Source organism: Pseudomonas sp. GV071, from assembly GCF_003050835.1.
Lineage (GTDB): Bacteria > Pseudomonadota > Gammaproteobacteria > Pseudomonadales > Pseudomonadaceae > Aquipseudomonas.
This window is the reverse complement of sequence record NZ_QAOJ01000008.1, coordinates 224,386-280,541: the sequence shown is the minus strand read 5'-3', so window position 1 is coordinate 280,541 and position 56,156 is coordinate 224,386. Positions and strand designations below refer to the sequence as shown.

Annotated in this window: 54 protein-coding genes (1 of these 54 running past the window's edge); 26 read left to right on the top strand and 28 right to left on the bottom strand. The window is 60.9% G+C overall.

Features of this window, described 5'->3' with window-relative positions:
• Nucleotides 1-351: 351 nt before the first annotated feature.
• Together C8K61_RS17450 and C8K61_RS17445 are read right to left on the bottom strand one after the other, a co-directional pair.
• Nucleotides 352-819, bottom strand: coding sequence for a DUF3859 domain-containing protein (locus C8K61_RS17450; protein ID WP_108097292.1), 468 nt, complete (start codon nt 817-819; stop codon nt 352-354).
• A 72-nt stretch (nt 820-891) separates the two neighbouring features.
• A complete protein-coding gene (locus C8K61_RS17445) occupies nt 892-1,911 on the bottom strand; it encodes an amidohydrolase family protein (protein WP_108097551.1) in 1,020 nt (339 codons plus the stop codon).
• Between the two features lie 129 nt (nt 1,912-2,040).
• On the opposite strand from C8K61_RS17445, the gene C8K61_RS17440 reads away from it, so the two are divergent.
• Both C8K61_RS17440 and C8K61_RS17435 read left to right on the top strand, forming a co-directional pair.
• Nucleotides 2,041-2,442: an OsmC family protein gene (locus C8K61_RS17440; RefSeq protein WP_108097293.1), complete on the top strand. Its 402-nt coding sequence runs from the start codon at nt 2,041-2,043 to the stop codon at nt 2,440-2,442.
• 6 nt (nt 2,443-2,448) lie between these two features.
• Nucleotides 2,449-3,312, top strand: coding sequence for a pirin family protein (locus tag C8K61_RS17435; protein ID WP_108097294.1), 864 nt, complete (start codon nt 2,449-2,451; stop codon nt 3,310-3,312).
• A gap of 99 nt (nt 3,313-3,411) precedes the next feature.
• Here C8K61_RS17435 and C8K61_RS17430 read toward each other — a convergent pair whose 3' ends face one another.
• From C8K61_RS17430 to C8K61_RS17410, 5 genes are all read right to left on the bottom strand, one after another.
• Nucleotides 3,412-4,134, bottom strand: coding sequence for a dienelactone hydrolase family protein (locus C8K61_RS17430; protein WP_108097295.1), 723 nt, complete (start codon nt 4,132-4,134; stop codon nt 3,412-3,414).
• A 257-nt stretch (nt 4,135-4,391) separates the two neighbouring features.
• Nucleotides 4,392-6,290: a molecular chaperone HtpG gene (gene htpG, locus C8K61_RS17425; protein WP_108097296.1), complete on the bottom strand. Its 1,899-nt coding sequence runs from the start codon at nt 6,288-6,290 to the stop codon at nt 4,392-4,394.
• Nucleotides 6,291-6,517: 227 nt separating this feature from the next.
• Nucleotides 6,518-7,777, bottom strand: a complete 1,260-nt coding sequence (locus C8K61_RS17420) for an MFS transporter (protein WP_108097297.1) — start codon at nt 7,775-7,777, stop codon at nt 6,518-6,520.
• A 53-nt stretch (nt 7,778-7,830) separates the two neighbouring features.
• Nucleotides 7,831-8,292, bottom strand: coding sequence for a PaaI family thioesterase (locus C8K61_RS17415; RefSeq protein WP_108097298.1), 462 nt, complete (start codon nt 8,290-8,292; stop codon nt 7,831-7,833).
• Complete coding sequence (locus C8K61_RS17410; protein WP_108097299.1) at nt 8,289-8,795, bottom strand: PaaI family thioesterase; 507 nt, start codon at nt 8,793-8,795, stop codon at nt 8,289-8,291. Before C8K61_RS17410 ends, C8K61_RS17415 begins: the two co-directional genes overlap by 4 nt.
• 176 nt (nt 8,796-8,971) lie before the next feature.
• Here C8K61_RS17410 and C8K61_RS17400 point away from each other — a divergent pair, with 176 nt between their 5' ends.
• Nucleotides 8,972-9,172, top strand: coding sequence for a hypothetical protein (locus C8K61_RS17400; protein ID WP_108097301.1), 201 nt, complete (start codon nt 8,972-8,974; stop codon nt 9,170-9,172).
• A gap of 139 nt (nt 9,173-9,311) precedes the next feature.
• Here C8K61_RS17400 and C8K61_RS17395 read toward each other — a convergent pair whose 3' ends face one another.
• From C8K61_RS17395 to sdhC, 10 genes are all read right to left on the bottom strand, one after another.
• Entirely contained in the window at nt 9,312-9,704 is a 393-nt protein-coding gene (locus tag C8K61_RS17395; RefSeq protein ID WP_108097302.1) for an MAPEG family protein, read from the bottom strand.
• Nucleotides 9,705-9,997: 293 nt separating this feature from the next.
• On the bottom strand, nt 9,998-10,885 hold the full coding sequence (gene sucD / locus C8K61_RS17390; protein ID WP_108097303.1) for a succinate--CoA ligase subunit alpha: 888 nt from the start codon (nt 10,883-10,885) through the stop codon (nt 9,998-10,000).
• A complete protein-coding gene (gene sucC / locus C8K61_RS17385; protein ID WP_108097304.1) occupies nt 10,885-12,051 on the bottom strand; it encodes an ADP-forming succinate--CoA ligase subunit beta in 1,167 nt (388 codons plus the stop codon). Before sucC ends, sucD begins: the two co-directional genes overlap by 1 nt.
• A gap of 165 nt (nt 12,052-12,216) precedes the next feature.
• On the bottom strand, nt 12,217-13,653 hold the full coding sequence (lpdA, locus tag C8K61_RS17380) for a dihydrolipoyl dehydrogenase (RefSeq protein WP_108097305.1): 1,437 nt from the start codon (nt 13,651-13,653) through the stop codon (nt 12,217-12,219).
• A 65-nt stretch (nt 13,654-13,718) separates the two neighbouring features.
• Nucleotides 13,719-14,948, bottom strand: coding sequence for a 2-oxoglutarate dehydrogenase complex dihydrolipoyllysine-residue succinyltransferase (odhB, locus tag C8K61_RS17375; RefSeq protein ID WP_108097306.1), 1,230 nt, complete (start codon nt 14,946-14,948; stop codon nt 13,719-13,721).
• Nucleotides 14,949-15,025: 77 nt separating this feature from the next.
• Nucleotides 15,026-17,860 (bottom strand): 2-oxoglutarate dehydrogenase E1 component, encoded by a 2,835-nt coding sequence (locus C8K61_RS17370; RefSeq protein WP_108097307.1) that lies wholly within the window; start codon nt 17,858-17,860, stop codon nt 15,026-15,028.
• A gap of 237 nt (nt 17,861-18,097) precedes the next feature.
• Nucleotides 18,098-18,802, bottom strand: coding sequence for a succinate dehydrogenase iron-sulfur subunit (locus C8K61_RS17365; RefSeq protein ID WP_108097552.1), 705 nt, complete (start codon nt 18,800-18,802; stop codon nt 18,098-18,100).
• A gap of 26 nt (nt 18,803-18,828) precedes the next feature.
• Complete coding sequence (gene sdhA, locus C8K61_RS17360) at nt 18,829-20,601, bottom strand: succinate dehydrogenase flavoprotein subunit (RefSeq protein WP_108097308.1); 1,773 nt, start codon at nt 20,599-20,601, stop codon at nt 18,829-18,831.
• 3 nt (nt 20,602-20,604) lie between these two features.
• A complete protein-coding gene (gene sdhD / locus C8K61_RS17355) occupies nt 20,605-20,973 on the bottom strand; it encodes a succinate dehydrogenase, hydrophobic membrane anchor protein (protein WP_108097309.1) in 369 nt (122 codons plus the stop codon).
• Nucleotides 20,967-21,353: a succinate dehydrogenase, cytochrome b556 subunit gene (gene sdhC, locus C8K61_RS17350; protein WP_178086468.1), complete on the bottom strand. Its 387-nt coding sequence runs from the start codon at nt 21,351-21,353 to the stop codon at nt 20,967-20,969. Before sdhC ends, sdhD begins: the two co-directional genes overlap by 7 nt.
• A 348-nt stretch (nt 21,354-21,701) precedes the next feature.
• On the opposite strand from sdhC, the gene gltA reads away from it, so the two are divergent.
• Nucleotides 21,702-22,991 (top strand): citrate synthase, encoded by a 1,290-nt coding sequence (gene gltA, locus C8K61_RS17345; protein ID WP_108097311.1) that lies wholly within the window; start codon nt 21,702-21,704, stop codon nt 22,989-22,991.
• 220 nt (nt 22,992-23,211) lie between these two features.
• Here gltA and C8K61_RS17340 read toward each other — a convergent pair whose 3' ends face one another.
• The 3 genes from C8K61_RS17340 to C8K61_RS17330 form a co-directional block, all read right to left on the bottom strand.
• Nucleotides 23,212-23,820, bottom strand: coding sequence for an START domain-containing protein (locus C8K61_RS17340; RefSeq protein ID WP_108097312.1), 609 nt, complete (start codon nt 23,818-23,820; stop codon nt 23,212-23,214).
• A gap of 51 nt (nt 23,821-23,871) precedes the next feature.
• Entirely contained in the window at nt 23,872-24,147 is a 276-nt protein-coding gene (locus C8K61_RS17335) for a YkgJ family cysteine cluster protein (RefSeq protein ID WP_108097313.1), read from the bottom strand.
• A gap of 112 nt (nt 24,148-24,259) precedes the next feature.
• On the bottom strand, nt 24,260-25,123 hold the full coding sequence (locus C8K61_RS17330) for an NAD(P)-dependent oxidoreductase (protein WP_108097314.1): 864 nt from the start codon (nt 25,121-25,123) through the stop codon (nt 24,260-24,262).
• A 179-nt stretch (nt 25,124-25,302) separates the two neighbouring features.
• Here C8K61_RS17330 and C8K61_RS17325 point away from each other — a divergent pair, with 179 nt between their 5' ends.
• From C8K61_RS17325 to rhtA, 3 genes are all read left to right on the top strand, one after another.
• Nucleotides 25,303-25,848, top strand: a complete 546-nt coding sequence (locus C8K61_RS17325) for an exonuclease domain-containing protein (protein WP_108097315.1) — start codon at nt 25,303-25,305, stop codon at nt 25,846-25,848.
• A 93-nt stretch (nt 25,849-25,941) separates the two neighbouring features.
• Complete coding sequence (locus tag C8K61_RS17320; protein ID WP_108097316.1) at nt 25,942-26,223, top strand: pyrimidine/purine nucleoside phosphorylase; 282 nt, start codon at nt 25,942-25,944, stop codon at nt 26,221-26,223.
• Nucleotides 26,224-26,398: 175 nt separating this feature from the next.
• Nucleotides 26,399-27,298, top strand: a complete 900-nt coding sequence (gene rhtA / locus C8K61_RS17315) for a threonine/homoserine exporter RhtA (protein ID WP_108097317.1) — start codon at nt 26,399-26,401, stop codon at nt 27,296-27,298.
• On the opposite strand, the gene C8K61_RS17310 is transcribed toward rhtA, so the two are convergent.
• Both C8K61_RS17310 and C8K61_RS17300 read right to left on the bottom strand, forming a co-directional pair.
• Nucleotides 27,282-29,075, bottom strand: a complete 1,794-nt coding sequence (locus C8K61_RS17310; RefSeq protein ID WP_178086467.1) for an ABC transporter transmembrane domain-containing protein — start codon at nt 29,073-29,075, stop codon at nt 27,282-27,284. The two genes, rhtA and C8K61_RS17310, sit on opposite strands and share 17 nt — an antisense overlap.
• Before the next feature lie 278 nt (nt 29,076-29,353).
• The gene (locus C8K61_RS17300) at nt 29,354-30,472 is read right to left on the bottom strand and encodes an ATP-NAD kinase family protein (protein WP_108097318.1); all 1,119 of its coding nucleotides are present in this window, start codon (nt 30,470-30,472) and stop codon (nt 29,354-29,356) included.
• 152 nt (nt 30,473-30,624) lie between these two features.
• Between C8K61_RS17300 and C8K61_RS17295 the strand changes: the two genes are divergently transcribed.
• The gene (locus C8K61_RS17295; protein ID WP_108097319.1) at nt 30,625-30,804 is read left to right on the top strand and encodes a PA1571 family protein; all 180 of its coding nucleotides are present in this window, start codon (nt 30,625-30,627) and stop codon (nt 30,802-30,804) included.
• Nucleotides 30,805-30,926: 122 nt separating this feature from the next.
• Here the strand turns inward: C8K61_RS17295 and pdxB are convergent, their stop codons facing one another.
• Nucleotides 30,927-32,057 (bottom strand): 4-phosphoerythronate dehydrogenase PdxB, encoded by a 1,131-nt coding sequence (gene pdxB, locus C8K61_RS17290; protein ID WP_108097320.1) that lies wholly within the window; start codon nt 32,055-32,057, stop codon nt 30,927-30,929.
• Between the two features lie 285 nt (nt 32,058-32,342).
• On the opposite strand from pdxB, the gene C8K61_RS17285 reads away from it, so the two are divergent.
• Nucleotides 32,343-33,692, top strand: coding sequence for an MATE family efflux transporter (locus tag C8K61_RS17285; RefSeq protein ID WP_256589476.1), 1,350 nt, complete (start codon nt 32,343-32,345; stop codon nt 33,690-33,692).
• A gap of 91 nt (nt 33,693-33,783) precedes the next feature.
• Here C8K61_RS17285 and tusA read toward each other — a convergent pair whose 3' ends face one another.
• Together tusA and rlmM are read right to left on the bottom strand one after the other, a co-directional pair.
• On the bottom strand, nt 33,784-34,035 hold the full coding sequence (tusA, locus tag C8K61_RS17280) for a sulfurtransferase TusA (protein ID WP_108097322.1): 252 nt from the start codon (nt 34,033-34,035) through the stop codon (nt 33,784-33,786).
• A 63-nt stretch (nt 34,036-34,098) separates the two neighbouring features.
• On the bottom strand, nt 34,099-35,154 hold the full coding sequence (gene rlmM, locus C8K61_RS17275) for a 23S rRNA (cytidine(2498)-2'-O)-methyltransferase RlmM (RefSeq protein WP_108097323.1): 1,056 nt from the start codon (nt 35,152-35,154) through the stop codon (nt 34,099-34,101).
• A gap of 205 nt (nt 35,155-35,359) precedes the next feature.
• Here rlmM and acnA point away from each other — a divergent pair, with 205 nt between their 5' ends.
• Complete coding sequence (acnA, locus tag C8K61_RS17270) at nt 35,360-38,101, top strand: aconitate hydratase AcnA (RefSeq protein ID WP_108097324.1); 2,742 nt, start codon at nt 35,360-35,362, stop codon at nt 38,099-38,101.
• Nucleotides 38,102-38,292: 191 nt separating this feature from the next.
• Nucleotides 38,293-39,858: a PAS domain-containing methyl-accepting chemotaxis protein gene (locus C8K61_RS17265; RefSeq protein ID WP_108097325.1), complete on the top strand. Its 1,566-nt coding sequence runs from the start codon at nt 38,293-38,295 to the stop codon at nt 39,856-39,858.
• A gap of 172 nt (nt 39,859-40,030) precedes the next feature.
• Here C8K61_RS17265 and C8K61_RS17260 read toward each other — a convergent pair whose 3' ends face one another.
• Complete coding sequence (locus C8K61_RS17260; RefSeq protein ID WP_108097326.1) at nt 40,031-40,711, bottom strand: alpha/beta family hydrolase; 681 nt, start codon at nt 40,709-40,711, stop codon at nt 40,031-40,033.
• Between the two features lie 47 nt (nt 40,712-40,758).
• On the opposite strand from C8K61_RS17260, the gene ccoN (C8K61_RS17255) reads away from it, so the two are divergent.
• From ccoN (C8K61_RS17255) to C8K61_RS17200, 12 genes are all read left to right on the top strand, one after another.
• Entirely contained in the window at nt 40,759-42,183 is a 1,425-nt protein-coding gene (ccoN, locus tag C8K61_RS17255) for a cytochrome-c oxidase, cbb3-type subunit I (protein ID WP_108097327.1), read from the top strand.
• 11 nt (nt 42,184-42,194) lie between these two features.
• Nucleotides 42,195-42,806: a cytochrome-c oxidase, cbb3-type subunit II gene (ccoO, locus tag C8K61_RS17250; protein WP_108097328.1), complete on the top strand. Its 612-nt coding sequence runs from the start codon at nt 42,195-42,197 to the stop codon at nt 42,804-42,806.
• A gap of 15 nt (nt 42,807-42,821) precedes the next feature.
• Nucleotides 42,822-43,742 (top strand): cytochrome-c oxidase, cbb3-type subunit III, encoded by a 921-nt coding sequence (ccoP, locus tag C8K61_RS17245; protein ID WP_108097329.1) that lies wholly within the window; start codon nt 42,822-42,824, stop codon nt 43,740-43,742.
• 423 nt (nt 43,743-44,165) lie between these two features.
• The gene (gene ccoN, locus C8K61_RS17240; RefSeq protein ID WP_108097330.1) at nt 44,166-45,608 is read left to right on the top strand and encodes a cytochrome-c oxidase, cbb3-type subunit I; all 1,443 of its coding nucleotides are present in this window, start codon (nt 44,166-44,168) and stop codon (nt 45,606-45,608) included.
• Nucleotides 45,608-46,219 carry a cytochrome-c oxidase, cbb3-type subunit II gene (ccoO, locus tag C8K61_RS17235; protein WP_108097331.1) on the top strand — a complete coding sequence of 204 codons (612 nt, stop codon included), beginning with the start codon at nt 45,608-45,610 and terminating at the stop codon, nt 46,217-46,219. Before ccoN (C8K61_RS17240) ends, ccoO (C8K61_RS17235) begins: the two co-directional genes overlap by 1 nt.
• Nucleotides 46,220-46,225: 6 nt before the next feature.
• A complete protein-coding gene (locus C8K61_RS17230; RefSeq protein WP_108097332.1) occupies nt 46,226-46,417 on the top strand; it encodes a cbb3-type cytochrome c oxidase subunit 3 in 192 nt (63 codons plus the stop codon).
• On the top strand, nt 46,414-47,403 hold the full coding sequence (gene ccoP / locus C8K61_RS17225; protein ID WP_108097333.1) for a cytochrome-c oxidase, cbb3-type subunit III: 990 nt from the start codon (nt 46,414-46,416) through the stop codon (nt 47,401-47,403). Before C8K61_RS17230 ends, ccoP (C8K61_RS17225) begins: the two co-directional genes overlap by 4 nt.
• Before the next feature lie 226 nt (nt 47,404-47,629).
• A complete protein-coding gene (gene ccoG, locus C8K61_RS17220; RefSeq protein WP_108097334.1) occupies nt 47,630-49,045 on the top strand; it encodes a cytochrome c oxidase accessory protein CcoG in 1,416 nt (471 codons plus the stop codon).
• 62 nt (nt 49,046-49,107) lie between these two features.
• Entirely contained in the window at nt 49,108-49,641 is a 534-nt protein-coding gene (locus C8K61_RS17215; RefSeq protein ID WP_108097335.1) for a FixH family protein, read from the top strand.
• A gap of 4 nt (nt 49,642-49,645) precedes the next feature.
• On the top strand, nt 49,646-52,075 hold the full coding sequence (locus tag C8K61_RS17210) for a heavy metal translocating P-type ATPase (RefSeq protein WP_108097336.1): 2,430 nt from the start codon (nt 49,646-49,648) through the stop codon (nt 52,073-52,075).
• A gap of 15 nt (nt 52,076-52,090) precedes the next feature.
• On the top strand, nt 52,091-52,306 hold the full coding sequence (ccoS, locus tag C8K61_RS17205) for a cbb3-type cytochrome oxidase assembly protein CcoS (protein WP_108097337.1): 216 nt from the start codon (nt 52,091-52,093) through the stop codon (nt 52,304-52,306).
• Nucleotides 52,299-52,994, top strand: a complete 696-nt coding sequence (locus C8K61_RS17200) for a sulfite exporter TauE/SafE family protein (RefSeq protein WP_108097338.1) — start codon at nt 52,299-52,301, stop codon at nt 52,992-52,994. Before ccoS ends, C8K61_RS17200 begins: the two co-directional genes overlap by 8 nt.
• Before the next feature lie 8 nt (nt 52,995-53,002).
• Here C8K61_RS17200 and C8K61_RS17195 read toward each other — a convergent pair whose 3' ends face one another.
• The gene (locus tag C8K61_RS17195; RefSeq protein WP_108097339.1) at nt 53,003-53,458 is read right to left on the bottom strand and encodes a hypothetical protein; all 456 of its coding nucleotides are present in this window, start codon (nt 53,456-53,458) and stop codon (nt 53,003-53,005) included.
• A gap of 130 nt (nt 53,459-53,588) precedes the next feature.
• Between C8K61_RS17195 and fnr the strand changes: the two genes are divergently transcribed.
• The 3 genes from fnr to C8K61_RS17180 all read left to right on the top strand — a co-directional run bounded on the left by fnr (nt 53,589) and on the right by C8K61_RS17180 (nt 55,972).
• Nucleotides 53,589-54,323: a fumarate/nitrate reduction transcriptional regulator Fnr gene (gene fnr / locus C8K61_RS17190; protein ID WP_108097340.1), complete on the top strand. Its 735-nt coding sequence runs from the start codon at nt 53,589-53,591 to the stop codon at nt 54,321-54,323.
• 66 nt (nt 54,324-54,389) lie between these two features.
• Nucleotides 54,390-54,938 (top strand): adenine phosphoribosyltransferase, encoded by a 549-nt coding sequence (locus C8K61_RS17185; protein ID WP_108097341.1) that lies wholly within the window; start codon nt 54,390-54,392, stop codon nt 54,936-54,938.
• Between the two features lie 188 nt (nt 54,939-55,126).
• Nucleotides 55,127-55,972, top strand: coding sequence for a metal-dependent hydrolase (locus C8K61_RS17180; RefSeq protein WP_108097342.1), 846 nt, complete (start codon nt 55,127-55,129; stop codon nt 55,970-55,972).
• A gap of 68 nt (nt 55,973-56,040) precedes the next feature.
• On the opposite strand, the gene C8K61_RS17175 is transcribed toward C8K61_RS17180, so the two are convergent.
• Nucleotides 56,041-56,156, bottom strand: the final stretch of a protein-coding gene (locus C8K61_RS17175) for a TetR family transcriptional regulator (RefSeq protein ID WP_108097343.1). The gene runs 586 nt beyond the window's last position; only the last 116 of its 702 coding nucleotides appear in the window; its start codon lies off the right edge, out of view; it ends in the stop codon at nt 56,041-56,043.

Below are 56,156 nucleotides of genomic sequence, written 5' to 3'. Positions count from 1 at the left end.
AGATTATTCGGGCAGCGCTGGTGGCCACCCTGTTTTTATTCGTCTCTCGGCTGCTGGGGACCGGCTTGCACCTAGCCTTTTTGGCCCTCAGCAGAAACTCCATCGCCCCCATGCAACTTCACCGAGTCGGTGAGCCTTCATGTCTAATTGGTACGATAGTGCAGGCAAAGTAACAAAGTGTTGCTCTGCTGCCAACCGGTGAAAACAAAATAGCTGGTGTTTGCCAAATCGCGGCTGAAGCCGCTCCTGCGGGTTGTGCGAAGAGTAGGAGCGGCTTCAGCTGCGATGCTTTTCGCCCAATAAAAAACCCGAGGCGCTGTGGGCGGCTCGGGCTGGGTGTAGCGGCAACACTCACTGCACGGTGAAGCTCTTCTGCGCCAACAGGCGATCGCCCTGGAACACCATGAAACGCCACTCGCCTTTGACCAGTTCGTTGTACTCGCTGAATTCGAACGCCATTACGTCCTGCGGCGCGCCGACCACCAGTTTCTGCTCGACCACCAGCTTGTCGTGACGGCCATCGGCCGACTGGATGCCGGGGGTGAGGTACAGCAGGGTCAGCGGGGTGTCGTCGGCCACTTTGTTCAGCAAGGTGTAGCGAATGCCGAATTTGGTGCCGAGTTTGGCCGGGATCACATCGGTGCTATGGATGGTTTGCTGAGCACGGGTCAGTACGCGCTCGCCGGGCTGCAGGTCTTTGGCGGAGGTTTCAAAAATCCCGAACTCCACCGGGCCATCTACACGCACCTCAGCCGAGGCCAGTTGGCTCAAACCACACAGCAGCAATGCTGCCAGCGAACTCATACGGATGACTTGCATATCGCGCTCCTTGTTTGGGGATCGCGAGAGCTTATGACTCCGCAGTGACAGTCTGATGACAGCAGAAAAACATCAGCTCGGGTCCTGTTTCAGGTTCCTCGGCAGCACATTGAGGAAGTTGTCGCGCGCCACTTTCTGCGCCACGTCGGCGGGTAACGCATCGAGGAACGGGTCGAAACCGTGCAGTTGCTCCCCCAGGCCATCGAACTTGCCGACCACATCGGAGCCGAGCATAAAGCGCTCGGGAAAACGTTTGACCAGCGCCAGCCATTCACCGTCGGGCTTGCCGCTGTCGTCGAGCAGATAGGGTTTGAGCACGCTCCACGACAGGTCGATGTACAGGTTCGGATAGGCCTCAAGCATGCGTTCCAGAGTCGGCCGCACGAAGTCCAGTTGGATCTGGTGACGGTGCAGTTCCATGCTGGTGCCGGCATGGGCCCAGATAAAGCGCGTATGCGGATGGTTACGTAGCGGCTCTTCGATCTCGGCCAGGTACAGCGGGTTTTTCTCCCGTTTGGAGGTGATATTGCTGTGCAAGAGCACCGGCATATCGTGCTCGGCCGCCAGGTGATACACCCGCGCCATGGCTTCGTTATTGGCCCGCGGGGTATCACCGGAAGTAATCGCCGTGAGGTCATCGTGGCGGGTGAATACTTCGCCGATGCCCTGCCACAAACCGGGGTACAGCTTGAGCAGGCGCTCGATATGCGCGTCGGCGTTTTTGTCCACCGGGTTGAAGCCGGAAATGAACGGGTGGAAGCGTTTGCGCTGCTGCTCATTCAAATCGCCGACGGCGGCGGCGACGTAGAAATCGGTGGCGCTGTACCAATAGGCATCGGCGTCATCGCCGGCGTAATAACGCGGGCGCTTGGGTTCGTCTTCGTGCCATTTCTTTGCCAGCGGAATACCGGTGATCATCACGTGGTCGACGCGATTGGCATCCATCTGCTGCAACAGCGCCGCCATGCCTTCGGTTTCCTGAAAGAAGTCGACGTAGTGCAGGTGGGCATCGGTGTAGTGGTAGTCACGGGCCTGGCTGAGGCTGGCGATAGCCAACCAGGCGACTAGGATGGTGCTGGACTTGAGAAAAATGGACAACGCTTCACTCCCTGAAAATGCCTGCCAAGCATAGACCCTCGTTCAGGCTTGCAGGTTCAGGCGGCGCCAAGCAGGATGCTCTATCCCGGCCGTTGCCGCTTCCCTTGAACCTAGAGAGTCGTCATGACCATCACCGTCACCAGCCAGTCCGCCAGCAGCTATCGCCACACCATCCAGATCGCCGAACTGGCGCCGCTGTTCACCGATATGCCGACGGAGCTCGGTGGTGAGAGCTCGGCGCCCGATCCCCACGACTATTTCGATACTGCTCTGGGCGCGTGCAAGGCCCTGACCGTGACCCAATACGCCCGCGCCCGTGGCATGCCACTGACCGGTATCGAGGTGGCCGTCAGCCGCGACAACAGCAAGGAGCGTGAAGGCCATTACACGCTGAACGTCACCCTGACCTTGCAGGGCGAACTCAGCGAAGAACAGCGCGCCAAGCTGCTGGCCATCGCCGACAAATGCCCGGTGCACAAGCTGATGACCAGCACCGAAATCCACGTTGAAACGCAGCTTGGGTAACTGACCATGGCCAGCCCGATTGTGCTTCGCCCGCGCCCGGAAGATGTCGAAGGGCAACCCATCCTGCGCCCACTGCCGTCGGCCCAATGCCGCAGCGTCGGGCCGTTCGTGTTTTTCGACCATATCCTCAGCAACCGCTATGCGCCGGGCACCGGCATGAACGTGCGCCAGCACCCGCATATTGGCCTGTCGACCCTGAGTTATCTGTTCGAAGGCGCCCTGCTGCACAAAGACAGCCTGGGGTCGGACCAGTATGTGGCGGCCGGCGACGTCAGCTACATGACCGCGGGCTCAGGCGTTGCCCACGTGGAGCGCACGCCGGCCGAGCTGTGGCAAAGCGGCTCGCAGTTGCATGGCCTGCAGCTGTGGTTGGCACTGCCCAAACATTTGGAACAGGGCACGCCCAGTTACAGCCACCACGCCGTGGCCGAGCTGCCGGAAAGCGAGGCGTTGGGCGTGCGTATTCGCCTGGTGGCCGGTGAAGGGTTCTGCCTGAAATCGCCGGTACCGGTGCCCACCCCTACCCTGCTGGCGGATATTCATATGAGCACCGGCGCTGCGCAGTTTATTGCCGCCGAACACCCGCAGCGGGCGCTGTATCTGGTGAGCGGCGAGGCGCGGCTGGAAGACCAGGCGCTGCACGTGGAGAGCATGCTGGTACTGCCGGAAGGCGAAACCTACACCCTGTTCGCCGAGAGCGACTGCCAGGTGATCATGGTTGGCGGTGAGGCACTGGATGGGCCGCGGCGGATGAACTGGAATTTCGTGGCCAGTGATTCGGCGTTGATCGATCACGCGCGGGAGAAATGGGCGGCACGGGATTGGCCGACGGTGGCGGGGGAAACGGAAAGGATCGAGTTGCCGCGTTAATACAGCCAGAAGATCAACAACTCGCGGCTAAAGCCCCTCCCACAGGAATCGCGTTTCCATGTGGGAGGGGCTTTAGCCGCGATGCTTTTGACGTGCCAGTTACAGCACTTCTTTGAGCAAATGCGCCATGGTGTTGAACGCCCGCTCAGCAACCACGGGGTTGTATTTCATCATCGGCATATTGTCGGCTTTCGGGTCGGTGAAGGAATGCACCGCACCGCCGTAGCTGACCAGTTGCCAGTCCACACCGGCTGCGTCCATCTCCGCTTCAAACGCCGGCAGTTGCTCTTTGGGCACCAACGGGTCGGCGGCGCCATGCAGCACCAACACCTTGCCTTTGATGTTGTTGGCGTCGGCGTTGTTCGGCGTGTCGAGGGTGCCATGGAAGGACACCGCAGCTTTCACCGGCGCGCCATCGCGGGCCAGTTCCAGGGCGCAGCAGCCGCCGAAGCAGAAGCCGAACACCGCCAGTTTGTCACTGGCCACTGCCGCGTGTTTCTGGCTCTGCAGAACCTCCAGGCTCGCCTGCATGCGTTTACGCAACAGGGCGCGGTCGTTCTTCAACGGCATCATCGCCGCGGCGGCCTGCTCGTGGCCGTTGGGGCGAACCTGGGCGCCGTAGATGTCGGCGACCAGCACCACGTAATCCTTGCCAGCCGCTTTCTTCGCCAGGTCGATGGCGCCGTCGGTAACGCCCATCCAGTTCGGCGCCAGCAGCAGGCCCGGTCGGGCGCTGGTAACGCTGGCATCGAACACCAACTGGCCTTCGTAGGCTTGGCCATCAACGTCGTATGCCACGGGAATAACGCTGAACTCGCTCATTGCTCACTCCTCTCCTAGGTCATTGGTTGGGTAGGTTGGGTTGAGCCGCAGGCGAAGCCCAACGATACGGTAACGCTGGCCTCCACACCGCTTCCAATCAGGACGCTACCGCTGCTTCGTCCTGATTGGAAGCGCTGGGGGGGCACAGTTGTGGGTATCGTTGGGCTTCGCTGCGCTCAACCCAACCTACGCCGCTCTTGCATAAAACACCAAAAAGACAAAACCCGCCGAAGCGGGTTTTGTGTTCACTCTAGTCGTTAAACCGACAGCTCGACGAGCAGCTTGTTGAGCCGGCGCACGTAGGCGGCCGGGTCTTTCAGGCTGTCGCCAGCGGCCAGGGCCGCCTGGTCAAAGAGGATATGCGACAGGTCGCCGAAGCGCTCTTCGCTCTGCTCGTTGTCGAGCTTCTCGATCAGTGGGTGCGCCGGGTTGAATTCGAAGATCGGCTTGGAGTCCGGCACCTTCTGCCCGCTGGCTTCGAGGATCTGGCGCATTTGCAGGCCGAGGTCCTGTTCGCCAATGGCGAGAATCGCTGGCGAGTCGGTCAGGCGGTGGGAAACCCGCACTTCGCTGACCGAGCTGCCCAAGGCCGCTTTCAGGCGCTCCACCAGGCCTTCTTTGGCCTTGGCAGCTTCTTCCTGGGTTTTCTTGTCTTCGTCCGAATCCAGGCTGCCGAGGTCAAGGTCGCCACGGGCTACGTCGACGAATTGCTTGCCGTCGAAGTCGGTGAGGTAGCTCATCAGCCACTCATCGATACGGTCGGTGAGCAGCAGCACTTCGATGCCTTTCTTGCGGAACACTTCGAGGTGCGGGCTGTTCTTCACCTGGGCGTAGCTTTCGCCGGTGAGGTAGTAAACCTTGTCCTGGCCTTCTTTGACGCGGCCCAGGTAGTCGGCCAGGCCGACGCTCTGCTCGCCGCTGTCATCGCTGGTGGAGGCAAAACGCAGCAGGCCGGCGATTTTCTCTTTGTTGGCGAAGTCTTCGGCCGGGCCTTCTTTGATCACTTGGCCGAAGTTTTTCCAGAAGCCTTTGTATTGCTCAGGCTCGTTTTTCGCCAGCTTTTCCAGCATGTCTAGCACGCGCTTGGTCAACGCCGACTTCATCGAGTCGATGATCGGGTCTTTCTGCAGAATTTCACGCGAGACGTTCAGCGACAGGTCGTTGGAGTCGACCACACCTTTGACGAAGCGCAGGTACAGCGGCAGGAACTCGTCGGCCTGGTCCATGACGAACACGCGCTGCACGTAGAGCTTGAGGCCCTTCGGCGCTTCGCGGTGGTACAGGTCGAACGGCGCACGGCCCGGTACGTACAGCAGCGAGGTGTATTCCAGCTTGCCTTCGACCTTGTTGTGGCTCCAGCTCAGCGGGTTCTCGAAGTCATGGGCGACGTGCTTGTAGAACGCCTGGTATTCCTCGTCCTTCACTTCAGTGCGCGGACGGGTCCACAGCGCGCTGGCGCGGTTGACGGTTTCCCACTCGGCTTCTGCCGGCGCGTCTTCACCCTGCTGCTCTTTCGGCAATTCGATCGGCAGCGCGATATGGTCGGAGTATTTGGTGACGATATTGCGCAAGCGCCAGCCATCGGCGAATTCGCTTTCGGCGGCTTTCAGGTGCAGAACGATACGGGTGCCGCGTTCGGCTTTCTCAACGGTGGCGACTTCGAATTCGCCCTCGCCTTTGGAGGTCCAGTGCACGCCTTCGCCGGCCGGTGCGCCGGCACGGCGGCTGTACACGTCCACCTGGTCGGCAACGATAAAGGCCGAGTAGAAACCCACGCCGAACTGGCCGATCAGGTGCGAATCTTTTTTCGCATCGCCGGACAACTGCTTCATGAAGTCGGCAGTGCCGGACTTTGCAATGGTGCCCAAGTGGGTGATGGCGTCTTCGCGGCTCATGCCGATACCGTTGTCCTCGAGGGTCACGGTGTTGGCGGCCTTGTCGAAGCTGACGCGAATTTTCAGCGCATCGCCACCTTCCAACAGGGCCGGATTGGCCAGCGCTTCGAAGCGCAGTTTGTCGGCGGCGTCGGAGGCGTTAGAGATCAACTCGCGAAGGAAGATTTCCTTGTTGGAATACAGCGAATGGATCATGAGGTGCAGCAGTTGCTTCACCTCGGTCTGGAAGCCCAGGGTTTCTTTTTGAGTTTCCACACTCATGGTCGTTTAACTCCAAGCAGATGGCAGATGCCGTAAAACGGCGATGACCAAGAGATGGGGGCAACGACTTCGATTTCAAGTGGTTAGCGATCTGCGCACGACGTGCAATTCTGGATCCCAGCCTGCGCTGGGATGACGGCGGTATTTGGCAAAACTCCGTCATCCCAGCGCAGGCTGGGATCCAGACTCTCTGTGCGACCACCATTTGCCGCTAAAACACATAGCCGCTAAGGCTCCAGCAACTCAATCGAGGTGATCTGCGCCGGCAGCACCGCAAAGCTCGCCCCGCCCTGCCCTTTGAGATTGCGCTGGACGACGATCTGGCCCTCGGTGTCGATGCCGTTGAAGCGCCCTTCGACCATGCTGCCGCGCTCGGTGAGGATGCGCATCTGCAGGTTCATGTAACGGCTGGGGTTGCTTTGCAAGCGCTCCAGGCTGAAGCGCTGGCGACGGTCCAGCGAGCTGTTGGCCACCGGTGCAGTGCTGGCGACCTGGGTGTTCTGCGGTTTTTCCGCGACGCTGGCCGCCGGTTTTTCCTCAACCTGGTAACGGTCACCGACCACCACCCAACCGCGGCTCGGGCTTTTACGCAAGGCGACGGGCAGTTGCTCGGCACGGTCGTTGATGCGCGCCTCGACGTCCAGGCTCAGGTTGCTCGCCGGGAAGTTCACCCCCGGCAAGATACCCAGTTGCACACGCTCAGTGGCGTAACGGCGTTTGAGGTAATCGGTGATCACATATTCCAGGGTTTCGCGCGAGTCGTAGCGGCTGTCGACCTTGCCGTCGACATAACGCAGGTGATCGGTGAACACCTCGATGGTGCCGCTCAAGGTGGTTTTGAACTGCGGCGGCAGCACCAGGTGGAAGTCGCCTGCCAGCTTGTTCGGCCCTTGCGGCTCGAGCTTCAGGTGCAAGGTGTAGGCATGGTTGAGGCGACGCGCTTCGGGCAGTTCCTGTTCCGGCAGCAGCCAGCTCAGTTGCACTTCAGGCAGGTTGCCGGTGTCTTGCGGCAGCACGTCGACGCGCACCGGCGCATTGCCGTTGGTGGCCAGTTGCGGGATGCGCACAGTCACTTCGCGGCGGGCAAATACGTCCTCGCCCTCACGCAGGCTGAGCACGCCATCGATCAACTCGCCTTGTTGCGGCGCGAACGGCTGGCCGTTGAGGCTGCCGCGCAGGTGGATGGCCAGCTCGGCCGGGGCCTGTACCGGCGAGCGCGCCCAGTCCAGGCTGAGAATCGCCTGCAGGCGCTGGGGATCCTGGTTCGCCAACAAGGTCAGGCCGACAATCAGCGGAATAAAGCCCATGGCGCCCAGCACCACGGCTTTGCGCGCCTTGCGCCAATGGCGCAGCACGTACACCAGGGTCAGCGGCGGCAACAGGCTGCCCAGGCCCCAGAGCAGGCTGGTGTCGAACGCCAACATGACCAACCAGACCAGACCGACCAGAATCAGCAGCAAGCCACTGAGGATCAGCAACGCATCCATCTACACATCCTTATTGGTGCCCACAGACGTCTGACCGTTAATCAGCATGTAACTCAAGATTCATCCACTTTGAAATGCGCCCGCGCGGTAGCAATCGGCTCGCTGCGGGTGGTTTGCCAGGCGGTGATCGCCACGTTGGCCACCCGCCGCCCCTGACGCCAGACCTGGCAGGAGGCGAAGGTGTCACGATAGTGACCGGCGCGCAGGTAATCTATCGAGAAGTCGATGATTTTCGGAAAGTGCGGGGTTCCCATGAACATCAGCAGGTGGAGCATGGCGCTGTGTTCCATGAAGCCGGCAATTACGCCGCCATGGATGGCCGGCAGAATCGGGTTGCCGATGCTGTCTTTGTTGGCCGGAATGCGGAACACCATGTCATCGCCCAGGCGCAGGCATTCGATGCCCAGCAGCTTGGCATAGGGGGTCAGTTCCAGCAGTTCGTCGTAGTTGTTCTTCTCGTGCGCCGCCTGCACCAGTTGGCTCAGGTTCAGGGTCGGCAGATCGTGTTCGCTCATGCCTGGCCTCCGTCGATGGCGCCTTTGAGCTGCTCGGGTTTGACCGCCGTGCTCTTCAGCTCGGTGTCGCCCTGGGCGCCCTTACCCATACGCATGAATGTGCCGACCACGTTGGCAATCGGCTGCTCGGGGTCATCCTGGTAGGCGTAGCCGCGGGTAAAGATGATGTTGGGGGTCACGCGGTAGCATTCGGCGACGCCGAACACGTCTTTATTGGGCTCGGCCGGGCGCATGTAATCGATGCGCAGATCCAGGGTCGGGCAGATCTCGAAGTCCGGCAGCACACAGATGGTGGAGATGCCGCAGGTGGTGTCCATCAGGGTGGTGATGGCGCCGCCATGAATCACGCCGGTTTCCGGGTTGCCAATAATCTGCCGGCTGTAGGGCAGGCGCAGGGTCAGACGCTGGCTGTCGATGGCATGCACGGTCAGCCCCAATACCTGACAGTGGCGCAATGCCGACAGGAAACGCTGGGCGCGCTCTAGAATCAGGCTATCGCTCATGTTCAAGGCCTATCTTATTGATCCATAAGGGCCGCATCATACCTTCCCGGCCCATGGATTGGAGCCGTCCGTCCGCGCCAATGGCGACTTTGCTTGGAACTTCGCGCAGCAGGTCACGCTCCAAAAGCGCAGCGATGAGAAAAATCGCCCCTATAAAGCGAAAAAGGACCGAGCCCATGAAAAACCCAATTGCCTATGCCCTGCTACTTGCCGCCACCATGACCATGGCTGCCTGCGACAAGACCCCTGAAGACAAAATGGAATCCGCCAAGGAGTCCGCACAGGATTCGGCCGAATCGGCACAAGATGCCGCCAAAAAAACTGGCGAAGCCATTCAGCAGAAAGCCGAAGAAGCCCACGACGAAGCCACCAAGTAATTCGTCGCTGCGCTGTACAAACAAAGGCCCACAGATGTGGGCCTTTGTTGTTTCTGGGGGATCAAATCCATCGCGGCTAAAGCCGCTCCTACGGTACGCACTATCCGTAGGAGCGGCTTTAGCCGCGATAGCCGTTACGCTATCTCAAGGTCGGGCTCAGCATAATCAGCAACGTGCACACCAACCCGATGATCCACACCAGCGAACGCTGCCAATGCAGGTCGCCCCAGTACAAAAACAGATACAGCACTCGGCAGACCACGAAGATCACCGCCAGGGTGTCGACAAGCCAGCCCGCGGTCTGCGTGACAGCCGCCATCAATACAGCAGCGGCGAACAACGTGAACGCCTCGAAGGTGTTCTGATGCGCCGCATAGGCCCGCGCACCCAATCCCGTTAGCCGCGCCTGTTGCGCGCGCGGATGGTGGTTGTCATACCCCCCACCCTCCTTGTTCATTTCCCTGGCCAGTGGAATCTTCGATACGAAGATCAAAACGGCCGTGATAAACACACACCAGAACGGCAAGCTCATTGGTTGTTCTCCTTGTTATTGGGCTGCGTTTGGAGTGTAGCGCAGCGGCGTCGTTCATCTTTTCCACGAGGCGGCTGACGCCGTGATGCTTTTGATGTTCCGATTTCAGCCGCGCTACAAATCGAGATCGAGCGAGCTAGAGCGAGGCAAGGCGAAAAGGCTTTTTAAAGCGCAGTTGGCTGTAGCCAATGAGCATTTAAAAAGCCTTTTCAACGCAGCATCGCCGACGCGCAGCCGATCGTTCAGGCAAAAAAAAGACCACCCGAAGGTGGCCTTTTTATTGCCGTTAACGCTTACGCGTTTTTGGCGGTCCAGCCGGTCAGCTCAGCGAGTGCCTTGCCGATGTCAGCCAGCGAACGCACGGTTTTAACGCCGGCGTCTTGCAGGGCGGCGAATTTCTCGTCCGCAGTACCTTTACCACCAGAGATGATGGCGCCGGCGTGGCCCATGCGCTTGCCTGGAGGGGCAGTCACACCAGCGATGTAGGACACCACTGGCTTGGTCACGTGGGCTTTGATGTAAGCAGCAGCTTCTTCTTCAGCCGAACCACCGATTTCGCCGATCATGACGATGGCTTCGGTTTTCGGGTCTTCCTGGAACAGCTTCAGGATGTCGATGAAGTTGGAGCCTGGGATCGGGTCACCGCCGATGCCGACGCAGGTGGACTGACCGAAACCGGCGTCAGTGGTCTGCTTCACAGCTTCGTAGGTCAGGGTGCCGGAACGCGAAACGATGCCGACTTTACCTGGCAGGTGAATGTGACCAGGCATGATGCCGATCTTGCATTCGCCCGGAGTGATCACGCCTGGGCAGTTCGGGCCGATCAGGACTACGCCCAATTCGTCGCACTTGACCTTGGCTTCCAGCATGTCGATGGTCGCGATGCCTTCGGTGATGCACACGATCAGCTTGATGCCGCCGAAAGCAGCTTCCAGGATCGAGTCTTTGCAGAACGGAGCCGGAACGTAGATCACGCTGGCGGTAGCGCCAGTTTTGGCTACAGCTTCAGCCACAGTGTTGAACACTGGCAGGCCCAGGTGAGTGGTGCCGCCTTTGCCCGGAGTCACGCCGCCAACCATTTTGGTGCCGTAGGCAATGGCTTGTTCGGAGTGGAAAGTACCCTGCGAGCCGGTGAAGCCCTGGCAGATAACTTTGGTGTCTTTATTGATCAGGACGCTCATTACTTGCCCTCCGCAGCTTTGACGACTTGCTGAGCAGCGTCGGTCAGGCTGGTTGCCGCGATGATGTTCAGGCCGCTTTCAGCCAGTACCTTGGCGCCCAGTTCAGCGTTGTTGCCTTCAAGGCGCACAACCACCGGGATCTTCACGCCCACTTCTTTCACTGCGCCGATGATGCCTTCGGCAATCATGTCGCAACGAACGATGCCGCCGAAGATGTTCACCAGAACAGCTGCAACGTTGGTATCGGACAGAATGATTTTGAACGCTTCGGTAACGCGCTCTTTGGTTGCGCCGCCGCCTACGTCGAGGAAGTTGGCTGGCTTGCCGCCGTGCAGGTTGACGATGTCCATGGTACCCATGGCCAGGCCAGCACCGTTGACCATGCAGCCAATGTTGCCTTCCAGGGCTACGTAGTTCAGTTCGAACTTGGCAGCGTGGGCTTCACGTGGGTCATCTTGCGACGGGTCATGCATAGCGCGCAGTTTTGGCTGGCGGTACATGGCGTTGGCGTCGATGTTGATCTTGGCGTCGAGGCAGTGCAGGTTGCCGTCAGCCTTGATTACCAGCGGGTTCACTTCCAGCAGTGCCAGGTCGTAGTCCTGGAACAGTTTGGCCAGGCCAACGAAGATGTGGGTGAACTGCTTGATCTGGTCGCCTTGCAGGCCCAGTTGGAAGGCCAGGTCACGACCTTGGTACGGCTGAGCGCCTACCAATGGATCGATGGTGGCTTTGAGGATCTTCTCAGGGGTGTCGTGAGCGATCTTCTCGATGTCCACGCCGCCTTCGGTGGAGGCCATGAACACGATGCGACGGCTGGAGCGGTCAACGACTGCGCCCAGATACAGCTCTTTGGCGATATCGGTGCAGGACTCAACCAGAATCTGGTTGACCGGCTGGCCATTGGCGTCGGTCTGGTAGGTCACCAGACGCTTGCCCAGCCACTGAGCGGCGAAGGCCTTGGCCTCTTCCTTGCTCTTGACCAGTTTCACACCACCGGCTTTACCGCGACCACCTGCGTGGACCTGGGCTTTAACAACCCACTCAGTACCACCGATTTTGTCGCAGGCCTCAGCGGCCGCTTCCGGGGTGTTTACTGCGAAGCCTTTGGATACGGGCAGGCCGTACTCAGCAAACAGTTGCTTACCCTGATACTCGTGAAGATTCATGCTTGTCTACCGTCTTCGTTAGGTATTGCGCATTCGACGCTGCGTGATAATTGCCGCGCCACCTGTGACCGTTTTCGAGAAACGATCCGCCTGGGCATTCCGCAGTACATCTTCACAAGGAAGAGGCACGAACGGGCCGCCCGGCGTGGTTCTTGTTGTCGCTTGTTAGCGCTTCTTGCGGTTGGCGATGTGGATGGCGCCGCCATTCACTGCCAAGGCCGCTTCGTGCAGCGCTTCGGACATGGTTGGGTGCGAGAACACCATCATGCCCAGGTCTTCGGCACTGGTGCCGAATTCCATACCGATTGCACCTTGTTGCACCAGCTCGGCCGCAGCCGGGCCAATCACGTGGACGCCCAGTACGCGGTCAGTCTTGGCATCGGCGATGACCTTGACGAAACCGGCGGTGTCGTTGGCTGCCATGGCACGGCCACTGGCGGCGAACGGGAAGGTGCCGACGTTGACAGCAACGCCTTCAGCCTTGAGCGCCTGCTCGGTTTTACCAACCCATGCGATTTCCGGGTGGGTGTAGATAACCGATGGGATCAGGTCGTAGTTCATTTGCGCTTTGTGGCCGGCGATACGCTCGGCAACCATCACGCCCTCTTCCGAAGCTTTGTGCGCGAGCATGGCGCCACGTACCACGTCACCGATGGCGTAAACGCCCGGAACGCTGGTGGTGCAATGGTCGTCAACGAAGATGAAGCCGCGCTCGTCGAGGGTCACGCCGCTATCGGAGGCCAGCAGCTCGGTGGTTACCGGGCGACGGCCGACAGCCACGATCAGCTTGTCGAACACCTGCTTCTGCTCGCCATCGGCGTCAGTGTAGGTGACGGTGACTTGCTTCTTCTTCACGTCGGAACCGGTCACGCGAGCGCCCAGTTTGATCTTCAGGCCTTGCTTGGTGAGGATCTTCAGGGCTTCTTTGGCAACAGCGTCGTCAGCAGCCGGGAGGAACTTGTCCAGGGCTTCGAGCACAGTCACTTCCGAACCCAGGCGAGCCCAGACCGAACCCAGTTCCAGACCGATTACGCCAGCGCCGATAACGCCGAGGGTTTTCGGTACGGCTTGGAAGTCCAGAGCGCCGGTGGAGTCGACGATTACGTCCTGGTCAACCGGGGCCGGTGGAATGTCCACAGGGCGCGAGCCGGAGGCCAGAATCACGTTTTCGGCTTCATAGACAACGGCTTTGCCGTCCAGACCGGTCACTTCAACCTGCTTGTTGGCCAGCAGCTTGCCGTGGCCTTCCAGCAGGGTCACACCGTTGGCCTTGAACAGGGTGGCAACGCCGCCAGTCAGGTTCTTAACGATGCCGTCTTTGCGAGCAACCATGGCCGCGACGTCGATGGTGACCTTCGGCGCGGAAATACCATGGATAGCGAAGCCTTCGTGGGCTTCGTGATACTTGTAGGAGCTGTCCAGCAGCGCCTTGGACGGAATGCAACCGACGTTCAGGCAGGTACCACCCAGGGCAGTTTTGCCCTCCTTACCCTGATACTTCTCGACACAGGCAGTTTTCAAACCCAGTTGAGCAGCCTTGATAGCGGCTACGTAGCCCCCTGGGCCAGCACCGATAACTACCACGTCAAATTTTTGCGTCATAACTCATTCCTTTTCGGATGAAACCCGGCAACCCCTTGTGGGGGCCGCCGTGATCAGAGAACGGATCAGATATCCAGCAGCAGACGCGCCGGATCTTCCAGCAGGTTCTTGATCGTTACCAAGAAGCTCACGGCCTCCTTGCCATCGATCAGACGGTGGTCGTAAGACAGCGCCAAGTACATCATCGGACGGATGACAACCTGACCATTGATCGCCATCGGGCGCTGAATGATGTTGTGCATGCCAAGGATGGCAGCTTGCGGCGGGTTGACGATCGGGGTCGACATCATCGAACCGAAAGTACCACCGTTAGTAATGGTGAAGGTGCCACCGGTCATTTCATCGATCGACAGTTTGCCCTCTTTGGCCTTCTTGCCGAAGGTGGCGATGCCGCCTTCAACTTCAGCCAGGTTCATCAGCTCGGCGTTACGCAGAACCGGAACCACCAGGCCACGGTCGCTGGATACGGCAACGCCGATGTCCTGGTAGCCGTGGTAGACGATGTCGGTGCCATCGATCGAGGCGTTGACCGCCGGGAAGCGTTTCAGCGCTTCAACCGAGGCCTTGACGAAGAACGACATGAAGCCCAGACGTACGCCGTTGTGGGTCTTCTCAAACAGGTCTTTGTACTTGCTGCGCAGGGCCATCACTTCAGTCATGTCGACTTCGTTGAAGGTGGTCAGCATGGCCATGGTCGATTGAGCTTCAACCAGACGCTCGGCAACCTTGGCGCGCAGGCGGGTCATCGGAACGCGTTTTTCCACGCGGTCGCCAGCGGCGAATACCGGAGCAGCGGCAGCCGGAGCAGCAGCGGCTTTGGCAGGTGCGGCCGGAGCGTTTTTCTTCGCTTCGATGGCAGCAACCACGTCTTCTTTGGTCACACGACCACCTTTGCCGCTGGCGGCAATGGTGTTGACGTCGATGCCGTTCTCTTCAGCCAGCTTGCGTGCAGCTGGAGCGAGGATCAACTCTTCTTTGCCAGCGGCAGGTGCAGCAGCCGGAGCGGCGGCAGCGGTGGCAGCAGGTGCAGCGGCAGCGGCTGGAGCAGCAGCGGCGCCAGCGTCACCCAGCTTACCCAGCAGCTCGCCGCTGAGTACGGTGTCGCCTTCGTTTTTGACGATTTCGGCCAGAACGCCGTCGGCTTCAGCCAATACTTCCATGACCACTTTGTCGGTTTCGATGTCGACGATCAGGTCGTCGCGCTTGACGGCGTCGCCCGGCTTCTTGTGCCAGGTAGCAACGGTGCCGTCGGCAACCGATTCCGGAAATTGCGGGGCTTTGATATCGATAGCCATTGTGTACGTATCCTTAAATTCGGGTTCTTCAGCGAACGGGCGGCAGGATCGCTGCCGCCCGTTCTTGGACGAAGGCGTTAAACAGTAAAGGCGTCCTGCAGCAGTTTTTCCTGCTGTTCGGCGTGCATCGATGCGTAACCACAGGCCGGAGCAGCAGAGCCTTCACGGCCGGCGTACTCGAGGAACAGGCCTTTCTTGTGCGCGGTGGTGACACGACGCATGTGGTGCTGGCTGCAATACCAGGCGCCTTGGTTCATCGGTTCTTCCTGACACCAGACCACGTGCTCGAGGTTCTTGTACGGAGCAAGCACTTCGGCGAGGTCTTCTTCAGGGAACGGATACAGCTGCTCGATACGCACGATGGCGATATCTTCGCGGCCTTCGGCGCGGCGTTTTTCCAGCAAGTCGTAGTAGACCTTGCCGCTGCACAGCACCAACCGTTTCACTTTCTTCGGATCGAGGCTATCGATCTCTGGAAGCACTGTCTGGAACGAGCCTTCGGCCAGGTCTTCCAAGGTCGAGATGGCCAATTTGTGGCGCAGCAGCGACTTCGGCGTCAATGCGACCAATGGCTTACGCAGCGGACGGATCACCTGGCGACGCAGCATGTGGTAGACCTGCGCCGGGGTAGTCGGTACGCACACCTGAATGTTGTGCTCAGCGCACAGCTGCAGGTAACGCTCCAGACGCGCCGAGGAGTGCTCAGGCCCCTGCCCTTCATAACCGTGCGGCAGCAGCATGGTCAGACCGCACAAACGGCCCCACTTGTGCTCACCGCTGGTGATGAACTGGTCGATAACCACTTGTGCACCGTTGGCGAAGTCGCCGAACTGGGCTTCCCAGATCACCAGCGCATCCGGCTTGGTGGTCGAGTAACCGTATTCGAAAGCCAGTACCGCTTCTTCCGACAACAGCGAGTCGTACAGGTCGAACTTCGGCTGACCGTCGTACAGGTGTTGCAGCGGAATGTAAGTGCCCGCGTCCTTCTGGTTGTGCAGCACCGCGTGACGGTGCGAGAAGGTGCCACGGCCGACGTCCTGACCGGTCAGGCGGATCGGGTGTTTGTCGAACAGCAAGGTGCCGTACGCCATGGTTTCGGCGAAGCCCCAGTTGATCGGCAGGCCGCCAGCGGCCATTTTCTGACGGTCTTCTAGAATCTTAGAAACCTGACGCTGAACCACAAAACCATCGGGGATTTCCAGCAGCTTGGCGGCCAGTTCCTGCAGGGTTTTCAGCGGTACGCGGGTATCGTGACGAGCCGTCCAGGTGTGACCCAGGTACGGGCGCCAGTCCACGAACAGCTCTTTGTTAGGCTCTTTGACCAGGCTTTTTACTACGTGCAGACCGTTGTCCAGCGCGTTGCGGTAGTCGTCGACCTTGTGTTGCACGCTTTCGGCGTCAAGGCTGTTGGACTGGGTCAACACGTCGGCGTACAGCTCACGGGTAGTGCGCTGTTTGGCGATCTGCTGGTACATCAGCGGCTGGGTGCCGTTTGGCTCGTCGGCCTCGTTGTGGCCGCGACGACGGTAGCAAACCAGGTCGATCACCACGTCACGCTTGAACTGCATGCGGTAGTCGATGGCCAGCTGGGTGACGAACAACACGGCTTCCGGGTCATCACCGTTGACGTGCAGAATCGGCGCCTGAATCATCTTGGCGACGTCGGTGCAGTATTCGGTGGAACGCGAGTCTTCCGGGTTACTGATGGTGAAGCCAACCTGGTTGTTGATCACGATGTGCACGGTGCCGCCAGTCTTGAAGCCGCGGGTCTGCGACATCTGGAAGGTTTCCATGACCACACCCTGACCGGCGAATGCCGCGTCACCGTGCAGGGAAACCGGCAGCACCTTGTCACCGGCGGTGTCGTTGCGACGGTCTTGGCGAGCGCGTACCGAACCCTCGACCACTGGCGAAACGATCTCCAGGTGGGACGGGTTGAACGCCATCGCAAGGTGCACTTCGCCACCGGCGGTCATTACGTTGGAGGAGAAACCCTGGTGATACTTAACGTCACCGGAGCCCAGCTCGACCAACTTCTTCTTGCCTTCGAACTCGTCGAACAGGTCGCGCGGGTTCTTGCCGAAGGTGTTGACCAGCACGTTGAGACGGCCACGGTGGGCCATGCCGATGACGATTTCCTTGGTGCCATAGGAACCGGAACGCTGGATCAGCTCATCGAGCAACGGGATCAGGCTTTCGCCACCTTCCAGACCAAAACGCTTGGTGCCCGGGTACTTGGTACCGAGGTATTTTTCCAGGCCTTCAGCGGCAGTGAGACGCTCGAGCAGATGGCTCTGCACCTCAGGGGAAACCGTCGGACGACCGCGCACGCTTTCCAGACGCTGCTGGAACCACTTGCGTTGCTCGGAATCGACGATGTGGGTGAACTCGGCGCCAATGGTGCGGCAATATGTCTGCTGCAAGGCCACGTAAATCTCGCGTAAGGTCGCCTCCTCCTTGCCGATGTAAAGCTCACCGGTACGGAAGGTGGTGTCGAGATCGGCGTCTGTCAGGCCGTAATGATTGATCGCCAGATCAGCTGGTGCCGGGCGCTGCCACAGACCGAGCGGATCGAGTTGAGAGGCCTGATGGCCACGCATCCGATACGCCTGAATCAGTCGCAAGACTTCGACCTGCTTCTTCTCGTGCTCACTGCTCACGCTGCCGGCAGACACCGGTTGAGCGCGACGCTGGTTCTTGGCCAGCAGCACGAAATGATCGCGTACCGTCGAGTGGGAAACGTCATTGGTGACGTTGCCATCGGCCGGCAGCTTCTGGAAGTAGGTGCGCCACTCTTCTGGCACAGCGTTGGGATCGTGCAGGTAGAGCTCGTAGAGCTCTTCCACGTAGGCAGCGTTACCACCGGATAGGTGGGCACTGTCCCACATGCGCTGCATCACGCTTTCTTGCATGCTTGGTCACCCTCGGTAAGGGGACACCACCGGCGTGGAAACCGCATGAAATTACCCCGCCTAACCTCGACTAGGTAAAGCCACTTCGGATCCCGCAGATAGTCCGGGTACCAGCCCGGATGCCCCTGCTGGTCGTCATTTTTCAAAGTGAGAGGCGTCGCCTTTTGGGTAACGCCTCGTTCTTAAACTACGGCGCCGAATAGTCGGCGCCGCAGGTACAGCAGATAAAGCGTTAAATCAGATACCGCTCTGCAACAACATGCTGCGTACGTGGCCGATTGCCTTGGTCGGGTTGAGACCTTTAGGGCAAACGTTCACGCAGTTCATGATCCCGCGGCAGCGGAATACGCTGAACGGGTCATCAAGTGCAGCCAGACGCTCTTCGGTGTGGGTGTCACGGCTGTCAGCCAGGAAACGATAGGCTTGCAGCAGTGCCGCTGGACCGAGGAACTTGTCCGGGTTCCACCAGAACGATGGGCAGGACGTCGAGCAGCACGCACACAGAATGCACTCGTACAGACCGTCGAGCTTTTCGCGCTCTTCCGGAGACTGCAGACGCTCGATAGCCGGCGCCGGAGTATTGTTCTGCAGGAAAGGTTTCACCTTTTCGTACTGCTTGTAGAAGATGCTCATGTCGACGACCAAGTCACGGATCACCGGCAGACCAGGCAGCGGACGCACGACCAGCTTGTTGCCTTTAACCACCGCCGACAGCGGGGTGATGCAGGCCAGGCCGTTCTTGCCGTTGATGTTCATGCCGTCGGAGCCACATACGCCCTCGCGGCAGGAACGACGGTAGGAGAAGCCTTCGTCCTGTTCTTTGATCAGTGCCAGCACGTCCAGGATCATGATGTCTTTGCCATCAGTATCGATCTGGAAGTCCTGCATGAACGGAGCAGCATCCTGGTCCGGGTTGTAGCGGTATACGCTTACTTGCAGCAGTTTGGCGTTAGACATTGCAGCCACCCTTAGTAAGTACGGATCTTGGGTTCGAACGCCGGTACAGTCTTCGGCGCGAAGTTGACGGCACGCTTGGCAACACGCTTCTCACCTGGGAAATACAGGGAGTGGCAGAGCCAGTTTTCGTCATCCCGATCTTCGTAGTCTTCACGAGCGTGAGCACCGCGCGATTCTTTACGAACCTCAGCGGCAATCGCCGTTGCTTCAGCCACTTCAAGCAGGTTTTGCAGTTCCAACGCTTCGATACGAGCGGTGTTGAACGCCTGGCTCTTATCGTTGATTTTCACGTTGGCAATGCGCACGCGCAGATCAGCCAGCTGGGCAATGCCCTTCTGCATGTATTCGCCGGTACGGAATACACCGAAGTAGTTCTGCATGCAGCTTTGCAGTTCTTTACGCAGGGTAGCGACGTCTTCACCGTCAGTGCGCGAGTTCAGACCGTCGAGACGCGCCATGGCAGCGTCGATGTCGGACTGGCGAGCGCGTGAGTAGTCGACGCCTTCTTTCAGAGTTTGTTCCAGGAACAGACCGGCAGCACGACCGAACACCACCAGGTCGAGCAGCGAGTTGCCGCCCAGACGGTTGGCACCGTGAACCGATACGCACGCCACTTCACCTACCGCGAACAGACCTGGAATGATCTGGTCAACGCCGTCAGCGTCCTGGGTGATCGCCTGGCCATGAATGTTGGTGGCAACGCCGCCCATCATGTAGTGGCAGGTCGGTACAACCGGGATCGGCGCTACAGCCGGGTCAACGTGGGCGAAGGTCTTGGACAGTTCCATGATCCCTGGCAGACGGCTGTGCAGAACTTCTTCACCGAGGTGATCGAGCTTCAGCATTACGTGGTCGCCATCCGGGCCACAGCCGTTACCGGCGATGATTTCTTTAACCATCGAACGGGCAACAACGTCACGACCAGCCAAGTCTTTGGCGTTCGGAGCGTAACGCTCCATGAAACGCTCGCCGTGCTTGTTGATCAGATAACCGCCTTCACCGCGGCAGCCTTCAGTAACCAGTACGCCGGCGCCGGCGATACCGGTCGGGTGGAACTGCCACATTTCGATGTCTTGCACCGGCACGCCAGCACGCAGGGCCATACCAACGCCGTCACCGGTGTTGATCAGGGCATTGGTGGTGGACGAGTAGATACGGCCTGCACCGCCAGTTGCCAATACAGTGGCGTTGGCGCGTACATAGGAGGTTTCGCCAGTTTCGATGCAGATGACGATCATGCCGACAAAGGCACCCTCTTCATTCTTCACCAGATCGACGCCGTAGTATTCGTTGAGGAATACGGTGCCGGCTTTCAGGTTGGCCTGGTACAGGGTGTGCAGCAGGGCGTGACCGGTACGGTCAGCTGCGGCGCAAGTACGAGCAGCCTGGCCACCTTTGCCGAAGTCTTTCGACTGGCCACCGAACGGACGCTGATAGATGCGGCCTTGTTCGGTACGGGAGAACGGCAGCCCCATGTGCTCGAGTTCGAACACGGCTTCCGGGCCTACGGAACACATGTATTCGATCGCGTCCTGGTCACCGATGTAGTCGGAGCCCTTGACGGTGTCGTACATGTGCCAGCGCCAATCATCGTTCGGGTCTGCCGAGGCGATAGCGCAGGTGATACCGCCTTGTGCCGACACAGTGTGCGAGCGGGTCGGAAACACCTTGGTCACTACTGCAGTCTTGTGGCCGCCCTGGGCCAGCTGCAGTGCGGCGCGCATCCCGGCACCGCCACCACCAATAATGATGGCATCGAAGGAAAGCGTATTAATGTTAGCCATGAATCAGATACCCCAAAGAATCTGCACGCCCCAGACGAAGTACGCGAACATGGCAATGCCACACGCTGCCTGGAACAGAAAACGCACACTGGTCGCCCACTTGCCCAACGCCATCGGGGTCAGGTAGTCAGTGGAGATCGTCCACATACCCACCCAGGCGTGAACGCCCAGAGCAACCAACGCCAGCAGGCTGAAAATGCGCATCCAGTTTTGCGAGAACAGACCATGCCAGACGGTGTAGTCCAGGCCTGGGTGAACCACGAGGTATCCAATCAGGAAGAGGAAATAAGCCGCGAGTACAACCGCAGACACGCGCTGGGCCATCCAGTCATATAGCCCGGAGCGCGAGAAATTCGTGACGTTAGTTACCATATCCATACTCCCGCCAGCACAATCACTACCGCCGAAACGACGAGTACGATTTGCGAGCCCAGCTTGCCGCCTTCCAGCGTCTCACCGACACCCGCGTCCATAATCAAGTGGCGCACACCGGCCACCAAGTGATACAGCAGCGCGGAGAGCAGGCCCCAAATCACAAACTTGGCCAGAGGGCTGGCCAGGCACGCGGCCACCTGCTTGAAGCCATCCTCGGATTCGAGGGACTTGTCGAGTGCATACAACAGCACTGCCAAACCCACAAAGAGGATGACACCGGAAATCCGGTGCAAGATGGACGTGTAAGCAGTGACTGGGAGTTTGATCGTCCTTAAGTCTAGGTTTACAGGTCTTTGGCTATTCACGGCTTTTTTCACACGGAAGGGCCCCTAACAATCAGGGCAAAGTTGTCGGGAAGTGCACTGGTCAGACCCACTGCCCCGGGAGTGACAACCTCCAGAATAAAGGCTTTAAGGCCCCTGGCGGTCGGTGGGGGAGTATAGACAGTTAGGTCACTAATGACAACGAAAAGGCCTACCCCAAACCGCTCATTGCGCTCTGTGAATAAAAGGCGTAAATAGCGCGAAATTCAACGGTAAATACCTCTGCAACCCTTCTGGCATATGGGTTCTCGCAAATTGACTTTGGGATTTATCTCTCTATAGTGTGGCGGGCCCTGCGTGGGGGGCAGTCTGGTGATTTCAAGCATAAATAGGAGGCCACACATGGCTGACAAAAAAGCGCAGTTGATCATCGAGGGCGCAGCCCCCGTCGAGCTGCCCGTTTTATCCGGCACCGTTGGTCCCGATGTTGTAGACGTACGGGGCCTCACCGCCACGGGCCATTTCACTTTTGATCCTGGCTTTATGTCGACCGCCTCGTGCGAGTCGAAGATCACCTATATCGATGGTGACAAAGGCATCCTGCTGCACCGCGGCTACCCGATCGAGCAATTGGCCGAGCAGTCCGACTACCTGGAAACCTGCTACCTGCTGCTTAACGGCGAACTGCCCACCGCAGAACAGAAAGCCAAGTTCGTCGGCACCGTAAAGAACCACACCATGGTTCACGAGCAGCTGAAGACCTTCTTCAACGGCTTCCGTCGCGACGCCCACCCGATGGCCGTCATGTGCGGCGTAGTCGGCGCCCTTTCGGCGTTCTACCACGACTCGCTGGACATCAATAACCCGCAACACCGCGAGATTTCGGCGATTCGCCTGGTGGCAAAAATGCCAACCCTGGCGGCGATGGTTTACAAGTACTCCATGGGCCAGCCCATGATGTACCCGCGTAACGACCTGACCTACGCTGAAAACTTCCTGCACATGATGTTCAACACCCCGTGCGAGATCAAACCGATCAGCCCGGTACTGGCCAAGGCAATGGACCGGATCTTCATCCTCCACGCCGACCACGAACAGAATGCCTCCACCTCTACCGTGCGTCTGGCCGGCTCCTCGGGTGCCAACCCGTTCGCCTGTATCGCTGCCGGTATCGCTGCGCTCTGGGGCCCTGCCCACGGCGGCGCCAACGAAGCCGTGCTGACCATGCTGGACGAGATTGGCAGCGTCGAGAACATCGACAAATTCATCGCCAAAGCCAAAGACAAGAACGATCCGTTCAAGTTGATGGGCTTCGGTCACCGCGTTTACAAAAACCGTGACCCGCGCGCCACCGTAATGAAGCAGACCTGCGACGAAGTGCTGAAAGAACTCGGCATCAAGAACGATCCGCAGCTGGAACTGGCTATGCGCCTAGAAGAGATCGCCCTGACCGATCCGTACTTCAAGGAACGCAACCTGTACCCGAACGTCGACTTCTACTCGGGCATCATCCTCAAGGCTATCGGCATTCCGACCAGCATGTTCACCGTGATCTTCGCTTTGGCGCGGACCGTCGGCTGGATTTCGCACTGGAAAGAAATGCTGTCCAGCCCGTACAAGATTGGCCGTCCACGCCAGCTGTACACCGGCTACCCGCAGCGCGATATCACTGCGCTGAAAGACCGCAAGTAAGCGTTATGCGGTAACGAAAAAGGCCACCCCAGGGTGGCCTTTTTTATTGCAAATTACCTTTTCGGTTTCCGGGTCGTTGGCCATGCTGCGTTGAAAGCCGACTTTAAATGCTCACGTACCGAAGTACGCTGCGCTTTAAAGCCGACTTTCGCCTTGCCTGGCTCTAGCCCCGAAACCCTGAACCGAGTTACGGCCGCAATTTTTTAAAAGCAAAAACGCGTTACTTCTTCTCGGCTCTCTCTTTCATTCCCTTAAGCGTATTAAACGGCGCATCCACCACAAAGCTGTTGGCCAACCACGACGGCACGCTACCGCCCGGTTCAGTGGTCACCTGATAGGTCACTTCCACGCCATCGGCGCCTTTTGGCGTCAGTTTCCAGAAGCCATCGACCTTGGTCACGCGCACATAGCCCTTCTCTTCCGGCTGATAGGTAGGCAGGCCTTCGAGCTTGCGCAGCACGCTGCCGTCGGATTCTTCGGTGGTGGTGACGTGAATGATCGAATCCCGTGCGGTTACCGGCCATGGCGGGCTGAAACGGGTGTAGGTCCAGCTCTCGGCACCTTCGCTTTTGAGCAGCTTCTGCTCGCTGCATTGGAAGATCCACTTACACGACCCACTCACGTCTTCCTGCAATTTGCGCAGGGTGGCGATATCGCTCTTGATGGTGGTGACACCACGATAGGCTTTGTACTGCGAACCTGGCACCTCGCTGAGGTACACCTTGATGCCATCTTCGTCCTTCGCCACTTTCCAGTCTTCGGCTTGCGCCACTGCGGTTGCCAACAGGCTTACAGCGCACACACCGGCCACTTTACTTAGCAAACCCATCACGAACTCCTTACTGATGATGCCCAAGGTGCCCAGCGGGCCTTCGGACTTTTATTGGATAGCGGCGCCCACGCCTGTGACGGTGGCCTGCTCCAGCCAACCCAGCAGACGAATCGCCTCGTCGCGACTGTCACCACAGACGTCGGCGTCGGCAGCAAACGCCGAGCACACAGGTGGGCGCTCGGGTGAACCGAACAGCGCACACAAATTATCGACCGACAGATGCAAACAACGTTCGCCAGCGGGCTTGCCGTTGGGCAAACCGGGAATCGGCGAACTGATGGAGGGGGCGATGCAACAGGCACCGCATCCTGCGCGGCAATTCATGACGACAGCTACCTCATGACGGGGACCCGTTCAGCCCAAGGGCGACGGTAACGGGCGGCGATTCTACCTGTGCCGCCACCCGCCGCAAAGCCGCTACAGCACTACCTTTACGCTATTTCAGACGGGTAATCAGGCTGGAGGTATCCCAACGCCCGCCGCCCTGCCCCTGCACCTCGGCATAGAACTGATCGACCAATTGGGTAACCGGCAGTACCGCGCCATTGCGCTGTGCTTCGTCGAAGACAATCGCGAAATCTTTGCGCATCCAGTCGACGGCAAAGCCGAAATCGAATTTGCCCTCGAGCATGGTCTGGTAGCGGTGCTCCAACTGCCAGGACTGCGCTGCGCCCTGGCTGATGATCTCCATCGCACTCTGCACATTGAGCCCCGCTTTACGGGCGAAATGCAGCGCTTCAGCCAACCCCTGGAGCAACCCGCCGACGCAGATCTGGTTGACCATCTTGGTTAACTGCCCGCTACCCACGGGGCCCATCAGCTTGACCAGCTTGGCGTAGCTTTCGATCACCGGCGCCGCCCGCTCGTACAGTGCCGGGTCTCCGCCCACCATCACCGTCAGCATGCCGCTCTCGGCACCGGACTGGCCGCCCGACACCGGCGCATCGAGAAAGCCCAGCTCGCGCTCGGCCGCGAGGGTCGCCATCTCGCGGGCGATATCGGCGGACGCCGTGGTGTGGTCGACCAGCACGCTTCCGGACGCCATGCCAGCAAACGCCCCACTTTCGCCCAGCAACACCGCACGCAGGTGCTGATCATTGCCGACGCAGGTCATCACCAGCTCAGCCCCCTCCACCGCCTCACGCGGCGTCTCGGCGCTTTCGCCGGCGAATTCGTCGCACCACAGCTCTGCCTTGTCTGCCGTGCGGTTGTACACCGTCACCTGATGCCCTTCGCAGGCCAGGTGGCCGGCCATATGAAAGCCCATGGTGCCGAGCCCGATAAATGCCACAGTCGCCATTGCTCATCTCCTCATTGGGTTACTGCAAGCTTGGTTTCTACAAGCGTAGAGCGCCCTGACGATTTGGCCGGGAGAAAATCCCCCACTGCGCCGGTCAGAACCCTTGCAGCCCCCTGGCATGGGGTTTGCGGGGCGTCGAAAGGCCTTCCATACTGTTTGCCCAACGGATGGAGAGAACGATGGGATATTGGTTGGTGATCGACTTGGAGGCCACCACAGAAGAAGGCGGCTGGCCGGTTGCAGACATGGAAATCATCGAGATCGGTGCCAGCCTGGTGAACGCCGAGGGTCGCGAAGTCGACCACTTCCAGCGTTTCGTCCGCCCGCTGCGACGCCCGCACCTCACCAGTTTCTGTAAACAGCTGACCCATATCAGCCAGGCCCAGGTCGATGCAGCCGCCCCGCTGGCGGCCGTGTGGCCGCAGTTCGAACGCTGGCTGGCGACGCACCAGCCGCGCCTGGTGGGCTGGGCCAGTTGGGGCGATTACGACCGTAAGCAGTTGGAGCAGGACTGGCAACAGCACCAGCTCAGCAGCCTGCTCAGCCGGGTGCCGCACCTGAACCTCAAGCAGCGTTTTGCCAAGGCCCGGCAACTGCAGAAACCGGTGAGCCTGAACACCGCTTTGCAATTGGCCGGGCTGAGTTTTCAAGGCCAGCAACATCGCGCCCTGGAAGACGCCCGCAATACCGCCCGACTGTTGCCGTTGGTCCTTCCCGCGTCGTAAAGCAGCGTATTAGCGCGGCTGGCGTAGGTGACGATGACGACTCGCTTGGGCATACTGGCCGACCCTTTTTTCGTCCCTTTAAAGGAAAAGTCCATGTTCAAGGTCAACGAGTACTTCGACGGCACCGTCAAATCCATCGCCTTCGGCATGGCCGAAGGTCCGGCCACCATCGGCGTGATGGCCGCTGGCGAATACGAATTCGGCACCAGCCAACTGGAAGTCATGCACGTCGTTGCCGGCGCTCTGACCGTGAAACTGCCGGGCACCGACGCTTGGGAAACCTTCGAAAGCGGCAGCAAATTCACCGTGCCCGCCAACAGCAAATTCCAGCTGAAAGTGGCCGTCGACACTGCCTATCTGTGCGAGTACCGCTAAGCTTCAAATCGATAACAGGAGCGGCCAAGCCGCCCATTTGCGTTTGAGCTAAAAGCATCGCGGCTAAAGCGGTTCGCCGCCCGGCCGCTCCTACAGAACCCCGTAGGAGCGGCTTTAGCCGCGATTAGCCCCAACGCCATTCTTGCTTACTGCCACGCTCCAACTGGACACTCCCATGCCTGGGTCCAAGCCTGCTGTTTCCATCGCCATCCCCATTCTGCTGCTGATCATCGCCATGAGCTCGATTCAAGGCGGCGCAGCGCTGGCCAAAGGGATTTTCCCGGCCGTTGGCGCCGAAGGTGTTTCCGCCCTGCGCCTGAGTCTGGGCGCGATCATCCTGTGCCTGGTGATGCGCCCATGGCGCACACCACTGAACCGCGCTGGCCTGAAGTCGCTGATCGGCTACGGCGCGTCGCTGGGGGTGATGAACCTGATGTTCTATATGTCGCTGAAGACGGTGCCGCTGGGCATTGCCGTGGCCCTGGAGTTCACCGGGCCGCTGGTGCTGGCGATGCTGTCGTCGCGACGCTTTATCGACTTCGTCTGGATTGCCCTGGCGGTGATCGGCCTGGGTCTGCTGCTGCCGGTGAACCCGGCCAACGCCCAGCTCGACCCGACGGGCGCCGCCCTGGCCCTGGGCGCTGGCGTGTGCTGGGCGCTGTACATCATCTTCGGCCAGCGCGCCGGCAGCGAACACGGCAACCACACCGTGGCACTCGGCACCGTGGTCGCCGCGATCATCGTGTTCCCCATCGGCGTGTATTCGGCGGGCAGCGCGATGTTTCACCTCAGCCTGCTGCCGGTGGCGATTGGCGTGGCGATTCTATCCACCGCCCTGCCCTATAGCCTGGAAATGTTCGCCCTCACCCGCCTGCCCGCGCGCACCTTCAGCACCCTGATGAGCATGGAGCCGGCGATTGCCGCACTGTCGGGGCTGATCTTCCTGCAGGAAAAACTCAGCAGCAGCCAATGGATCGCCATTGGCGCGATCATCGTCGCCGCCATTGGCGTGGCCCTGACGGTAAAACCACAGCCGGCGAAGAACCAGCCGCGGGATATCAAGCTGGCTGAGTGACCTCAGCCTCGCCATCGGCATGGTTGAACTGCAGTTCGGCCAGACGCCGGTACAACGGATTGCTGGCCACCAGCTGAGAATGACTGCCCAACGCCACCAACTGGCCCTTGTCGATCACGGCAATGCGGTCGGCACTTTTCACCGTGGCCAGGCGGTGCGCAATCACTAGCGTCGTGCGCCCGGCCATCAAGGTTGGCAACGCCTGTTGAATCAGGTGTTCGCTCTCGGCATCGAGGGCACTGGTGGCTTCGTCCAGCAGCAGAATCGGCGCATCCACCAACAGCGCGCGGGCAATCGCCAAGCGCTGACGCTGACCACCGGATAAGCCCAGACCGCCATCGCCCAAATGGGTTTTATAGCCGTCCGGCATCGCCATGATGAACTCGTGGGCATGGGCGGCACGGGCGGCCGCTTCCACTTCGGCCTGGCTGGCTGAGGCGCGGCCGTAGCGAATGTTGTCTTCCACGCTGCCGAAGAACAGCGCCGGGTTCTGCGACACCAGGGCAAAGCAGCGACGCAGATCGACCGGGTCGAGCTGGGCGATAGGCAAGCCTTCAACGCGAACCTGCCCTTCTTGCGGGTCGAAAAAGCGCAGCAGCAAGTCGAACAAGGTCGACTTGCCCGCGCCGGATGGGCCAACCAGAGTCAACGTTTCCCCTGGCTCGACCTGCAGGCTGATGCCATCCACGGCAAACCGGTCGCGTCGCGTCGGATAGGCAAAACGCACCGCGTCCAGTTCGATACGCCCGCTGACCTGCTCGGGCAGCACCAGCAGGTCGCTGCTCGGCGCCTTGATTTCGCTGCGCGCCTGGAGCAATTCGGCAATCCGCTCGGCCGCGCCAGCAGCGCGCTGCAACTCGCCGAGCACTTCGCTGAGGGTGCCAAAGGCAGTGCCGACGATCAGGCTGTAGAACACAAATGCAGCCAGCTCACCGCCGCTGATGCGCCCGGCGATCACATCCATGCCACCGACCCAAAGCATCACCCCAACAGCACCGAGCACCAGCAGAATCACCACGCTGATCAGCCAGGCGCGTTGGGAAATACGCTTGCGCGCGGTTTCAAAGGCATCTTCCACCGTGCCACCGAAGCGGCGCTTGTCCTGCTCCTGGTGGTTATAGGCCTGCACGGTCTTGATCTGCCCCAGGCTTTCGCCAACATAACTTCCGACATCGGCAATGCGGTCCTGGCTCAGGCGCGAAAGGCTGCGCACCCGCCGGCCGAAAATCAGAATCGGCGCGATCACCAGCGGCAGCGCGGCAATCACGATCAGCGACAGCTTGGGGTTGGTGACAAACAGCAGCACGATACCGCCCACCAGCATCAGCACGTTGCGCAGAAACAGCGACAGCGAGGAGCCGATCACCGACTGCAGCAAGGTGGTGTCGGCGGTCAGCCGCGACTGGATTTCCGAACTGCGGTTGCTCTCGTAAAAGCCCGGATGCAGGGTGATCAGGTGGTTGAACACCTTCTTGCGGATATCGGCGACAAAGCGCTCGCCAATCCACGACACCAGGTAAAAGCGGGTAAAGGTGCCCACTGCGAGGGCCACCACCAGCACCATAAACAGCGCGATGGACTGGTTGAGCATATGCGGCGACTGGGTGGCGAAACCCTTGTCCACCAACAGCTTCACCCCCTGCCCCATAAACAGCGTGATGCCGGCGGTGAACATCAGCGCGAACAACGCACCGATCACCTGCCAGCGGTACGGCGCAACAAACTCGCGCGTCATGCGCAGCGCCTTGCGCTGACGGGAAGACAGAATGGAGATCATGCGGGGCTCGAAGATTGAGGGGGGCTAGCGTTAGATGGGGATGGCAAGCGCGGACAACAAGCGGCAAACACATAAATAGAACACTCCGCGATCCAGCCCCCTCTCCCTGGGGAGAGGGTTGGGGAGAGGGGGAGGCTCAAGCCAAACCTCAGCGTCGCACCCTCACCCTCACCCTCACCCTCACCCTCACCCTCACCCTCACCCTCACCCTCACCCTCACCCTCACCCTCACCCTCACCCTCACCCCCAGCCCCTCTCCCGCGCGCGGGAGAGGGGAGCTAAATCGAGGACAGCGGGTACAACAACTCTTCCTTGTACCCCGCCCACACCTTCGCCACATCGGCAAAGCTGTCATCCAGCACCGCATCGCCGCTGTCGACCAGCAGCGGCCTCCCTTCGAGGGTCGCCAGCTTGCGTTTGGTCGCCACCACCCGCAGGTTATCCAACCCAATGGCCCGCACCACACGCGGGCTCACCTGCTGGTTACCTCGCCCGAGAATATGCCCCTGCCCGCCAATGGCCGTGACCAGTAGCACCGCCGGCTTGCCGTTCACCAGCTCAAACAACTGCGCCTCGGTAACATCCAGCGCCAACACCCGGCCGTTTTCGATCACATCGACACCGAGCAGGGTGGTCTGCAAGCCGAGGTTATGCGCCAAGCCATGCAGCGTTGAGCCTGGCCCCAACACATAACGCACATCCTGCTGCCAGGTATCTTCCAGCCAGGCGGCGATTTCGCTGAGCACCAGCTCTTCGGACTCTACCCCGCCCTGCTTCACCTGCTGCACAAAACTGCCTTCCTGCGGCACGCTCAATTCGCCGTACCAGCGCGCCGCCACCCGACCATCGCGTAGAGCGGTTTCGTCGATGTCGCGTACTTCGGCGTTGCTCAGGCGCACCAGGCCGCCTTCGATCAGGCGCCGGGTCAGCTCGCCAGCGGCACGCGGGCTGACCGCGTAGACGCCCGACTGAATCTTCACCCCGGCCGGAATGCCGAGCACCGCTTGCCCCTCCCGGGCCACGGCGCAGACATCCCGCGCGGTGCCGTCGCCGCCGGCAAACAGCAGCAACGCCACGCCTTCGGCTTGCAGCGCTTGCACGGCGTTGCGGGTGTCGGCAGCGCTGGTCTGGGCCGCGCTCAAGGTGCCGAGCAGGCGGTGCTTGAAGCCCATTTCAGCGAGCAGATCGCCGCCCATCGGGCCGGGAAAGGTCAAAAACTCCAGGCGCTCGCGCAGCGGCAGCAACAGCTCCAGCGCCACCCGTGTGCGTTCGGCTGCTCGCGGCTGAGCGCCACGGGCCAGGGCTTCGGCGGCCACACCGTCACTGCCCTTGAGGCCGGCAGGACCACCCAGGCCGGCGAGTGGGTTGATGATCAAACCGAGATGAAAAACCGACATACGAGCCTCAATAAGCGGGAACTAGTTGGCCCGCGTCGATTCACAAAACTAATGCCCAACTGAAGGGATGGCAGCACGCGGTGGCGTGTTTGTCATTGGGCTTTCATTTGCGCCGACTACCCTTGGCGCACCACCTGATGAGGAGACAGGCCATGAGCTTGCACACCCTGCATACCGCTGAACGCCGCGTTGTACCGTTGCCACCCCAGCACCCTGTGGGCGGCGCTATCATCGACGCCAAGGGCCGCGAGATTCCGATTACCGAAGGCATGGTTCAACAGGCCTGCGAGCAACTGGAAGAAGCCGCACTCGGCGAGCCAGAACACGACTGAGCGAGAGCGGCGTAGGTTGGGTTGAGCGAAGCGAAGCCCAACTGCGAGACCGATACCGATGCCAATACCGACAAGCGCCAGCCTCTGGCTGGCCTGTTGGGCTTCACGATGTTCAGCCCAACCTACACCAACGTCCCACCCAACGCCCGCACCACTTGCGCCAGCTCTGGCGCTTCGCCGCTCAACTTCACATGCAAACCATCGATCTCGCGCCGAGCCGGGTAGTGTTTGCGCAGGGCGTCGAACGCGGCTTTGCGCTCGCTGGAGGTACCCAGCAAACTGCGGCGGAAATCGGCGTCGTCACGGCGCGGGTCGTAGATCGCCCGGCATAGCGCACCCAGCGCTACTGGCAGCGAAGCGGTGGCGTCGAGGCCAAATTCGGTCAGCCAGTACGGCGGCAGCAGATCGTCCAGTTGCACCCGCGCCGGCAGCTTGAAGTGCTCACAGAACGCCTGATAAATCTGCGCCGTGCCGCGCAACTTGCCGTCCAGGCTGTAGCCAGCGATATGCGGGGTGGCCAGCAGGCACAGTTCGGCCAGGTCGACATCCACCTGCGGCTCGCCTTCCCAGACATCCAGCACCGCTTCCAGGTCGTGACGCTCCAGCAGCAGCTCGCGCAGCGCGGCGTTGTCCACCACCGGGCCACGGCTGGCATTGATCAGCCAGGCGCCTGTTTTCAGCTGGGCCAGACGTTCGGCATTCAACAGATGGCGGGTACTGCTGATCAACGGCGTATGCAGGCTGATTACATCGCAGCGCTGAATGATGTCTTCCAGGCTCACATAATCGCCCCCCTCCGCCGCCTGCCGTGGCGGATCGCAGACCAGCACCTGCCAGCCCAGCCCGCGCAGCACATCCACCAGACGACCGCCAACCTGCCCCGCCCCCACCACACCATAGGTGCGCCGGGCCAGATCGGCGCCACTGACCTCGGCCAGGCACAGCAAGCTGCCCAGCACATAGTCGACCACGCCACGGGCGTTGCAGCCCGGCGCGCTGGCCCAGCCGATACCGTGTTCGGCGAAATAGTCGAGGTCCAGGTGGTCGGTGCCGATGGTGCAGGTGCCGACAAAACGCACCTTGCTGCCTTCCAGCAACGCGCGGTTGGCCTGGGTCACCGAGCGCACCAGCAGCACATCGGCGCGGGCCACGGCGGCACGGTCGAAGGCGCGACCGGGCATACGTTCGATCTCGCCGAACTCGGCAAAAAACTCGTCCAGCAGCGGAATATTTTCGTCGGCAAGAATGCGCATGACAGGCTCCAAAAGTCTGGCGGACATTCTAGGACGGATGCCGGCGCGGGGCGACGGCGGATTTTCCCTGGCTCCTTGCTGGGCTCTTTCCTGACTGGTGCGTCAACGCGTAAACTCGCGATTCCTTTGCAAGCTCTGTCCTGGCGCAGCCCGCGCTTTAAGTGCTTTTTACCCACAAAAGCCACTCGGACAGAAGCGAGTGCCCGGCCACCACTGCCGATACAGTGCGCACTTACAAAAATGGACTGCCTTGTGATCGCCCGCGAATCCCGCTTTTCTCGTTCCATGCGCGAACTGCGCGCCCTGCTGGTTCTGGCCCTGCCCATCATGATTGCCCAGCTGTCGCACTCGGCGATGGGCTTTGTCGACGCCGTGATGGCCGGCCGCGTCGGCCCCCGTGACCTGGCCGCCGTGGCCCTGGGCAACTCCATTTGGGTGCCGGTCTATTTGCTGATGACCGGCATCCTGCTGGCCACCACACCGAAAGTCGCCCAGCGTTTTGGCGCCGGCCAGGTGAGCGAAATCGGCCCCCTGGTACGCCAGGCCCTGTGGCTGGCCCTGGTGGTAGGCATCGCCGCTGGCATCATGCTGTGGAATGCCAAGCCGATTCTGGTGGTGATGGGCGTCGACCCCGAGCTGGTCGGCCCGAGCATGGTCTACCTGTACGGCATCGGCTGCGGCATTCCCTCGGTGGCGCTGTATTACGTGCTGCGCTGCTTCAGCGATGGCCTCGGCCGCACTCGCCCGAGCATGATGATCGGCGTGCTCGGCCTGCTGCTGAACATTCCGCTGAACTACATCTTCATCTATGGCCACTTCGGCCTACCCGCCTTGGGCGGCGCCGGTTGCGGCTGGGCCACGGCGGTGGCGATGTGGTGCATGTTCTTCGCCATGCTGGCCTGGGTGCGTTGGGCACCGGTGTACAAAAACGCCGGGCTGTTCAGCCACTTCGAATGGCCGCGCTGGGAGCCGATTCAACGGCTGCTGAGCGTCGGCTTGCCGATTGGTATCGCGGTGTTTGCCGAATCGAGCATTTTCGCCGTGATCGCCCTGCTGATCGGCAGCCTCGGTGCCGACGTGGTCGCCGGCCACCAGGTGGCGCTGAACTTCAGCTCGCTGACATTCATGATTCCGTACGCCCTGGCCATGGCCGTGACCGTGCGGGTCGGCCACTCCCTCGGCGCTGGCGACCCACGCCAGGCGCGCTTTGTGGCCGGAGTGGGAATCCTGACGGCGCTGGCGTTTGCCTGCGTTGCCGCGGTGCTGATGTATCAACTGCGCACCGAGATCGCCAGCATCTACAGCCGCGACTCGGCGGTGATTGGCGTGGCCTCGGCGCTGATCGTATTTGCTGCGCTGTACCAGTTTTCCGATGCCGTGCAGGTCACGGCGGCCGGCGCGCTGCGCGGCTATCAAGACACCCGCGTGACCATGGTCATGACCCTGTTCGCTTACTGGGGCATTGGGTTGCCGGTGGGCTATGCGCTGGGGCTGTCGCACTGGTTCGGCGAACCGAGCGGACCGAAAGGCTTGTGGCAGGGGCTGATCGTGGGGCTGACGTGTGCTGCTGTGATGCTGAGTATTCGGCTGGCGCGCAGTGCGAAGAAACGGATCAAGATTCACGCGGCCAAGTAGGTTGGGTTGAGCGCAGCGCAGCCCAACTTGCGGTCTGCACGCGGATCCCTGACAGACTCCATGTTGGGCTTCGCCTTTGGCTCAACCCAACCTACGTCTTTTTGCGAATCCAATACAGGTAAGTGCCGGCCTCTTCCTGTTGCTGCACCAGCTCATGGCCGAGGAATACGCAGAACTTGGGGATGTCGCGGCGGGTTGAGGGGTCGGTGGCGATGACTTTGAGCAGGCCGCCAGCCGGCAGGTCGCGCACTTTGTTGTGCAGCATCATTACCGGCTCCGGGCAGAACAGGCCGGTGGCGTCGAGGGTGCCGTCCAGCGGCGCGGCGGGATCGAATTCAGACATGAGTCACTCCAGAAACTGACGGCCATTTTCGTCAAATGGCCGCCTCGGTCAAACCCTGTTCGCCTACTTGCTCAGCCGGCGCAGGTGGCAGGTCACTTCTTCCCGATCGTGGTAGAGCTGTTTGCAGCTGATGCTGGCCCTTACCCCACGGGCTTTGAAGCCCTCTTCAATGCGTTCGAGCAGACGCTTCACTTCGGCGTAGCGCTGTTTCATCGGCAGCTTCAGATTGACCACCGCCTCGCGGCAATGGCCCTCGCCGATCCAGGTTTCCAGCAAGGCAGCGTTGCGCGCGGGTTTCTCGACGATGTCGCAGACCATCCAGTCCACCGGCTGTTTGGGCGTCCAGGTAAAACCGTCGACCATCAAATGCTGCACCAGGCCGGTGTCCATCAGACTTTCGGCCATCGGACCGTTATCGATGGCGGTCACCAGCATGCCACGACGCACCAGTTGGTAGGTCCAGCCGCCGGGCGAAGCGCCAAGGTCGACGCCGGTCATGTCGCCGTTCAGGCGCTCGTCCCACTCTTCACGGGGAATGAACTGGTGCCAGGCTTCTTCCAACTTGAGGGTGGAGCGGCTGGGGGCTTCGCGCGGGAACTTGAGGCGCGGAATACCGCCGGGCCAGAACGCCGAGTTGTTGGTTTCGGCCAGGCCGAGGAACACTTCGCGGCCGCTCTTGAAGGTCAGCAGCAGGCGCGGTTTACGCTCGTCTTCGACCAGGCGCCCGGCTTTCTTCAGGGCATTGCGCAGCGGCGCTTCGAATTTTTTGCAGAAGTTCGACAGCTCTTTGCCGTCGTTGGTGTCCAGCACTTCCAGCCACAGGCTGCCGCACACGGGCAGGTCCTGCAGGTGGGTGAGCAGCACGCTGATGCGGTCGGTTTCCGGCAGGTCGATGAACTGCCCACGGGCCCATTGGCGCGGGAAAATCAGCTGAGCGAAGCGCTGGCCACGCATCAGGCGCTCGGGGCCGTCGGCGTCGGTGCAGATAAATTCGGCGTAGGCGGTATTGGGCTTGGCCTTGGCGTACCCCGCCACCTCCAGGCGCGCGGCGTGGTCGCTTATTTCCGAGCACACCTCGCTTTCGAAACCGGGGCGGCAGTGCAGCAACAAAGTGGTCATCAGGTGTTCTCCTCAGGGCGCGCATGATAGCCGAGTTGGAACCCCGAGCGCTCAAGGGCAGTCAGTTGAAAGGCGCAAGCCTTCAAGGCGAAACCTGCCGCGCCAGCTAGGCTAGATCTGTCCTGCAGTTTCTACCTATGCACCCTTCGACGCAGCCCAACTGCGCACCCCGGGCTTTACCGTGTAGCCCCATAAGGAGATGAGCATGCCATCCCGCAATAGCCTCAACAGCCGCCAAACCCTCACCGTCGGCGCTAAAACCTATACCTACTTCAGCTTGCCGGAGGCCGCGAAAAAGCTCGGCAGCCTCGACAAGCTGCCGATGTCGCTGAAAGTGCTGCTGGAAAACCTGCTGCGCTGGGAAGACGACAAAACTGTCACTGGCCACGACATCCAGGCCCTGGCGGACTGGCTGAAAACCCGCAGCTCCGAACGTGAAATCCAGTACCGCCCGGCCCGCGTGCTGATGCAGGACTTCACCGGCGTACCGGCGGTGGTCGACCTGGCCGCCATGCGCGCTGCCATGGCCAAGGCCGGCGGCGACCCACAGAAGATCAACCCGCTGTCACCGGTGGACCTGGTGATCGACCACTCGGTGATGGTCGACAAGTTCGCCAGCACCAGCGCCTTCGAGCAGAACGTCGAGATCGAGATGCAGCGCAACGGCGAGCGTTATGCGTTCCTGCGCTGGGGTCAGAATGCCTTCGACAACTTCAGCGTTGTGCCACCGGGCACCGGCATCTGCCACCAGGTCAACCTGGAATACCTCGGCCGCACGGTGTGGACCAAAGAGGAAGATGGCCAGACCTTCGCCTTCCCCGACACCCTGGTCGGCACCGACTCGCACACCACCATGATCAACGGCCTCGGCGTACTGGGCTGGGGCGTGGGCGGCATCGAAGCGGAGGCAGCCATGTTGGGTCAGCCGGTATCCATGCTGATTCCGGAAGTGATCGGCTTCAAGCTCAGCGGCAAGCTGAAGGAAGGCATCACCGCCACCGACCTGGTGCTCACCGTTACCCAGATGCTGCGCAAGAAAGGCGTGGTGGGAAAATTCGTCGAGTTTTATGGCGACGGTCTGGCCACCCTGCCCCTGGCCGACCGCGCCACCATCGCCAACATGGCCCCGGAATATGGCGCCACCTGCGGCTTCTTCCCGGTGGACGACATCACCCTCGGTTATCTGCGCCTGTCCGGCCGGCCGGATGCCACGGTGGCGTTGGTCGAGGCCTACAGCAAAGCCCAGGGCCTGTGGCGAGAGCCGGGCCATGAGCCGCTGTTCACCGACGCCCTGGCGCTGGACATGGGCACCGTAGAAGCCAGCCTGGCCGGGCCGAAACGCCCGCAAGACCGCGTCGCCCTGCCTGCCGTGAGCCAGGCCTTCGATGATTTCCTCGGCTTGCAAATGAAGCCGGCCAGCACCGAAGAAGGCCGTTTGCTCAGCGAAGGCGGTGGCGGCACGGCGATCAACGACGGCGCCAGCGCGGGCGAGGCGGACTATGAATTCAACGGTGAAAAACACCGACTCAAACACGGCGCCGTGGTGATCGCCGCCATCACCTCGTGCACCAACACCTCGAACCCCAGCGTGATGATGGCCGCCGGCTTGCTGGCGAAAAAGGCGGTGGAAAAAGGCCTGCAGCGCAAACCCTGGGTGAAAAGCTCGCTGGCCCCCGGCTCGAAGGTGGTGACCGACTACTACAACGCCGCCGGCCTGACCCAGTACCTCGACGCCCTCGGTTTTGACCTGGTGGGATACGGCTGCACCACCTGCATCGGCAACTCCGGACCACTGCCGGAACCGATTGAAAAAGCCATTCAGCAATCGGACCTCACCGTTGCCTCGGTGCTCTCCGGCAACCGCAACTTTGAAGGCCGCGTGCACCCGCTGGTAAAAACCAACTGGCTGGCCTCGCCCCCCCTGGTGGTCGCCTACGCCCTGGCCGGCAGTGTGCGCATGAACCTCAGTGAGGACGCCTTGGGCACCGGTAAAGACGGCAAGCCGGTGTACCTGCGCGACATCTGGCCCAGCCAGGCAGAAATCGCCGAGGCGGTGCAGAAAGTCGACACCCAAATGTTCCATAAAGAGTACGCCGAGGTGTTTGCCGGCGATGAGAAGTGGCAGGCCATTGAGGTGCCGGATGCCGATACCTATGCCTGGCAGGCCGATTCCACCTACATCCAGCACCCGCCGTTTTTCGAGCGCATCAACGAGGCGCCGCCGAAAATCGGCAACATTGCCGACGCCCGCATCCTTGCCCTGCTCGGCGATTCGGTGACCACCGACCACATCTCCCCGGCCGGCAACATCAAAGCCAGCAGCCCGGCCGGCCGTTATCTTCAGGAAAAAGGCGTGCAGGCGCAGGACTTCAACTCCTACGGCTCACGCCGCGGCAACCATGAAGTAATGATGCGCGGCACCTTCGCCAACATCCGCATCCGCAATGAAATGCTCGGCGGCGAAGAAGGTGGCAACACCCTGCACGTGCCCAGCGGCGAGAAGCTGGCGATCTACGATGCGTCGATGCGCTACCAGCAGGAAGGCACACCGCTGGTGGTGGTGGCCGGCAAGGAATACGGCACCGGCTCGTCCCGCGACTGGGCGGCCAAAGGCACCAACCTGCTGGGCGTCAAAGCGGTGCTGGCGGAAAGCTTCGAGCGCATCCACCGCTCCAACCTGGTGGGCATGGGCGTACTGCCGCTGCAGTTCAAAAACGGCCAGGACCGCAAGACCCTCGGCCTTTCCGGCAAGGAAACCCTGAGCATCGGCGGCCTCGACAATGTCGAGCTGAAACCGCTGATGCACCTGCCCTTGACCCTTACCCGTGAAGACGGCAAGCAGGAGCAGTTCGAGGTGCTGTGCCGCATCGATACGCTGAATGAAGTGGAGTACTTCCGCGCCGGCGGGATTCTCCACTACGTGCTGCGACAATTGATCGCTGGGTAAGCCGCGAAGGCTCTGGCTGGCGGCCTCGGGCAGAACCCCGCGCCGCCGGCCTTTTGCGACTATGGTGTTGAAAACTGTGCGCCAGTTCAAATCTGGTTACACTGCGCGGGAAATTTGACGTCGGAAATTTCTCCTCAACTTTGCTCGGCAGCGGCCGATCAGAACGGCACGGACATTACGGATAAAGCCCCATGCGCAACAATCAGCCCGTCACCCAACGTGAACGTACCTTTCCTGCTCAGCAACGCCTGATCTCCACCACTGACCTCAAAGGCGAGATCACCTACGCCAACGATGCGTTCGTAGAAATCAGCGGCTTCACCCGCGAGCAGTTGATCGGTTCTCCACACAATATGGTTCGCCACCCCGACGTGCCGCCGGCGGTGTTTGCGCATATGTGGACGACGTTGAAATCGGGCCGACCGTGGATGGGCATCGTCAAGAACCGCTGTGTCAACGGCGACCACTACTGGGTCAACGCTTACGTCACGCCGGTGCTGGAAAACAGCCAAGTGATCGGCTTTGAGTCGGTGCGGGTAAAACCCACCGCGGAACAGGTTCGTCGCGCTGAAGCGCTGTACCAAAGGATCAATGCGGGCAAAGCAGCGATTCCGTCGAGCAATTTCTGGCTGCCGATTCTGCAGAACTGGGTTCCCTTCATTCTGATCAGCCAGATCGGTTTTGTGCTGGGTGCCTGGCTCGATTTCCACTGGGGTTTTCTGCTTGCGGCAGTGCTTTCAGTACCCCTCGGCCTGCTCGGCCTGAACTGGCAGCAACGCGGTATCCGCCGCCTGTTGCGCCTCGCCGAACAAAGCAACTCCGACCCGCTGATCGCCACCATGTACACCGACAGCCGCGGCCCACAGGCACGCCTGGAAATGGCCATGCTCAGCCAGGAAGCGCGCCTGAAAACCTGCCTGACCCGGCTGCAAGACAGCGCCGAACACCTGACCGAGCAGGCCCAGCAGGCCGACACCCTGGCGCAGAACAGCTCCAAGGGCCTGGAACGTCAGCGGGTGGAAACCGAACAGGTCGCCACCGCCGTCAACGAAATGGCCGCCACCACCCTGGAAGTGGCCAGCAACGTGGCACGTACCGCCATCGCCACCCAGGAAGCCAACCGTCTTACCGGTGAAGGCCGCAGCATTGCCGGCGAAACCCGCGAAGCCATTCAGCGCTTGTCGGTATCGGTGGGTGAAACTGGCGAAACCGTGACCCGCCTGGCCCAGGACAGCAACGAAATCGGCGGCGTGGTCGATGTGATCAAAGGCATCGCCGACCAGACCAACCTGCTGGCCCTCAACGCCGCCATCGAAGCCGCACGTGCCGGCGAGATGGGCCGTGGTTTTGCCGTGGTCGCCGATGAAGTGCGCTCACTGGCGCAGCGCACCGCTGAGTCCACCGGGCAAATCCATCAGTTGATCGCCAAGCTGCAACGCACCGCCGAAGAGGCCGTGCTGACCATGGAGATCGGCCGCAAACAGGCAGACGAAGGCGTTGAGCGCGTGCTCAAGGCGGACCAGGCGTTGGTGGGTATCAGCGAAGCGGTGGCCAACATCGCCGACATGGCCGACCAGATCGCGGCGGCGGCGGAAGAGCAAAGCGCGGTGGCGGATGAGATCAACCAGAACATCACCACCATTGCCCAGTTGGCCGATCAGACCTCTGGCGAAGCGCAGAACACCGCGCAGTTGAGCAAGGAGCTGACCATCACCGCGCAGCGGCAGTCGGCGTTGGTGGAACGGTTTAACCGCTGACAATCAGCCCATAAAAAACGCCACCGGCCGCAGCGGCCCGTGGCGTTTTTTTTATGCCTTTAGCAAGCAGATCACTCGTAGGAGCGGCTTCAGTCACGATGCTTTTGCTGCCACCCCTATTCCCAGGCGCGGCCCAATCGCGGCTGAAGCAGTTCCTACAGGGAACATCGGCTCAACCTAAAAAGCGGACGATGTGTTCAGCAGCACTCTGCAGATGCTGTTCATGGCTAAACCCCGATGACTTCAGCGGCTTGAGGTCATGGTCAGCCGCCGCCAGCCACAGCACTTGGATCTGCTTCGACAACGCGTACTGCACCACCGTCTCTTTATTGCCCAAGGCATCCCGCTCGCCCTGCACGATAAAGGTCGGTGTGCGCAGTTCGGCCAAATGCGCCACCCGCGGTTTCTCTGGCTTGCCCGCGGCGTAGAACGGATAGCCCAGACACACCAACGCATCCACGCCCAATTCATCGGCCAACAAACTGGCCATCCGCCCGCCCATGGACTTGCCGCCGATGGCCAGCGCCCCTGCGACCTGTTGGCGCACCGCGGCATAAACCGCGCGCCATTCCTCCAGCAAACGCGCCTGCGGATTGGGCGGCCGGCGGCCGCCATCGAGGCGGCGCTGCGCCATATAAGGAAACTCGAAACGCACCACAGCCAGGCCCTGCGCGGCCAACAGCTCGGCCATTGCGTTCATGAACGGGCTGTCCATCGGCGCGCCAGCTCCGTGGGCGAGGATCAACGTCGCGCGCGCTTCGCCCTCGGGACGGTTCCACAGCCACTCCCCTGCTTCCGAGGCGCCTGATGGTGCTTGATACAGATCAATATCGCCGCTGGTCGGTTTCGCCATGCTTGCCTCGCCTTCAATAACTAGAGAAATCTGCGGATGGGCCTGACATGAGCACAACAACCACGACTGCCTACGACTATAAGGTGGTTCGCCAGTTCGCCATTATGACGGTGGTATGGGGCATCGTCGGAATGGGCTTGGGGGTATTCATCGCCTCCCAACTGGTCTGGCCACAACTGAACTTCGACCTGCCCTGGACCAGCTTCGGGCGCTTGCGTCCGCTCCATACCAACGCCGTGATCTTCGCCTTCGGCGGCTGCGCGTTGTTCGCCACCTCTTACTACACCGTGCAACGCACCTGTCAGACCGCGCTGTTCGCGCCGCGTCTGGCTGCCGCCACCTTCTGGGGCTGGCAACTGGTGATCGTGCTGGCCGCGGTCAGCTTGCCACTGGGTTACACCAGCTCGAAAGAATACGCGGAACTGGAGTGGCCCATCGACCTGCTCATCACCGCCGTGTGGGTCGGTTATGCGGTGGTGTTCTTCGGCACCCTGCTCAAGCGCAAGACCAAGCACATCTATGTCGGCAACTGGTTCTACGGCGCGTTTATTCTCACCGTGGCGGTTTTGCACATCGTCAACAACCTGGAAGTGCCGGTCAGCCTGACCAAGTCCTACTCCCTGTATTCCGGCGCGACTGACGCCATGATCCAGTGGTGGTACGGGCACAACGCCGTGGGCTTTTTCCTCACCGCAGGCTTTCTCGGGATGATGTATTACTTCGTACCCAAGCAGGCCAACCGCCCGGTGTATTCGTATCGCCTGTCGATCGTGCACTTCTGGGCGCTGATCACCCTGTACATCTGGGCCGGTCCGCACCACCTGCACTACACCGCGCTGCCGGACTGGGCGCAATCGCTGGGCATGGTGATGTCGCTGGTCCTGCTGGCACCGAGCTGGGGCGGCATGATCAACGGCATGATGACCCTCTCTGGCGCCTGGCATAAGTTGCGCGACGACCCGATTCTGCGCTTCCTCGTGGTCTCTCTGGCGTTCTACGGCATGTCGACCTTTGAAGGTCCGATGATGGCGATCAAGACCGTCAACGCCCTCTCCCACTACACCGACTGGACCATCGGCCACGTGCACGCTGGCGCCCTCGGCTGGGTGGCGATGATCAGCTTCGGCGCGCTGTACCACATGGTGCCGAAACTCTGGGGCCGCCCGCAGATGTACAGCATGGGCCTGGTCAATGCGCACTTCTGGTTGGCCACCATCGGCACCGTTCTGTACATCGCCTCGATGTGGGTTAGCGGCATCACCCAGGGCCTGATGTGGCGCGCGATCAATAGTGACGGCACCCTCACCTACTCGTTCGTGGAGGCACTGGAGGCCAGTCACCCCGGGTTCATCGTGCGCATGGTCGGCGGTGCGATCTTCTTCGCCGGCATGCTGCTGATGGCCTACAACACCTGGCGCACCGTGCGCAGCGCACAGCCGGCCGAAATGGCCAGCGCCGCGCAGATGTCTTGAGGAGAGCGGCCATGAGCAAACATGAAGTACTCGAAAAGAACGTTTTCCTGTTGGTGCTGTGCATGGTGCTGGCGGTCAGCATCGGCGGCCTGACGCAAATCGTGCCGTTGTTCTTCCAGGACGTAACCAACAAGCCGGTGGACGGCATGAAGCCCTACACCGCGCTGCAACTGGAAGGCCGCGACATTTATATCCGCGAAGGTTGCGTGGGCTGCCATTCGCAGATGATCCGCCCGTTCCGCGCAGAAACCGAACGCTACGGCCACTACTCGGTGGCCGGTGAAAGTGTCTGGGACCACCCGTTCCTGTGGGGCTCCAAACGCACCGGCCCGGACCTCGCCCGCGTTGGCGCGCGTTACTCGGATGACTGGCACCGCGCGCACTTGTACAACCCGCGCAACGTCGTGCCTGAGTCGAAGATGCCGGGCTATCCCTGGTTGGTTCAGCACCAGCTCGATGGCAAGGACACCGCGAAAAAGCTCGAAGTGATGCGCCTGATGGGCGTGCCGTACACCGATGCCGATATCGAAGGCGCCAGCGCTGCCGTCCAGGGCAAGACCGAGATGGACGCGGTGGTTGCGTACCTCCAGGTGCTCGGCACCGCCATCAAGAACAAGCGCTGAGCAGGGGAATCTAAAATGACTGTTTTCTGGAGTTGGTACGTCTGCTTCCTGACCTTGGGCAGCCTGTTTGCGTTGCTCTGGCTGGTGTTTTCCACCCGCAGCGGTGAAACCCCCAACGGCGGCGACAAAACCATGGGCCATGCCTTCGATGGCATCGAGGAATACGACAACCCCCTACCGCGCTGGTGGTTCCTGCTATTCGTCGGCACCATTTTCTTTGCCTTTATATACCTGCTGCTGTATCCGGGCCTGGGTAACTGGAAAGGCATTCTGCCGGGCTACAGCGATGGCTGGACGCAAGTCAACCAATGGCAACGTGAAGTGGACAAAGCCGACGCGCAATACGGCCCGCTCTTCGCCCGCCTGGCCGCCATGCCGCTGGAAGAACTGAGCAAAGATCCCGAGGCGCTGAAAATTGGTGGTCGCCTGTTTGCCACCAACTGCTCGGTGTGTCACGGCTCTGACGCAAAAGGCACCGTCGGTTTTCCAAACCTGACCGACACCAACTGGCGCTGGGGCGGTGATGCCGAAACCATCAAGACCAGCATCCTCCATGGTCGCATGGCGGCCATGCCAGCCTGGGGTCCGGTCATTGGCGATGCTGGGGTGAAAAACGTTGCGGCCTATGTGCGCACCAGGCTGGCGGGCTTGCCGCTGCCAGATGAAAGCGACGCTGATCTGGATGCAGGTGGTACCACCTATGCCACAACCTGCTCGGCCTGCCACGGACCGGAAGGCACCGGCACAGCGGTAATGGGCGCTCCCGACCTCACCCACCCTGCCGGCTGGATCTACGGCAGCAGCCTGACCCAACTGCAACAAACAATCCGTCACGGCCGTATGGGCCAGATGCCGGCGCAAGAGCAATTCCTGGGTAACGACAAGGTGCATGTACTGGCCGCTTATGTATTAAGTCTGTCGCGCCAGCAGCAATAGTTTGGTGATCAGTGAGCATGGCGCGACGGACTGCGGGTCATGCCCACTGACACATCTAACCCCTCGATCAACCGCGCCGATTGCCCCATCAAGCAAGCTGACCGAATGGCCAACCCCACCTTTGGTCGCGATGCGACCCAGTGTCGCACCCTGACGACCGGTAACGGTCATGGTGCGTTTTCATCTACTAAGCTGGCGCATTAGCCGTCAGTGTTTGCTATGAGGCACAAGACACATTCGTTGACGGTTAGGGATAAGGGCGGACACCTGAGAACCATCCTCATTTAGAGGCCGAAATACCTTGTTTCAGGTGTCTGAAAGCCTTATCGCTGCGGCCTGTGGCGTTGCAATGACTACGTCGTTTCCTCATACTTGCCGCCGATTTTTACCCCTAAAAAACACCCTAAACCGTGGAACCTTAGAATGAGCACAGCAATCAGTCCGACTGCTTATAACTATAAGGTGGTCCGCCAGTTCGCCATCATGACGGTGGTCTGGGGGATCCTTGGCATGGGCATGGGCGTCTTCATTGCCTCGCAATTGGTATGGCCGGAGTTGAACTTCGGTTTGCCATGGACGAGCTTTGGTCGCCTGCGCCCCCTGCATACCAACTTGGTGATTTTCGCCTTCGGTGGCTGTGCTCTGTTCGCTACGTCGTACTACGTAGTTCAACGTACCTGCCAGACTCGTCTGATCTCAGACAGCATGGCGGCCTTCCACTTCTGGGGCTGGCAAGCCGTGATCATCGGCGCGGGTATCACCCTGCCGCTGGGCTACACCACCTCGAAGGAATACGCTGAACTGGAATGGCCTCTGGCTATTCTGCTGGCCGTGGTCTGGGTGACCTACGCCGCCGTGTTCTTCGGCACCATCATCAAGCGTAAATCCAAGCACATCTATGTCGGCAACTGGTTCTACGGTGCCTTCATTCTGGTGACGGCGATGCTGCACATCGTCAACCACATGTCCCTGCCGGTTTCGCTGTTCAAGTCGTACTCGCTGTATTCCGGCGCGACCGACGCGATGATCCAGTGGTGGTACGGCCACAACGCCGTGGGTTTCTTCCTGACCACCGGCTTCCTGGGCATGATGTACTACTTCGTGCCGAAACAGGCCGAGCGTCCGATCTACTCCTATCGCCTGTCCATCGTGCACTTCTGGGCGCTGATCACCCTGTACATCTGGGCCGGTCCGCACCACCTGCACTACACCGCTCTGCCGGACTGGGCTCAATCGCTGGGTATGGCCATGTCGATCATCCTGCTGGCTCCGAGCTGGGGCGGCATGATCAACGGCATGATGACCCTGTCGGGCGCCTGGCATAAGCTGCGCACCGACCCAATCCTGCGCTTCCTGGTGGTCTCCCTGGCGTTCTACGGCATGTCGACCTTCGAAGGCCCGATGATGGCCATCAAGACCGTCAACTCGCTGTCGCACTACACCGACTGGACCATCGGCCACGTACACGCCGGCGCTCTCGGCTGGGTAGCGATGATCTCCATCGGCGCCCTGTACCACATGATCCCGAAACTCTGGGGCCGTCCACAGATGCACAGCGTTGGCCTGATCAACGCCCACTTCTGGCTGGCGACCATCGGTACCGTGTTGTACATCGCTTCGATGTGGGTCAACGGTATTACCCAGGGCCTGATGTGGCGTGCCATCAACGAAGACGGCACCCTCACCTACTCCTTCGTTGAAGCGCTGCAAGCTAGCCACCCGGGCTACATCGTGCGGGCACTCGGTGGTGCGTTCTTCGCCTCCGGCATGCTGCTGATGGCCTACAACACCTTCCGTACCGTGCGCGCCTCCCAGCCAGCTGAAGCAGAAGCCGCCGCTCAGATCGCTGTAGTTGGAGCTCACTGATGAGAAATCATGACGTAGTCGAGAAGAATATCGGCCTGTTGGCCTTCTTCATGGTTATCGCCGTAAGCATCGGCGGCCTGACTCAGATCGTTCCATTGTTCTTCCAGGACGTTACCAACAAGCCGGTTGAGAACATGAAACCGCGCTCGGCCCTGGAGCTGGAAGGTCGTGACATCTACATCGCCAACGGTTGTGTCGGCTGCCACTCGCAGATGATCCGCCCGTTCCGTGCTGAAACCGAACGTTATGGCCACTACTCGGTAGCCGGTGAAAGCGTTTGGGACCACCCGTTCCTGTGGGGTTCCAAGCGTACCGGTCCGGACCTGGCCCGCGTTGGTGGCCGCTATTCTGACGACTGGCACCGTGCGCACCTGTACAACCCGCGCAACGTAGTACCTGAGTCGATCATGCCGGCTTACCCGTTCCTGGTAGAAAACAAGCTCGACGGCAAAGACACCGCCAAGAAAATGGAAGTTCTGCGTTCCATGGGCGTGCCTTACACCGACGAAGACATTGCCGGCGCCCAAGCTGCGGTCAAAGGCAAAACTCAAATGGATGCTGTGGTGGCCTACCTGCAAGGTCTGGGCACCATCATCAAAAGCAAACGGTGACATGTGATGGATATCGGGATGATTCGCGGTCTTGGCACCGTAGTCGTAATGGTCGCTTTCGTAGGCCTGGCGCTCTGGGTTTTCAGTGGCCGCCGGCAGAAAGACTTCGACGAAGCCACCCTGCTGCCGTTCGCGGATGATCCCGAAGCCATCAAGCACGTCGAGCAAGAGCAAGCTTCTAGGAGTAACAAAGAATGACCCTCTTCTGGAGTCTGTACGTCACTGTACTTACCCTGGGCACCATCGCCACGCTGACATGGATTCTCCTGTCCACGCGCAAAGGCCAACGTGCTGAAACCACCGACGAAACCGTCGGCCACTCCTTCGATGGCATCGAGGAATACGACAATCCGCTGCCCAAGTGGTGGTTCATGTTGTTCGTCCTGACCATCATCTTCGCCCTCGGTTACCTGGTGCTCTACCCGGGCCTGGGCAACTGGAAAGGTGTGTTGCCGGGCTACGCCTACCTGAACAACGAGACCAAGCAGGAATTCTCGAATGGTCAGCCAGGCTGGACCGGTGTGCACGAGTGGGAAAAGGACATGGCCAAGGCTGACGCCAAGTTCGGTCCGATCTTCGCCAAGTTTGCCGCCATGCCGATCGAAGAAGTGGCCAAAGACCCGCAAGCCCTGAAAATGGGTGGCCGTCTGTTCGCTTCCAACTGCTCGGTTTGCCACGGCTCCGACGCCAAAGGTAACTATGGTTTCCCTAACCTGACCGACGCCGACTGGCGCTGGGGCGGTGAAGCGACCACCATCGAAACCACCATTCTCGGCGGTCGCCACGCGGTGATGCCGGCATGGGGCACCGTCATCGGTGACCAGGGCGTACGTGACGTCGCTGCATTCGTGCTGACCCAACTGGACGGCCGCAAGCTGCCCGAAGATGCCAAGGCAGATGCTGCCAACGGCCAGAAAATCTTCGCGGCCAACTGCGTGGCCTGCCATGGTCCTGAAGGTAAAGGCACCCCGGCAATGGGCGCGCCGAACCTGACCCACCCAGCGGCTTTCATCTACGGTTCGAGCTTCGCTCAGCTGCAGCAGACCATCCGTTACGGTCGTCAGGGCGTGATGCCTGCTCAGGAACAACTGCAAGGCAAGGACAAGGTTCATCTGTTGGCGGCTTACGTCTACAGCCTGTCCCACGGCAACACCTCGGATGCTGCAAAAGAGCAAGCCGAGTAATAGCCTCGTAAGAAATTGCTTAGGAGCCTGCCCACCGGGCAGGCTCCTGATGCAAACCCCCGTTTTTCCCCTCGCTCCGCCCTCCCCCGCACTAGCTCAAGCCTTACGCGACTTCACGTCGCAGCATTAACCCTGCAATCAACGCGTATAATTCAGAGCGCACTAGTCGCTTTGACCTCCGTCGGCACGCATCGACGAGGCTTTTTCCACTGCCGTGGTACGCCCGATGAGTAAGCAGATCCCTGTTCAAGACATCACCCCGCCCGCCAAGCCTGCGGATAAGTCCGTGGACCTCTACGCCTCCCGGGAAAAGATCTACACCCGCGCCTTCACCGGTTTTTTCCGCAACCTGCGCATGCTCGGCGGCGCCGGTTTGTTCTTGCTCTACTTCGGCACCGTCTGGCTCAACTGGGCTGGCCACCAGGCCGTGTGGTGGAACCTGCCAGAGCGCAAGTTCTACATCTTCGGCGCCACCTTCTGGCCACAAGACTTCATCCTGCTTTCGGGCATCCTGATCGTCAGTGCCTTCGGCCTGTTCTTTATCACCGTATTCGCCGGCCGCGTGTGGTGCGGCTACACCTGCCCGCAAAGCGTGTGGACGTGGATTTTCATGTGGTGCGAAAAGGTCACAGAGGGTGACCGCAACCAGCGCATGAAACTCGACAAGGCGCCGATGAGCGCCAACAAGCTATTGCGCAAGTTCAGCAAGCACAGCCTGTGGCTGCTGATCGGCCTGGTCACCGGTCTGACCTTCGTCGGTTACTTCTCGCCGATCCGCGACCTGACCATTGATTTCTTCACCGGCGAAGCGGATGGCTGGGCCTATTTCTGGGTTGGTTTTTTCACCCTCGCCACCTACGGCAACGCTGGCTGGCTGCGCGAGCAGGTGTGCATCTACATGTGTCCCTATGCGCGCTTCCAGAGCGTGATGTTCGACAAAGACACCCTGATCGTCTCCTACGACCCACGCCGCGGCGAACGCCGTGGCCCGCGCAAGAAAAACGCCGACTACAAGGCCGAAGGCCTGGGTGACTGCATCGACTGCACCATGTGCGTTCAGGTTTGCCCCACCGGCATCGACATCCGCGACGGCCTGCAGATCGAGTGCATCGGCTGCGCCGCCTGCATCGACGCCTGTGACACGATCATGGACAAGATGGAGTATCCGCGCGGGCTGATCAGCTACACCACCGAACACAACCTGTCCGGGCAGAAGACCCACCTGGTGCGGCCACGTCTGATCGGTTATGCCGTGGTCCTGCTGGCCATGATGGCCTTCCTGGCCACCGCCTTCGTGCTGCGCCCGCTGGTAGGTTTCGACGTCAGCAAAGACCGCGTGCTGTTCCGCGAAAACGCCGAAGGGCGGATCGAGAACGTCTACAACCTGAAGATCATGAACAAGGACCAGCAGGCTCACACCTACGTGCTCACCGCCAACGGCCTGGATGATCTGCAGCTGGCCGGCAAACGCGAGTTCAAGGTCGATGCCGGGGAGATCATCACCCAACCAATCGAGCTGTCGGTGTCACCGGAGAAACTGCCCTCGAGCACCAACGAAGTGGTCTTCGTGCTCGAAAGCGCCGACGACCCGGCTACCCACGTCGAAACCAAGAGCCGCTTCATTGGCCCGAGTATCCGCTGAGCCAATTGCCCCCTACACTAGCGCCCTGCAAAAACCAGGTCACCGATTCAGAGAGACAACCAATGCCCGCAACAGCAAGCAGTCCCTGGTACAAACACATCTGGCCCTGGATCATCATCGGCATGCTGACCACTTCGGTAGCCCTGACCATGCATATGGTATTCATCGCTGCCGATGGCCAGGACACTCTGGTAACCGACAACTACTACGAAGCCGGCAAAGGCATCAGCCGCTCCCTGGACCGTGAACGCCTGGCCAAGGACCTGCACCTGGAAGCCCGCGCCACCCTCGACGAAGTGACCGGCGAAGTCAGCCTGGTGCTCAGCGGCGACAGCCGTCCCGAGACCCTGGACATGAACCTGATCTCGCCGACCCAGGCCGACAAAGACCGCCACCTGACCCTCAAGCGCAGCACCAGCGAGCCAGACCGTTACGTCGGCCAGCTGTCGGAAGCCGTTGAAGGCCGTCGTTTCGTCGAGCTGCTGGGTCAGCAAGGCGAGCAAACCTGGCGTCTTTTCGAAGAAGAGAAAGTCGGCGCTGGCGTCGAGCTGAAACTGGGTGACGAGCCGATTCCAGGCGCCGAAACCCAACGTTAAGCCCATGAGCACGCCCCTGCCCTGCTATCACTGCGGCTTGCCGGTTCCCGCCGGCAGCCGCTTTTGCGCGACTGTGCTGAACGAGCGCCGCGAGTTCTGCTGCCCCGGCTGCCAGGCCGTGGCCGAAGCGATTGTCGCGGGCGGGCTGGAGAGTTATTACAGCCACCGCAGCGAAAGCTCGGTGAACCCGCAGGCGCTGCCGCAGCAGTTGCAAGACGAGCTGGAGCTGTACGACCGCGCCGACGTGCAGAAAGACTTCGTCCACCATGCCGCCGACCTCGCCGAAACCACCCTGCTGCTCGAAGGCATCAGCTGCGCCGCCTGCGGCTGGCTGATCGAACACCGCTTGCGCCAGCTGCCGGCGGTGGCCGAGGCGCGCCTCAACCTGTCCAACCACCGCTTGCAGGTGCGCTGGGCCGATAGCCAACTGCCGCTGAGCGCGCTGCTCGGTGAGCTGCGCCATATCGGTTACGCCGCCCACCCCTACCAGGCCGACCGTGCTGCCGAACAACTGGCCGCAGAAAACCGCCTGACCCTGCGCCAACTGGGGGTCGCCGGACTGCTGTGGTTCCAGGCGATGATGGCGACGATGGCCACCTGGCCGGAATTCAACATCGACCTCAGCCCCGAGCTGCACCAGATCATGCGCTGGGTGGCGATGTTCCTGACCACGCCTATCGTTTTCTACAGCTGCGCCCCCTTCTTCAAAGGCGCCATGCGCGACCTGCGCACCCGTCACCTGACCATGGATGTCTCAGTCTCCCTGGCCATCGGCAGTGCCTACGTGGCGGGCATCTGGACCGCCATCACTGGCGTCGGTGAGTTGTATTTCGATGCCGTCGGTATGTTCGCCTTGTTCCTGCTCACTGGCCGTTACCTCGAGCGGCGCGCACGCCAGCGCACGGCCGCAGCTACGGCACAGCTGGTCAATCTGCTGCCCGCCTCGTGCCTGCGCCTGGACGCCGAAGGCCAGAGCGAGCGCATTCTGCTGCGCGAGCTGCAACTGGGTGAGCAGGTGCTGATTCAGCCTGGCGCCGTGGTGCCGGCCGATGGCCGCATCGTGCAGGGCCAGTCGAGCGTCGACGAGTCGCTGCTGACCGGCGAATACCTGCCACTGCCACGCGCGGTCGGCGATCTGGTCACCGCCGGTACCCTCAACGTCGAGGGGCCGCTACACGTCGAAGTGCTCGCCCTGGGGCATGACACACGACTGTCCGCCATCGTCCGCCTGCTCGACCGCGCCCAGGCCGACAAACCGCGTCTGGCCGAACTGGCCGACAAAGCCGCGCAGTGGTTCCTGCTCGCCACCCTTCTGTTGGTGGTGGTGATTGGCGCCGTCTGGTGGCACCTAGACTCCAGCCGCGCCTTTTGGGTAGTGCTGGCAATGCTCGTCGCCACCTGCCCGTGCGCGTTGTCGCTGGCCACACCGACCGCCCTCACTGCCGCCACCGGCACCCTGCACAAGCTTGGCCTGCTGCTCACTCGCGGCCATGTGCTGGAAGGCCTGAACCAGATCGACACGGTGATCTTCGACAAAACCGGCACCCTCACCGAAGGCCGCCTGACACTTCGTGCCATTCGCCCACTGGGCAAAGACAGCGACGACGCCTGCCTGGCCCTCGCCGCAGCCCTGGAAAACCATTCCGAGCACCCGATTGCCCGCGCCTTTGGCCAGGCCCCCGCAGCAGCCGAATCGGTCAGCAGCATGCCGGGGCTGGGGCTCGAAGGTGTGATTGACGGGCGTCGCCTGCGTATCGGCCAGGCGACATTCGTCGCCCAACTGAGCGGCGCGCCAGCCCCAGCGATGCCGGACGAAGCCGGTCAGTGGCTGCTGCTGGGTGATACACAAGGACCACTGGCCTGGTTCGTTCTCGATGACCGTCTACGCAGCGATGCCCCCGCCCTGCTGGCAGCGTGCAAGGCGCGCGGCTGGAAGACCTTGCTGCTGTCCGGCGACACCTCGCCGATGGTCACCAGCGTCGCTGCCGAACTGGGCATCGACGAAGCCCACGGCGGCCTGCGCCCCGACGACAAGCTGGCGATGCTGCACACCCTGCACAGCCAGGGCCGCAAGGTGCTGATGCTCGGCGACGGGGTCAACGACGTACCGGTCCTGGCCGCGGCGGATATCAGCGTGGCCATGGGCTCGGCCACCGACCTTGCGAAAACCAGCGCCGATGCGGTGCTGCTGTCCAACCGCCTCGACGCCCTGGTGCAGGCCTTCAGCCTGGCGCGGCGCACCCGTCATGTGATCATCGAGAACCTGTTGTGGGCCTGTCTGTACAATGGCCTGATGCTGCCGTTCGCCGCCCTCGGCTGGATCACTCCGGTATGGGCGGCGGTCGGCATGTCGGTCAGTTCCCTGACCGTGGTACTCAATGCCTTGCGGCTGACGCGCCACCGCGCTCTGCCTGCGAGCGCTGGCAGCGCCTGACTGCCCGGAGCCTGTATGCCCGCCTTATACCTGTTGATTCCGATAGCCCTGCTCATCGTTGCGGTGTGCATCTTTATCTTCTTCTGGGCCGTCAACAGCGGTCAGTACGATGACCTCGACGGTCCCGCCCACAGCATTCTGTTCGACGACCAGGACCCCAATCACCTGGCCGGCGTCGACCAGGCCGACGGCCATAAACCGGATGACGAACAGGAGCCGCCCCGTGCTTGAATTGGCGCCGCTACTGGTTTCGGCGGTGATCCTTGGCCTGCTCGGTGGCGGCCATTGCCTGGGCATGTGCGGCGGTCTGATGGGCGCGCTGACGTTGGCCATTCCGCCGGAACAGCGCAGCCGCCGCTTTCGCCTGCTGCTGGCGTACAACCTCGGGCGGATTCTCAGCTACGCCTGTGCCGGCCTGCTGATCGGCATGGCCGGCTGGGCCGTGGCCAATAGCCCTGCAGTGATGGTGCTAAGAGTTGTCGCGGCGCTGCTGCTGATCGCCATGGGCCTGTACCTGGCCGGCTGGTGGAGCGGGCTGACCCGTATTGAAGCGTTGGGGCGCGGGCTGTGGCGCTATATCCAGCCGTTCGCCAGCCGCTTGATGCCGGTCTCCAGCCTACCCCGCGCGTTGCTGCTGGGCGCGCTGTGGGGCTGGTTGCCGTGCGGTTTGGTCTACAGCACCTTGCTGTGGGCGGCGAGTCAGGGAAATGCGCTGGACAGCGGCTTGCTGATGCTGGCCTTCGGGCTGGGCACCTGGCCGGTGCTGCTGGCCACCGGCATGGCGGCCGAGCGCCTGACTGCCGTATTGCGCAAACGCAATGTGCGCATGGCTGGCGGTTTGCTGGTGATTCTGTTCGGTTTATGGACGCTGCCGGGCCCCCATCAGCAATGGCTGATGGGGCATGCGATGCACCATTAAAACGGTGCTCAGGACATCATCAGACTGGACATTTCCGTCAGCTGGTCAGGGCTCAGACCCGCTTCCTTGATCGCCTTGATCAAGTTGCCGTTTACCGTAGCGATAGCGCCATTCAACGTGGCGATTTCGCTTTGGATGCCCTGCGCTTTCTGCATGCGCTCTTCTTCGGAAAGGCTCTGATCGGCCATCACCGCCTGCAACTCGGCCTGTTTTTCCGCCAACTGCGCTTTCAGTTCACGGAGCATTTTCAGCGCCTGCTTGATGCTATCCGGCAGGCTGCTCTCATCGATGTCATCGTTCTTGGAGGCAGCACTGATTTTCTGCGCCTGCTCCGACAAGGTGACTTTGATGCCCTGCAGCGCGGTGAGCTTGTCCACCGGCGCGTCATCCGGCTCGCGGTTGGCCTTGATGGCGACCTGTTGAGCCAAATGTCCTGTGACGTTGCTGGTATTGATCGGCAACATTTCCCTTCTCCCTACGTAGCGACACAAGGTTGTCGGCTGTCGGAGCTGGAACTTAAGTCCATGGCCAGGCCGGGAGCTAAGCTGATACCCTTACGCTTCGTGTGTGCTTGGCTACAAAGGATGCCTCGCAATGAATGAAATGATCAAAACCCGCGGCCTGCCGGCCGTGCATTGCAAAGACTGCAGCCTTAGCGGCCTGTGCCTGCCGCTGTCGATGGACCTGGAAGATATGGACGCACTGGACGACATCGTCAAACGCGGCCGGCCACTGAAAAAGGGCGATTTCCTGTTCCGCCAGGGCGACCCGTTCACCTCGGTGTTTGCCGTGCGCTCTGGCGCGCTGCGCAGCTTCAGCGTCTCCGATGGCGGCGACGAACAGATCACCGGCTTCCACCTTCCGAGCGAACTGATGGGCATGTCGGGCATGGACCAGGAGTCCTACCCCACCTCGGCCCAGGCCCTGGAAACCACCACCGTTTGCGAAATTCCCTTCGAAAAGCTCGATGACCTGTCGCTGCAGCTGCCGCAACTGCGCCGCCAACTGATGCGCATCATGAGCCGCGAGATTCGCGACGATCAGCAGATGATGCTGTTGCTGTCGAAAAAGACCGCTGACGAGCGCATCGCCTCGTTCCTGATCAACCTCTCGGCGCGCTTCCGTGCCCGTGGTTTCTCGGCCAACCAGTTCCGTCTGTCGATGTCGCGCAATGAAATCGGCAACTACCTGGGCCTCGCGGTGGAAACCGTATCCCGCGTGTTTACCCGCTTTCAGCAGAGCAACCTGATCGCCGCCGACGGCAAGGAAATCCAGATTCTCGACCCGGCACAGCTGTGCGCCCTGGCTGGCGGCAATCTGGAGCAGTAAGCAAGCCCTGGCCGGCGCGACTTGTTAGAATCGCGCCTTTGCCCGAACAGCCAGTAGGACCTCGCGATGATCTTCGACGACTTCAGCATCAAATCCCTGATTCGCCCCGTGCCAGATTTCCCCAAGCCTGGCGTGATCTTTCGCGATATCACCCCTCTTTTCCAATCGCCACGCGCTTTGCGCATGGTCGCCGACAGCTTCGTGCAGCGTTACGTTGAGGCCGAGTTCACCCACATCGGCGCCATGGATGCCCGTGGTTTTCTCATCGGCTCGATCATTGCCTATGCCCTGAACAAGCCACTGGTGCTATTCCGTAAGCAAGGCAAATTGCCAGCCGATGTGTTGGCCGAGGGCTACCAGACCGAATACGGCGAAGCGTTTCTGGAAGTGCACGCCGACAGCCTGTGTGAAGGCGACTCGGTGCTGATTTTCGATGACCTGATCGCCACGGGCGGCACCCTGCTGGCGGCCTCGGCCCTGGTGCGCCGGATGCGCGCCACGGTGTTCGAAGCGGCGGCGATCATCGACCTGCCGGAACTGGGCGGCTCGCAAAAGCTGCAGGACGCCGGCATTCCAACCTTCTGCCTGACCAGTTTCGCGCTCTCTGATCGCTGAAACCTGCGGTTTTAGCCAAGCACCAGCTGTTACCCCCGCGCGCCCCGGCCAACCTTGTTGGTCGGGGCGCTGCACTTAGGTTGGGTGTTCCTGTTGCCAGCTTGGGCCAATCATTGAAACCAATCAGTGATCAACCCTGAGCCGTACAACAAGAAAGGTCGCCCTGTGGCGACCGTCAGGAGCCTCCTATGACCGCCATCCCAACGCCCTCCAAACTGACCAAGCCCAACGCCAGCTTTCCGGTGCGGCGCATGGACTTCACCTTTGCCGAAACGGAAAAATACTGGTGGAGCAACGACCCGTTCATGACCCACTTCATGAACAACCTGTCGTCGCTGTTCCCCTATGGCGAAATGTTCTTCGTCGATAGCGTGCGCGCCGTGCGTGACACCATCACCGAGCCGCAGCTGAAGAAAGACATCAGCGCCTTCATCGGCCAGGAAGCCATGCACTCCAAGGAGCACGCGACCTACAACGAGTACGCCGCCCAGCACAACATCGACTTGGAAAAGCTCGAGCTGCGCATCAAGGTATTGCTGGAGTGGGTAACCAAGATCACCACCAAGAAACAACGCCTGGCCGCCACCTGCGCCCTTGAACACTTCACCGCGACCATGGCCCAGCAACTGCTGCAACGCGAAGACCTGACCACCCAGATCGACGACCCGAAGATGTACCAACTGTGGATGTGGCACGCGATCGAAGAGAACGAGCACAAAGCCGTGTGCTACGACGCTTACCAGGCGGTGGGCGGTGGTTACTTCACCCGCGTGGCGATGATGGCGATCTCCACCGTGATCTTCTTCGGCGTGATCGGCTGGTTCCAGGTGCACCTGCTGCGCAAAGACCGCCAACTGTTCAACCTGCGCAGCTGGGGCCGCGGCCTGCGCACCCTGTTCAGCCTGCGTGACGGCTTCCTCACCAAACTGGTGCTGCCGTATCTGGACTACTACCGTCCAGGCTTCCACCCGTTCGACCACGACACCAAAGTGCTGGAACAGCGCTGGAAGGACCGCCTCGGGTTTAGCGGTTAATACACCTCCCCCACCAATCGCCTATCGGCCCCCTCTCCCGCTACGCGGGCAGAGGGGACTGAATGGCGTTACGCCCCCAACCTCAACTCCCCCACCGCCTGCAACACCGTGGCCCCGGCAAACATCATCAGAATCTGCTGCTGCGCCTGTGCGCAGATCTGCGGGCGGCGCTCGACCTGTTCGA

What these genes read in the sequence shown, in the direction of transcription:
- C8K61_RS17450 (WP_108097292.1), bottom strand. Translation starts at nt 819, where the DNA reads ATGCAAGTCATCCGTATGAGTTCGCTGGCAGCATTGCTGCTGTGTGGT.
- C8K61_RS17440 (WP_108097293.1), top strand. Translation starts at nt 2,041, where the DNA reads ATGACCATCACCGTCACCAGCCAGTCCGCCAGCAGCTATCGCCACACC.
- C8K61_RS17435 (WP_108097294.1), top strand. Translation starts at nt 2,449, where the DNA reads ATGGCCAGCCCGATTGTGCTTCGCCCGCGCCCGGAAGATGTCGAAGGG.
- C8K61_RS17430 (WP_108097295.1), bottom strand. Translation starts at nt 4,134, where the DNA reads ATGAGCGAGTTCAGCGTTATTCCCGTGGCATACGACGTTGATGGCCAA.
- htpG (WP_108097296.1), bottom strand. Translation starts at nt 6,290, where the DNA reads ATGAGTGTGGAAACTCAAAAAGAAACCCTGGGCTTCCAGACCGAGGTG.
- C8K61_RS17420 (WP_108097297.1), bottom strand. Translation starts at nt 7,777, where the DNA reads ATGGATGCGTTGCTGATCCTCAGTGGCTTGCTGCTGATTCTGGTCGGT.
- C8K61_RS17415 (WP_108097298.1), bottom strand. Translation starts at nt 8,292, where the DNA reads ATGAGCGAACACGATCTGCCGACCCTGAACCTGAGCCAACTGGTGCAG.
- C8K61_RS17410 (WP_108097299.1), bottom strand. Translation starts at nt 8,795, where the DNA reads ATGAGCGATAGCCTGATTCTAGAGCGCGCCCAGCGTTTCCTGTCGGCA.
- C8K61_RS17400 (WP_108097301.1), top strand. Translation starts at nt 8,972, where the DNA reads ATGAAAAACCCAATTGCCTATGCCCTGCTACTTGCCGCCACCATGACC.
- C8K61_RS17395 (WP_108097302.1), bottom strand. Translation starts at nt 9,704, where the DNA reads ATGAGCTTGCCGTTCTGGTGTGTGTTTATCACGGCCGTTTTGATCTTC.
- sucD (WP_108097303.1), bottom strand. Translation starts at nt 10,885, where the DNA reads ATGAGCGTCCTGATCAATAAAGACACCAAAGTTATCTGCCAGGGCTTC.
- sucC (WP_108097304.1), bottom strand. Translation starts at nt 12,051, where the DNA reads ATGAATCTTCACGAGTATCAGGGTAAGCAACTGTTTGCTGAGTACGGC.
- lpdA (WP_108097305.1), bottom strand. Translation starts at nt 13,653, where the DNA reads ATGACGCAAAAATTTGACGTGGTAGTTATCGGTGCTGGCCCAGGGGGC.
- odhB (WP_108097306.1), bottom strand. Translation starts at nt 14,948, where the DNA reads ATGGCTATCGATATCAAAGCCCCGCAATTTCCGGAATCGGTTGCCGAC.
- C8K61_RS17370 (WP_108097307.1), bottom strand. Translation starts at nt 17,860, where the DNA reads ATGCAAGAAAGCGTGATGCAGCGCATGTGGGACAGTGCCCACCTATCC.
- sdhA (WP_108097308.1), bottom strand. Translation starts at nt 20,601, where the DNA reads ATGGCTAACATTAATACGCTTTCCTTCGATGCCATCATTATTGGTGGT.
- sdhD (WP_108097309.1), bottom strand. Translation starts at nt 20,973, where the DNA reads ATGGTAACTAACGTCACGAATTTCTCGCGCTCCGGGCTATATGACTGG.
- gltA (WP_108097311.1), top strand. Translation starts at nt 21,702, where the DNA reads ATGGCTGACAAAAAAGCGCAGTTGATCATCGAGGGCGCAGCCCCCGTC.
- C8K61_RS17340 (WP_108097312.1), bottom strand. Translation starts at nt 23,820, where the DNA reads ATGGGTTTGCTAAGTAAAGTGGCCGGTGTGTGCGCTGTAAGCCTGTTG.
- C8K61_RS17335 (WP_108097313.1), bottom strand. Translation starts at nt 24,147, where the DNA reads ATGAATTGCCGCGCAGGATGCGGTGCCTGTTGCATCGCCCCCTCCATC.
- C8K61_RS17330 (WP_108097314.1), bottom strand. Translation starts at nt 25,123, where the DNA reads ATGGCGACTGTGGCATTTATCGGGCTCGGCACCATGGGCTTTCATATG.
- C8K61_RS17325 (WP_108097315.1), top strand. Translation starts at nt 25,303, where the DNA reads ATGGGATATTGGTTGGTGATCGACTTGGAGGCCACCACAGAAGAAGGC.
- C8K61_RS17320 (WP_108097316.1), top strand. Translation starts at nt 25,942, where the DNA reads ATGTTCAAGGTCAACGAGTACTTCGACGGCACCGTCAAATCCATCGCC.
- rhtA (WP_108097317.1), top strand. Translation starts at nt 26,399, where the DNA reads ATGCCTGGGTCCAAGCCTGCTGTTTCCATCGCCATCCCCATTCTGCTG.
- C8K61_RS17310 (WP_178086467.1), bottom strand. Translation starts at nt 29,075, where the DNA reads ATGATCTCCATTCTGTCTTCCCGTCAGCGCAAGGCGCTGCGCATGACG.
- C8K61_RS17300 (WP_108097318.1), bottom strand. Translation starts at nt 30,472, where the DNA reads ATGTCGGTTTTTCATCTCGGTTTGATCATCAACCCACTCGCCGGCCTG.
- C8K61_RS17295 (WP_108097319.1), top strand. Translation starts at nt 30,625, where the DNA reads ATGAGCTTGCACACCCTGCATACCGCTGAACGCCGCGTTGTACCGTTG.
- pdxB (WP_108097320.1), bottom strand. Translation starts at nt 32,057, where the DNA reads ATGCGCATTCTTGCCGACGAAAATATTCCGCTGCTGGACGAGTTTTTT.
- C8K61_RS17285 (WP_256589476.1), top strand. Translation starts at nt 32,343, where the DNA reads ATGCGCGAACTGCGCGCCCTGCTGGTTCTGGCCCTGCCCATCATGATT.
- tusA (WP_108097322.1), bottom strand. Translation starts at nt 34,035, where the DNA reads ATGTCTGAATTCGATCCCGCCGCGCCGCTGGACGGCACCCTCGACGCC.
- rlmM (WP_108097323.1), bottom strand. Translation starts at nt 35,154, where the DNA reads ATGACCACTTTGTTGCTGCACTGCCGCCCCGGTTTCGAAAGCGAGGTG.
- acnA (WP_108097324.1), top strand. Translation starts at nt 35,360, where the DNA reads ATGCCATCCCGCAATAGCCTCAACAGCCGCCAAACCCTCACCGTCGGC.
- C8K61_RS17265 (WP_108097325.1), top strand. Translation starts at nt 38,293, where the DNA reads ATGCGCAACAATCAGCCCGTCACCCAACGTGAACGTACCTTTCCTGCT.
- C8K61_RS17260 (WP_108097326.1), bottom strand. Translation starts at nt 40,711, where the DNA reads ATGGCGAAACCGACCAGCGGCGATATTGATCTGTATCAAGCACCATCA.
- ccoN (WP_108097327.1), top strand. Translation starts at nt 40,759, where the DNA reads ATGAGCACAACAACCACGACTGCCTACGACTATAAGGTGGTTCGCCAG.
- ccoO (WP_108097328.1), top strand. Translation starts at nt 42,195, where the DNA reads ATGAGCAAACATGAAGTACTCGAAAAGAACGTTTTCCTGTTGGTGCTG.
- ccoP (WP_108097329.1), top strand. Translation starts at nt 42,822, where the DNA reads ATGACTGTTTTCTGGAGTTGGTACGTCTGCTTCCTGACCTTGGGCAGC.
- ccoN (WP_108097330.1), top strand. Translation starts at nt 44,166, where the DNA reads ATGAGCACAGCAATCAGTCCGACTGCTTATAACTATAAGGTGGTCCGC.
- ccoO (WP_108097331.1), top strand. Translation starts at nt 45,608, where the DNA reads ATGAGAAATCATGACGTAGTCGAGAAGAATATCGGCCTGTTGGCCTTC.
- C8K61_RS17230 (WP_108097332.1), top strand. Translation starts at nt 46,226, where the DNA reads ATGGATATCGGGATGATTCGCGGTCTTGGCACCGTAGTCGTAATGGTC.
- ccoP (WP_108097333.1), top strand. Translation starts at nt 46,414, where the DNA reads ATGACCCTCTTCTGGAGTCTGTACGTCACTGTACTTACCCTGGGCACC.
- ccoG (WP_108097334.1), top strand. Translation starts at nt 47,630, where the DNA reads ATGAGTAAGCAGATCCCTGTTCAAGACATCACCCCGCCCGCCAAGCCT.
- C8K61_RS17215 (WP_108097335.1), top strand. Translation starts at nt 49,108, where the DNA reads ATGCCCGCAACAGCAAGCAGTCCCTGGTACAAACACATCTGGCCCTGG.
- C8K61_RS17210 (WP_108097336.1), top strand. Translation starts at nt 49,646, where the DNA reads ATGAGCACGCCCCTGCCCTGCTATCACTGCGGCTTGCCGGTTCCCGCC.
- ccoS (WP_108097337.1), top strand. Translation starts at nt 52,091, where the DNA reads ATGCCCGCCTTATACCTGTTGATTCCGATAGCCCTGCTCATCGTTGCG.
- C8K61_RS17195 (WP_108097339.1), bottom strand. Translation starts at nt 53,458, where the DNA reads ATGTTGCCGATCAATACCAGCAACGTCACAGGACATTTGGCTCAACAG.
- fnr (WP_108097340.1), top strand. Translation starts at nt 53,589, where the DNA reads ATGAATGAAATGATCAAAACCCGCGGCCTGCCGGCCGTGCATTGCAAA.
- C8K61_RS17185 (WP_108097341.1), top strand. Translation starts at nt 54,390, where the DNA reads ATGATCTTCGACGACTTCAGCATCAAATCCCTGATTCGCCCCGTGCCA.
- C8K61_RS17180 (WP_108097342.1), top strand. Translation starts at nt 55,127, where the DNA reads ATGACCGCCATCCCAACGCCCTCCAAACTGACCAAGCCCAACGCCAGC.